A 56,319-nucleotide genomic window follows, 5' to 3' on the forward strand; every position below is an offset into this window, starting at 1 on the left:
CGACGCCGTGCTCCCGCTCGAAAACACCGACGGTGGTCGCGCTCGCGTTCGGATCTTCGAGCCGGTGCGTTCGGGCGATTACGTTCGCCGTGCAGGCGACGACGTCCAGCCGGGCGACGTGGCCGTTCGGGCAGGCACCATCATCGGAGCCGCACAGGTCGGGTTGCTCGCTGCGGTCGGCCGCGACAAAGTACTCGTCCATCCCCGTCCGCGCCTCTCCGTCATCAGCGTCGGTGGAGAACTCGTCGACGTGGATCGCACGCCGGGGCCAGGCCAGGTTTACGACGTCAATTCGTATGCCCTCGCCGCCGCAGCGCGCGATGCCGGCGCCGACGTCAACCGTGTGGGAATCGCAGGCAACGACTCTCGTCGTCTTCGCGAAGTAGTCGAGGGACAGCTGATTCGCTCGGAAATCGTTGTCATCGCCGGTGCCGTGGGCGGCGGAGCGTCCGACGAGGTTCGTGAGGCGCTTGCCGACCTGGGGACACTCGAGGTGGAGCGCGTTGCCATGCATCCGGGATCGGTGCAAGGCTTCGGAAAGCTGGGAAGGGACGAGGTTCCGACCTTTCTCCTACCGTCCAACCCGGTCAGCGCACTGGTGGTATTCGAAGTCATGGTTCGCCCGCTGATCAGAATCGCGCTCGGACGCCGCCAGCCGATGCGGCGAGTAGTGAAGGCTCGGACAGTGGGAACGATCACGTCGATTGCCGATCGCAAGGGTTTTCTGCGTGGTCAGCTGATGCGTGACGAAGCGACAGGGGAGTACCTCGTGCAGGCCCTCGGGGGCGCGCCCGGTGCGTCCTCACATCTCCTCGCGACCTTGGCGGAAGCCAATTGCTTGGTTCTGGTCGATCGAGACGTCACCGAAGTGCACATCGGTGAAGAAGTCGACGTAGCTTTTCTCGCCCAACGTGGGTAACGCCGACCCGAGTGGGGTGTGATGTCAGTCCATCCAGGATGGCCGGAAGATCTCGGCCCGCTGCGAGTGCCCGCGGGAGTGGTGACCGTCCGCCCCGTGAAGCTCCGTGACGCTGCTGTGTGGAGTCGTCTCCGCATTCGCGATCGCGAGCACCTCGAGCCGTGGGAGCCCACCGGAGAATCGCCGTGGGATGCTCGCCACCACATCACCGTCTGGCCGTCCCTGTGCGGAAACCTTCGCTCCGAAGCGCGCAAGGGCAGGATCCTTCCCCTGGTGATCGAACTCGACGGGAAGTACTGCGGGCAGGTCACCATCGGAAATGTGGTGCGCGGCGCTCTGCGGTCCGCCTGGGTGGGCTATTGGGTCGCCTCGCACGTGACCGGTGGGGGCGTAGCCACAGCTGCCGTTGCGCTCACACTCGATCACGCATTCTCGAAGGTCGGTCTGCATCGAGTGGAGGCCACTGTTCGGCCGGAGAACGCGTCGAGTCGCGCAGTCCTACGAAACGTTGGGTTCCGGGAGGAAGGTCTTCTCAAGCGCTACCTCGATGTCGACGGCCAATGGCGTGATCATCTTCTGGTCGGAATGACCATCGAGGAAGTACCCACCACCGTCGTCGACAGATTGGTGCGGTCCGGACGTGCTTCGTGGGTGTGACGAAGACGGCGCCAGAAGCGTGAGAAACGCGAGCTAAACAGCAGTTACCGCTGAGTAGTCCTACTTTCGGGCGGGAAAATGTGGTTTTTGATTCAACCAGAACTTGAGACTTTTGGGACTGAACCGGAAGTTCAGTTCGGTACGCGTGTGACACATGAGTATGGTGGGGTTCGGCGCGTCGGCAACGATGCGAGGGCGTCGGCCGTTAACCTTGACTCGTCAACGGCTGGCATAGGTGCTGGTAGGTGATCGGGAGGAGGCCGCGGCATGCCTAGCTCATTCGTGTGGATCGGGCTGGTGGCCGTGTGGCTGTTCGTCCTGGTGCCGATGCTTGTCAACAAGCGCCCCAGGATCCGGCAGACGAGTGACGCGGCACTCGCGACTCGAGTACTTCACCGCGGCGACAGCAACCCTGTTCAGCGCGGGCCGGCAGCAGGACATCGAAGCGATCCGAACTGGCAACCAGAACCAGTGCGCAGCAGCTACGACGCGGAGGACCAGATGGACACTCACGCAGAAGACGACTACGCCGGCGGTCGTGCACCGGTCGGAGAATTTGTTCCGGTTCGGCGCGGCCGAGGCGGATTCGACCCCGAAGCGGATGCCATCGCCCGGGAGGCGCGGTATGCATTCCGTCAGCGGACATTGCTGGGACTTGCGTTCGTCGCGATTCTCTCGGGCGCTCTCGCATTGATCATCTCGCCGATGGTGTGGTGGTTATTTGCGCTGACCGTGTGCGGCCTCGGCGGGTACATGGCGTACTTGCGTCGGCAGGTTCGGATCGAGCAAGAGATTCGCCGCCGTCGTACCGAACGCCTCAACCGTTCGCGACTCGGAGTCGAATCGCACACCGACGAAGAGCTTCGCCTGATTCCGGCGCGACTGCGTCGGCCAGGAGCGGTTGTCCTCGAGGTCGACGACGAAGATCCGGTGTTCGATCACCTGGATCACTACGAAGAAGAGATCAGGCACACCGAGATGCGTCGCGCGTCCGGTCAGTGATCTTCTGGGCCGATCTCGTCGGGCCGAAAGTTCGTGTCGGGTGATTCCAACGGGAGTATTCGTTCCTGTTAGAGTTGCCGAGCACCGCTGAGGCGGTGGCACGGGGCTGTGGCGCAGTTGGTAGCGCGCTTCGTTCGCATCGAAGAGGTCAGGGGTTCGATTCCCCTCAGCTCCACCAAGAAGTACCAGCGAAAAGGGTCTTTCAACGAAAGTTGAACGACCCTTTCCTGCATTTTCAGGGCCTGCCCGAATTGCGAAGATTCGATCTGAGTGTGCGCCGTTTCATACGATTGCGACCGCTGATCCGGACCGTTGAGCTTCCAAGTGAGGGATGATCCTTGGGCGGATACATGTTTGCCGGAAATGTAACGAGGGTGTGTCCGGTGCGATAGGCACGGTGAGTCTGCCGCAGTTTTCCGCAGGTCGGACGTATGTGTCGGGGAGGAATGTCGATGAGCCAGCCACGACGGCTAGCGATGATGCTTGTTGCTGTGATGTGCCTGATGGGTATCGGCGTCCTTGCCGTATCGGTCTTCCCCGCCATCGTCGCCGCCCAACCTGGCGGCAACAGCGGTGGTGGCAACAACGGCAATGGAAACGGCAATTACGGCAACAACGGCGGCAATAACAACGGCAACGGTGGCGGTCACAACGGCAACAACGGCAACGGTGGCGGCAACAACGGCAACGGCAACTATGGCTGGCATTGTCACCGTCACAACTGCGGCACGACCGTAATTCCGACACCGACACCGACCACGACTGAGCCGACGACGACTGAGCCCACGACGACTGAGCCGACGACCACGACTGAGCCGACGACCACGACTGAGCCGACGACCACGACTGAGCCGACGACCACGACTGAGCCGACGACCACGACTGAGCCGACGACGACTGAGCCGCCCACGACGACTGAGCCGACGACGACTGAGCCGACGACGACTGAGCCGACCACGACGACTGAGCCGACGACCACGACTGAGCCGACGACGACTGAGCCGACCACGACGACTGAGCCGACGACCACGACTGAGCCGACGACGACTGAGCCGACCACGACGACTGAGCCGACGACCACGACTGAGCCGACGACGACTGAGCCGACCACGACGACTGCGCTGAGCCCACGACGACTGAGCCCACGACGACTGATCCCACGACCACGACTGAGCCCACGACCAACCCTTCGGCGTCGCAACGTCCGAGCAGCAGCGCTTCCCCCGCGACCAACGCAACTTCTGCGACCAACGCAACTTCGCAGACCGAGAGTCCTTCGAGCCAAGCACCCTCCGAGACACAGTCTCCTTCCGAATCGCAGCCGAGTTCCGAGCAGTCGTCCGCGGTAGCGGCTCCGCCGGCTGGACCGTCTGATCCGCAGGGACCGTCAGCGGGCGGCGGAGCGCCTGCACCCTCTGCCGGTGGACCGCCTGCACCCTCTGCCGGTGGACCGCCTGCACCCTCTGCCGGTGGACCGGCAAACGCTGCGCCGGGCGCAGTCGCAGCCCCTTCCGCACCCGAGGTTCTGGCCGCACCCGCACCCGTAGCTCCGCAGGTACCGTCGAACGTTCCGAACGTCGCGGCTCCGACTGACAACCCGCAGGCATTTCCGACGGCGTTCACTCAAGGGCTTCCGCCGATTCTCAACGCCGCCGCCGTCGCCGGCGGTGTAGGCGGAATGGCAGTGGTAGCGGCCGGTGCGGGAGCACTGACTTTCCGCGGAGCATCGCTGCAGAAGGCGCGATTGGCTGCCGCGCGTGCCGAATTCCTGGCACCCGGATCACAGGGAGGTGCGTGAGTCGTGCCGGACAGACGTTCACATCGCCGCGTTCTGGCCGCGGTGGATGCCGTATGCGACGCAGCAGCGTCGTCGGAGGCAGTGTCACTGCTGACGGTGGTGCAGACAGTCGCCCGCGAGCGTGGGCGCCCGATCGAGATCGATCTGGAAACCCCTCTCGCCACCGGAGTGTGCGGTCAGCGCCGGGCCTACGACGACCACGACGTCATCGTTTTGGCTCCCGGACTACCCAATGTCGAGCGGACTCTGGCACATGAGTTGGGGCACATAGTGTTTCGCCACGAGGGTGCCGAGATCGCCGAGGCGACGCTCGAGGTCAGTGACGATTTGATCGCCTACATGTTGAGTCAACGTTCTCTGCGGCGCAACGAACCCGTGCCGATGGACGACATCGCGGAGTGGGAAGCCGAGACGTTCGCGTCGATGTTGATCATGCGTCTGCGAACGATGAGTGGCCGTGGGACACCGCTGTCGGTGTTGCGGTACGACGAGGCGATCGGATGATCTTTTGGGCTGTGGCCCTTCTCGTCTGGGTTGCAGCCGGCGCGAGACTGGGTCGAGTTGTCGCGCGCACCGCGACGCCGTTGCGAATGTCGATGGTCTTTGCAGGCTTCTCGGTCGCATTGTCGTCGACGGTCATGGTGCCGGCGGTATGGGACATCGTCGATCGCATTGCGCCGGAGCAGCATGCCGCCGCGATGATCGTCATCGTCTTGTGGACAGCGTTGTCTGCGGCCAGTGCAGTCGGCGCCGTGTCTGCGTGGCCGGTGATGTCACGTCCGGCTATGCGCGGCCTCGCCACCGTGCTGTACTCGGTGGGGCTCCTGGTGGCGATCGCGGTTCTCTTCGGCTACCCGGCGCCGGCTCTGATCTTTATCATCGTCGCTCTGTCCCTTGTCATTTCGACGGGGCTACGGCACGTTGCGTGGGCGCCGTTGGGGCGCGGAATCGCGTTGATCGTGACCGGTTCGTCGATCCTGCTCGTCGTGGTCGTCGTGATGCTTGTCGAATCGATCGGTGGCACCGGCGCACTCGAATCGGATATCTGGACGGGCGCAGGGGTGTGGTTCATCGCTGCCTCGAGTGTTCTGATTGCGCTGGGCATCACGTGGGTGCTTCTCGAGACCTGGTTACGTGCGCGACGAGATCTGTACCGGCTGCGGCGGATGCACGCGCTTCTCGTCAAGCGATTCCCCGAGGTAGTCGACGCGGACAGCGCCGGGAGTACGTCTGTGCTGCGGGCATCGGACATGATCGCGCAGATCATGGATGCGATGTACATCCAGTCCGGCGCCGGGATGTTCGACGTCGGTGGTCAGGAACCGCCGCGGGCCGTCACTGCACACGCGGGGATTTTGGCGGGGTGGATCGCCGATCCCTTGGCCTCGGATGTGTTGGACACCAGGTGGATTGCGCCTCCTGAGAAGATGTCGGCGCGCCGATGGGTGTTGTTGTTGGCGAAAGAACTCGATGAAACGACAAAAGTAGGTCGACGTTCGTAGTCGACCTACTCCATGTCATTGCAGTGCTCGAGATCGAGTCAGTGCTTCAGCACGGTCACATCAGCGTGACGCGTCAGGCGGAACCTCTGGCAAACCTTCACTCGCGCGGAGCTTTTCAGCCATCGTGGTGAGTAGATTCTGCGATTCTTCCGAGAGGTCGAATGCACGGCTGGAGAGGCGGCGAAGCCCGTAGCCTTGGAGCTGTGAGAGCAGTTCGAGATCGTGATCGATCTTGGCTGCGTAGATGTCGTTGAAGAAGTAGTCGGGCTTCACCTTGAAGAACCGGGCGAAGGCTGCGACTGTCTCGTCTGAGGGGTTGGTGCGCTGTCCCGAGCGGAGCTGCGAGATGTACGGCTTGGAGATCTGATGGCCGTCTTCGATGAGCGCTGCCGCAACCTCGGCGTTGGTATGGGGTTTGCGCCCCGGAGGATGAACACTGTCGAACAGTTTGTTCAATCGTTCTGCAAAGTCAGCCATTGTGAACCGCCCCGTAATCCTCTCTAGCTAGCAATTGTCCGTTCAGTGAATCCTACGGTATCACGCGGATAACCGATCGGTAGCTCACCGTAGTCTGTTTAGTGGACTAGTTGTCAAATGTGTCCGAGATTCGATTCGTCCGCCCAATGAGTGCTCAGCTATGTCTCAGCGCACATTGAGTTTCCGCCACACGGAAATGTGCAGCTACGACTGCGCTATTCGAACCTTCCAGTACTTGGCCAATCCGCCCAATATCAAACCTTTTACCCGTTTTGGCGATATTAGCTATGCGTTAGCCTGGTTTTTCACAACTATTTCGATTGAAAAACTGCAGTTCAAGCGATGTTTGAAGGTTTAGGGTCGCGATCAGGGTGGCTGGTTGCGATGTCATGCGGATCACCTCGGGGTTGAACCTTGAACGGTTTGCCGGATTGCGATCTGTGCTAGCTAAACCCTCCGAGTGGGTGCAGAATTGTGACATGAAACACACGATGAGCGATGATGAATTGCGCCGCGCAATCCGTGAAATTCAGGATCGAGCCCACGACGCACGCAAGCGTGGGGACGATGTAGCGGCGGAAGAACTCGACCGTACGGTCAAGGGCTATCAAGAGCAGATGATGCAGCGTCTCTAGTGCTCGCTGCGGTCGTCTCTGTGCGGTGTTTGCGCGGAGTACGGCCGTGCCCCGCAGGTCGTCTTGCGTGTTTCAGGGCGGCCGCACCGTGCGTGCGTAGACTTTCCCGCATGTCCACAGTACGAGTGCGGGGGAGTGTTCATCCATGTCTGTAAGGTCGCTCGACGGCAAGAAATGCCTGATCACCGGCGCCGGTAGTGGAATTGGACGTGCAACTGCGCTGCGTGCATCAGAGGTCGGCGCCGAATTGTTTCTCACCGATATCAACAGCGTCGGATTGGAAGAGACGGTCGCGATGGTCGGCGCCGGCGGCGGCACGGTCAGCATGGCGAAGGCACTCGATATCTCGGACTACGACGAGGTCGTGAAATTCGGTACCGAGATTCACACTCAATTTTCTTCGATGGATGTCGTCATGAATATCGCCGGCATTTCAGCGTGGGGAACTATCGAGAACCTCGAACATCGGCATTGGAAGTCCATGGTGGACGTCAACCTGATGGGGCCGATCCATGTCATGGAGACGTTTGTTCCACCCATGATTCGTGCCGGCAAGGGTGGACACCTGGTCAACGTGTCTTCGGCTGCCGGACTTTTGGCCCTGCCGTGGCACGCCGCCTACAGTGCGAGCAAGTTCGGCCTTCGCGGGGTGTCCGAGGTGCTGCGATTCGATCTGAAGCGGCACGGAATCGGGGTCAGTCTGGTTGTGCCGGGTGGGGTGAAGACGCCATTGGTGGGAACCGTGGAAATAGCGGGTATCGACAGGAACGACCCGCGGGTCGAAAAACTCACGCACCGGTTCGAGGCGCGTGCTGTCTCCCCGGAGAAGGTGGCGTCGTGCATTCTGCGGGGAATCGAGAAGAATACGTACCTCGTATATACGTCCATTGACATCCGATTCGGATACTGGTGGGCGCGCAAATTCGCCCTGCCTTACGAGTTCGTGATGCAAAAAGCGAACGACCAGTTCAGTAAATTGCTCAAGCGATGAGCGTTAACTCCGCCGGGACTTTTATCTAGTCGAATAGGGACCAAAGTCATGCCGAAGAGTTTTCACTTCGATATCGAATTCAAATATCCGATCGACGACGTGCATCGAACTTTGACCGACCCGAATTATTGGAAAGGCAGACTCGGAGACCTTTATGCCACCTCGGACATCGAAGTTCGAGACGGATCGATCGAAGTATCCGTGTCCGAGGAAATCGACTCCGCCTCCCTCCCGAGCCTGGTCGCCAAGGTTGCGCCGAGTCGGCTCGGTCTGAAACGGGTCGATCGGTGGGGACCTCTGTCGGACGGGCGTGCAGCAGGGTCGGTCACCGGAATCGCGCGGGGACTGCCGATCCGAATCGAGACGACGCTCGATCTCACCGCCGCCGAGTCCTGCACGCGGTTGGTCGTCGACGGAACGGCTGAGGTGAAGATGCCGATCATCGGCGGCCAGATCGAGAAGTTGCTGAAGAAGACCGTCGAGGACTTGCTGGGGCGCGATCGGGACGCCGTCGAGTCATTTCTCGCCTGAGCCTGCACCGAAATCTACTTCCAGAACGCGCGCACCCGGGCCGGCGGATGCGAGTTGATCGTGCGGGTTGGCGAGGGCGCACCCCTCCAACGAGAGGCACCCGCAACCGATGCAACCGGTGAGGTTGTCCCGTAGACGTTCCAGTTGCTCGATGCGTAGATCGAGGTGGCGCCGCCACCCGGTCGACAATCTTTCCCAATCTGCGCGGTTCGGGGTACGGCCTTCAGGAAGTGTGCCGAGGGCCTCTCTGATTTCCGACAGCGGAATGCCGACGCGTTGCGAGACTCTGATGAAGGCGACGCGTCGAAGCGTGTCTCGTTGGTATCGGCGCTGGTTTCCGCTGGTCCGGCGACTGACGATGAGGCCTTCTCGTTCGTAGAAATGCAGGGCCGAGACGGCGACACCGCTGCGCTCGGAGAGCTGGCCGGGCGTGAGTTCCTTTGCCTTCCACGACGGCATCTCCATGGCGACTACCGGTCCGTCGCGCGGTGGAGGGTGGCGTGGAGATGATGCGTCAGCGGGGTGTCGCCGTGCGCCATCCACAGGTCGTATGTCAGCGTGTCGCCCTGAACGCGCATGACTCGCCGAACGTCGTGAACCGGTTTTGCGTCGGGCGATGCTGCGAGCGTGAGACGGGTCAAGGCGAGAGTGCCTTCGGAGTCGAGGGTGCCGCGATGGATCTCGACGAATCCGGTGGGCTGGCTGACCAGCAATTCGAGCTCACCACCCGGTGTTGGGCGCAGGTATCCCGATTCCATGTGAAGCGGTCGTCCGTCGGGGAGCCCACGAGTGCGCGACGAGTAGGTGAGAAACGGTTTCGGGGTGGGCGCGAACTCGATCTCCTCGGAGTACTCGAAGTCGTCGATGGTGGGGAAATGTCCGGCTCCAGCGCCGACCCAGCGCCCGGTGAACCTCTCGATTCCGGCGCCGTTCAGCGCCGCCTGATCCGTACTACTCATTGCCTGGTCCTCTCGCCTGCGTCGGATCAGACGTTACGCGGGCCGGTACGACAGCTGCTTATCCCTGCTGGGTGGGGCCTACGGGATTAGTGTTCACTCATGAACGCTTCTGGCTCCGTCCCCCTCGGTGTCGATTCCGAGGTGGGCCGATTGCGATCGGTCATTCTTCATCGTCCTGGCGACGAGTTGAAACGATTGACTCCGCGCAACAACGACGAGCTGCTGTTCGACGCGTTGCCGTGGGTGGACCGCGCGCAGGAGGAACACGATCAGTTTGCGACCGTCCTTCGTGAGCGCGGCGTCGAGGTACTGCTTTTGTCCGATCTCCTCACCGAGGCGCTCGAGGTCAGTGGCGCAGCGAGGATCCAGGGAATCGCGGCCGCCGTGGACGCACGCAAGATCGGCCACGCGCTCGGGCAACACCTGGCCGCCTACCTGCGAAAGGTGGAGCCGAAGGAGCTTTCGTCGATCCTTACTGCAGGAATGACGTTCGACGAATTGCCGATCGATGCCGACTCGACCTCGTTGGTGCGCAGGATGCATCACGGCGGTGACTTCGTGATCGACCCGTTGCCCAACTTGCTCTTCACCCGTGATTCGTCTTTCTGGGTCGGGCCACGGGTCATCATCACGTCCTTGGCGTTGTCAGCGCGAGCTCGCGAATCCTCGATAACGGATCTCGTCTACGCGCATCACCCTCGATTCAAAGGCGTGCGCCGCGCGTACGAGTCGCACACGGCTCCTGTCGAGGGAGGTGACGTGCTGCTTCTCGCGCCGGGGGTGATCGCAATCGGTGTCGGTGAACGTACGTCACCCGCCGGAGCAGAAGCATTGGCGCGTAGCGTGTTCGACGACGGTCTCGCCCACACGGTGTTGGTTGTTCCGATCGAGCAACGCCGAGCGTCGATGCATCTCGACACGGTCTGCACCATGGTCGAGGCCGACGCGGTCGTCATGTATCCGGCCATTCAGGACACCCTGGCGGCGTTCACTCTGCGCAAGGAAGACGACGGGGTGAGTATTCGCGGTGCGACGCCGTTCCTCGAAGCGGCGGCCGACGCCATGGGAATCGGAAAACTGCGTGTGATCGACACCGGACTCGACACGGTGACTGCCGAGCGTGAGCAGTGGGACGACGGAAACAACACCCTCGCCGTCGAGCCTGGCGTCGTCGTCGCTTACGAGCGCAACGTCGAAACGAACGCCAGGCTGGAGGCCTCGGGTATCGAGGTTTTGCGAATCGCGGGTTCGGAACTGGGGTCCGGCCGAGGTGGTCCTCGGTGCATGTCCTGCCCGATCGCCCGCGATCCGCTGTAAGCCGTCGACGCTGTCAGAGAATTTCTTCCACCTTGGCTGCAGGCCGCGCGAGGACGGTGCCTTTGTCGGTGACCACGAACGGGCGTTCGATCAGAATTGGGTGCTCGATCATCGCGTCGAGGATCTCGGACTCGGATGCATCGGCGAGCCCGAGTTCCTTGAACTGCGTTTCGCGCTTGCGAACGGCTTGGCTGGGCTCGAGGCTTGCGTCGGCGAGGAGTTTTTCCAGCTCGGATCGGGTAGGCGGAGTATCGAGGTACTTCACAATGGTCGGTTCGATGCCGGCGTCGCGGATAAGTCCGAGAACAGTCCGCGACGTGTTGCACCGTTGATTGTGGAAGATGGTTGCAGATGCCATGTCCGTCATTCTGCCTCTGTGTCCGAACTCGTGGGACAAACAGGGGAACAACGGACACCTCCGGCGCGCTGCACTTGAAGTACCGACTTGTGAGGAGAAAACGATGACGGAACATCGAAGTGTGGACGAACGGCGCGTGGTCATTGCCGGTGGGCACGGCAAGATCGCGCAGCACCTGACGTACCTGCTGGCAGGACATGGTGATCGGCCGGTAGCGCTGATCCGCAACTCCGCGCACGAGGGTGCGGTCCGCACACTCGGCGCGTTCCCCGTGGTGATCGATCTGGAATCCTCCACGGTCGAGGAAGTTGCGAAAGTACTCGACGGTGCCGACGTCGCGGTCTTCGCCGCGGGCGCCGGACCTGGTAGCTCGATCGAGCGGAAGGACTCCGTAGACCGAGCTGCGGCGGTGCTGTTGGCCGATGCCGCCGAGAAAGCGGGAGTGCGTCGGTTCATACAGATCAGCGCCATGGGTGCTGGTGACGAAATACCGGAGAACACCGACGAGGTTTTTCCCGCCTACCTGCGGGCGAAGACTGCGGCAGAGGAAGACCTGAAGACAAGGACTTCGCTGGATTGGACGATTCTTCGGCCAGGCCTTCTGACAGACGACGACCCCACCGGTGAAGTCCTTCTTGCAGAGCCACCCGTCGATCGAGGCTCTGTGCCTCGTGCAGATGTCGCCGCAGTGATCGAAGCGCTCATCGACGCGCCGTCCAGTGTCGGCAAGATATTGGTTCTGACCTCCGGCCCGCATACGATCCGCGAAGCGATCGAGGGTTTGTGAGAGAGAAGATGCTGTGACCGAGAAGATACGACGAGGGTGACGATGAAGATCGCGATCGAACACGATTCCTCCACAGCTCCGTACGACCAACTGCGGCAACAGATTATCGAGCAGGTTCACGGCGGCGGATTGATTGCGGGAACCAAGATCCCGACGGTGCGTGCATTGGCTTCGGAGCTGGGATTGGCGGCCAACACCGTCGCGAAGGCTTATCGCGCGCTCAGCGATCAGGGCGTGATCGAGACGAGGGGAAAGCAAGGGACGTTCATCGCTTCGGGGACCGATCCGGTGCAGGCGCAGGCGGAGCAGGCGGCGACCGCGTTTGCGCATAAGGTCCGCTCGCTCGGGTACTCCGACACTGAGATCGTCGCCATGGTGGAGTCGGCATTGAGAGGTGCGTGACACATTGATTAAGTTGACGCTTCAACTTAAAGCTGTCAGTCTTGGCTCATGAATTCGTCGATTGCTCGTGACCTCGGACTCCTCATCGCCCGTGTCGGCCTCGGGATCATCTTCATCGCCCACGGTTGGCAGAAGTTCTTCACCTACAAGATCGCCGGAACGCAGGCCGCATTCGAAGGGATGGGCGCCCCGCTCCCCAAGATTTCTGCAGTTCTGGCAGCATCCATCGAACTCGGTGGCGGCATCCTGCTCATCGCGGGTCTGCTGACCCCGCTCGTCGGCGCACTGCTGTTCCTCGACATGGTCGGCGCGTTCTTCATCGTGCACGCCGACAAGGGCGTCTTCATAGACAACGGCGGCTATGAACTCGTCGTCGCACTCGGTGTCGGTTCGCTCTTGATCGCTGTTATCGGCGCAGGACGCATCAGCATCGACGGATTGATCGGCAAGGGCAACGGTTGGGTTAAAACCCCAGCTTGATCGGGGTGAGAAGGCGGGTTCAACGGCTGTTGAGCCCGCCTTCCAGCTTGCTTTTGGCCCACAAAGTGACGAACGTAGTCATCTATGGTGACGAAATCTGATCGATCCGAACAAGATTCCGGGGCCAACGAAGAGCGCCCGGAGACGGGCTTTACTCGGGTAGGCGTTCGGACCGACTACGTGGTGTTTTCCGTGGCGGCCGCAGCGGTGCTGGCTATTGTCGTGTGGGGTCTCGTAGCTCCCGACAACCTGAACTCGGTAACCGGAAGTGTTCTCGGCTGGTTGGTGACGAACATCGGCTGGCTCTTCGTACTCGCAGCTTCGGCTTTCGTGCTGTTTTCCATCTACCTCGCTGTCAGTCGATTCGGCGACATTCCGCTGGGCAAAGACGGTGAGAAGCCCGAGTTCCGAACCGTCAGCTGGATCGCCATGATGTTCAGCGCCGGCATGGGCATCGGCCTGATGTTCTTCGGTGTCGCGGAACCGCTTGCGCACTACGTGACTCCGCCTCCCGGTACCGACGGTGGCGTCGGAACTGCCATGGCTACCACCATGTTTCACTGGGGTCTTCATCCTTGGGCGATGTATGCCGTTGTGGGCCTTGCCATTGCGTACGGGTCATATCGCCGAGGACGCAAGCAACTGTTCAGTTCGGCCTTCATCCCGTTGCTCGGTCGCAAAGCCGAAGGGCCGATCGGCAAGGTCATCGACATCCTGGCAATCTTTGCGACACTTTTCGGCACCGCAGCATCTTTGGGGCTCGGCGCACTTCAGATCGGCTCCGGTTTCGAGGTAGTCGGCTGGATGGAAGAAGCCGGCGTATTCCTGCTCGTGGCCATCGTTGCGGTGCTGACCCTGGCGTTCGTCGCTTCGGCAGTTTCCGGTGTGGCCAAGGGAATTCAGTGGCTCTCCAACATCAACATGGTGCTAGCGCTGATCTTGGCCCTGTTCGTGTTCGTTCTCGGGCCGACCGTGCTGATTCTCAATCTGCTCCCGACGACCATTGGTGCATACGTTTCCGACCTCGCCCAGATGTCGGCCCGCACGGGTGCATCGTCGAATCCTGAAACCGGCGCGTGGCTTTCGTCGTGGACGATCTTCTACTGGGCATGGTGGGTGTCCTGGACGCCGTTCGTCGGCATGTTCCTGGCCCGCATCAGCCGCGGCCGCACGATCCGCCAGTTCATCGTCGGCGTCATCGCCGTTCCCACGACTGTCAGCTTGCTCTGGTTCGCGATCTTCGGCGGCGCAGGCATCGGTGAGGAACGCGACGGAATCGGCTTGTCCGGCCGAGGCTCGGAAGAGGCTCAACTGTTCGGCATGCTCGACAATCTGCCGTTGGCCGGAGTGACGACTGTCCTGGTCATGCTGCTCGTCGCAGTGTTCTTCGTCTCCGGCGCCGACGCTGCGTCGATGGTGATGGGGACGCTCTCGCAGCGCGGAACGCTCGAACCGAGTCGCTGGGTCGTGGTGTTCTGGGGCATGTTGACCGGTGGCGTCGCGGCGCTTCTGCTGTGGACCGGTGGTTCCGAAGCGCTCGACGGCTTGCAGACCATGACGATCATCGCTGCGGCGCCGTTCGTGCTGGTCATGATCGGACTGTGCTTCTCGCTGTACAAGGATCTTTCGCACGACCCGATCATCATTGCGGCGAAGGAGCAGAAACGTGCTCTCCTACGCCCGCGCCGAGGACGCCGTGTGGGTAAGTCAGTGGAGTAGGACTTGAGCGGAGTAGGACTTGAACCGTGAAGGGGCACCGAACTGCGGTTCGGTGCCCCTTTTGTCGTCCGGTTATTTCCAGCTGGGCAACCACAGATGGTTCTGCCACGATTCCGGCGTGATCGGCATGGCGGTGAGTATCGGCCAGAGGTAGACGAAGTTGGCCACGACCAGACCGATGTACAGACTGACTGCCAGAAGTCCGGTGGTACGACGCTCGACGGACGCGCTCGCCTTGCCCAGTACATCGCCGAGGACCAGCGCAAATCCCATGACCATGAACGGGGCGAGTGCAACTGCGTAGAAGTAGTACATCTGGCGGTCGAGCGTCGCGAACCACGGGAGGTAAGCGGCACCGTAGCCCGTCAGGACCACGGCGTATCGCCAGTCCCTGCGCACGAACGTCTGCCAGATCGCCCACGCCAACATCGGTAGGGCCAGCCACCACATCGCCGGTGTGCCGATCAGCATCACGGCCTTGACGCAGCTGGCGGCCCCGCAACCGGTGACCTGCTCGCCGTCGGCGTAGTAGTAGAGCATCGGTCGTAGCCCCATCGGCCACGTCCACGGTTTCGACTCCCACGGGTGGTGGTTTCCGGCGGAGTTGGTCAGACCGGCGTGGAACTGGAGAACGTTTCCGCTGTAGTACCAGAGTGAGCGCAGCGCGGAGGGAATGAAGCTCCATGTGCCGCCCTCACCGATCTCGTTCCCGACGGCGTGACGGTCGACGCCGGTCTCGCTGGTGAACCAGGCCCAGTAGCTCGCGAGGTACACACCGAGCGGAATGATCACCAACGCATACAGAGCAGGCCCGATGTCGCGAACTGCAGTGCCGACCCATGGGCGCTGCACGCGGTAGGCGCGGCGCGCTGACAGGTCGAAGGCAACACTGAGCAATCCGAAGAACAGAATGAAGTACATGCCGGACCACTTGGTTCCGCAGGCCAGGCCGAGCAGGATGCCGGCGCCGAACCTCCACCACCGGAAACCCAGCCGCGGACCCCAGGCAGAGTCGCCGATTCGGCCCTCTTCGTATACCTTCGCCATCCGTTCGCGGACTTGGTCGCGATCGACCACCAGGCATCCGAGGGCGGCGAGAACGAAGAAAGCCAGGAAGATGTCGAGCATCCCCAGGCGTGAGGAGACGAAGGTGACGCCGTCGACGATAAGCAGGATTCCGGCAATCGCGCCGATCAGCGTGGACCGCGTCATGCGGCGCACGATCCGGATGATCAGCAAGACCATCAGTGTCCCGACCAGGGCCGACGAGAATCGCCACCCCCAACCGTTGTAACCGAAGAGTGCTTCGCCGATCGCGATCATCTGCTTACCGATCGGCGGGTGTACCACCAATCCGTAACCGGGATTGTCCTCGATGCCGCCACCGGTCAGAACTTGCCAGCCCTGCGGAACGTAGTGCTTCTCGTCGAAGACAGGTGTGCCGGCGTCGGTCGGGTAGGCGAGCATCGTGAAGCGTGTGATCGCCGCGATAGCGGTGACGAAAGCGGTGACGATCCAGCCGCGCAATCTGTCGGTCGGGCCGAAATCAGGATCCGGTACCAGCGGGCCGGGACTACGCATTACCCGATCGCTCGTGGCGGGCGTTGGCCGCTCGTCCGTCTGCACAGTCACCTGGCAATCGTAGGCTGTCAGGTATGACTGGTCGCTTGGTACTCGCCGCAACACCCATGGGAGATGTCGGTGACGCGTCTCCGCGTCTTCGGTCTGCTCTCGCAACCGCCGACGTCGTTGCTGCGGAGGACACACGACGCACCAAGTCTCTGGCGTCCGCGCTCGAGGTAACCATCACCGGGAAGATCGTCAGTTTCTACGATCAGGTCGAGATTTCCCGGCTGCCCGCGCTGGTCGCCGACGTCGCCGAAGGCAAGACCGTCCTGCTGGTCACGGACGCGGGCATGCCGTCGGTCAGCGATCCCGGATATCGCCTTGTCGCCGCCTGCGTAGCCGAGAACCTCGCCGTCACGTGCTTGCCCGGTCCGTCGGCGGTGACGACGGCGCTGGCACTCTCCGGATTGCCCGTCGAGCGGTTCTGCTTCGACGGGTTCCCGCCGCGTAAGCAGGGGCAGCGCAAGACGTGGCTCTCTGCCTTGGCAACCGAGCAGCGAGCGTGTGTGTTCTTCGAAGCGCCTCATCGCCTTGCCGACTGCCTCGCAGATGCGGTGGAAGTGCTCGGGCCGAATCGCCGCGCGGCTGTGTGCCGGGAATTGACCAAGACCTACGAGGAAGTGAAGCGCGGCACTCTCGGGGAGTTAGCTGCTTGGGCCGCCGAGGGCGTTCGCGGTGAGATCACGGTGGTGCTCGAAGGCGCAGTGCTGGTGGCATCTGATCCTGCCGATCTGGTCGACGAGGTGGAAAGGCTGGTCGAGGGGGGAGCACGATTGAAGGACGCGTGTGCTCTGGTCGCAACGGCCGGAGTCTCCAAGCGTGAGTTGTACGAGACGGTCCTGGCTGCGCGCAAGGACTAGCGGGAGCGGTTCACGGCGGGTGTGCCGGGACGCAGGTTGGCGTCGTCGGCTGCAGCCTGGCCGGCGTGCCAGCCTTCGGCGTCCACGGACCGTCCGCGAGTCTTGCGGGTTGTCGGGAACAATCGATCGAATTCGGCGTCGACGGCCTCGGATGTGGTGGCGAGGATCGGCAGAAGATCCGCGACGTCCATCGATGCCGCGTCGGCCGCTTCGGCGGTGGCTTTGGTGCCGGCGTCACGCAGGCGGTGTCCGATGCGGCTGGCGAACCCGGCCAGGAATCCCTTGCGGAACGAGGTGGTGCGTGAGCCGCCACGATTGCTCGAGTCGGCGAATTGCATTGCACGGGTTGCCTGTACAAGTAGTGAAGTGAACAGCATGTCGACTTGCTGAAGGTCGACCGGAGTGCCGACGACGGTCGCGAGCGCGATATCGCTGAACCACACCGTCCTCACACGATTCGATTCGCCGATCTCGGTCAGGAGGTGAACTTTTTCTTTCACGTACGGGTTCTCGATGTGAATGCGTCGTGCATTCACGGACGTGTCGGTGACCCCGGCGCGACTGTGGAGCAGTGCGGAATCGATCGCGTATCGCGTCATCAACTCCTGGGCCTTCGCGGTGAAGATCTCGGCTTCTTCCGCGAAGTTGGTGGCTTCGGCTTTGGCGAGTAGCCCACGAATTCGCTTGAGTACCTTGGCGTCGACCTCGGTGTCACCGACGCCGGCATAGCTGGTGTGGGTGCGTTGCGACGGCCAGGTGGATGGTGGCGCGAGCAATACCGTCCACTGAGGTAGGCGCATCCACGATCGCGCGACGTCGACGATCTGCGAAACGAGGAAGTAGGGATCCTGGAACAGAAGGCCGGCCGCGAGGGAGCGAAAAACGTCGTCGTCCACGGTGATTCGAGAAGCGATGTGCCGAGACTTCGGATACTGCTCGCCGATCGTCTGCAACTGCCCCACCCATTCGAGCGGAGCGCGATCGGAGGCGCGCGACGCCTTCGCGTCGAACAGGATGGTGGTGGCGGCGAGATCGGCGTCGGACGCGTCTTTGCTTCGACGCGCCAGATGAATCAGATCCGCCGGCTGCCATCCGCGGTCGTACGCCGCGGACAGTTCTGAAACGAGATCTCGCACCGCGGAAACGGATTGAGGGCTGACCTCCTGAGTGGACACCCGCGCTCCGTTCCATGGCAGTGTCTGCGCCGAAGCGCTGGTTCGAATGTATGTTCTATTCGTCGTCATGGCTGGAGTGTGCACGTGGGGTCCGACACATCCGCCTGTAACCGGATATCTCGGACCCCACGTGCGGCACTCTCGCTTAGCTCATTCCTCGACGAAGCGGGGGAAAACTGGCGCCGGAGCAGGCAGTTTCCGGTTCGCGTCGATGCGAACCGCAATGTCGGCGAACTGCCGGTTCTCTTCGCTCTGGCCAAGCAGATCGAGGATGCGTGACGCCGCGTCGGGCATCACCGGCTGAACGAGAAGCCCGACGATACGGACCACTTCGAGCGTCACGTACAGAACCGTCGCCATGCGTGCCGGATCCGTCTTGCGCAGAACCCACGGTTCCTGCTTGGAGAAGTACCGGTTGGTCTCGCCGAGAACGCCCCAGATGGCTTCCAGTGCGAGATGCAGCGCCTGCACGTCGAACTCGCTGCGGCACTTGGCAAGCAGGGCATCCGCCGACGCCAGCATCGCCAGGTCGTCCTCGGTGAACTCGCCGGGGGTCGGTACCTGGGCATCGCAGTTCTTCGCGACCATCGTCAGTGAACGCTGCGCGAGGTTGCCCAGTTCATTGGACAGGTCTGCATTCATACGCGTCACGATTGCTTCGTGGCTGTAGCTGCCGTCCTGGCCGTACGAGATCTCGCGGAGCAGGAAGAAACGGACCGCGTCGAGGCCGTACTGATCGACCATCGCGATGGGGTCGACGACGTTGCCGACCGACTTCGACATCTTCTCGCCCTTGTTGTACAAGAACCCGTGGACGAAGACCCGCTCCGGCAGTTCGATGCCGGCAGACATGAGGAACGCCGGCCAGTACACGGTATGGAAACGCGTGATGTCCTTGCCGATGATGTGCAGGCTCGCGGGCCAGAACTTCTCGAACTCCGCCGAGTCGACGTTCGGGTAACCCACGCCGGTCAGGTAGTTGGTGAGGGCGTCGACCCAGACGTACATGACGTGGTCGGGGTCTCCGGGAACCTCGACGCCCCAGTCGAACGTGGTGCGCGAGATCGACAGGTCCTTGAGGCCGCCCTTGACGAAGCTGACGATCTCGTTGCGACGAGTCGCGGGGGCAATGAACTCGGGATGCTCTTCGTACAGAGCAAGCAAACGGTCCTCGTAGGCCGAGAGACGGAAGGTGTAGTTGGACTCCTCGGTCCACTCCACCGGAGTGCCGGTCTCCGTCGACTGACGGGTGCCGTCGTCCAGAAGCGTGGTCTCGGCTTCGGTGTAGAAGGCCTCGTCACGAACCGAATACCACCCCGAGTACGTGTCGAGGTAGATGTCGCCCGATGCGGCCATCTTTTCCCAGATCGCCTTGCTGGCGACCTGATGATCGGCGTCGGTGGTGCGGATGAACCGGTCGTACGAGATGTTCAGGACCTTGTCGAGGTTCTGGAACACGTCGGAGTTCCGAGCCGCGAGTTCGCGGACGTCGATGCCCTCTTTGATCGCTGTCTGCTGCATCTTCAGACCGTGCTCGTCGGTGCCGGTCATGAAGAACACTTCATGACCGTCCAACCGCTTGAAGCGGGCGAGCGCGTCCGAGGAGATGTACTCGTACGCGTGGCCGATGTGCGGAGCGCCGTTGGGATACGCGATCGCTGTCGTGATGTAGAACGGCGATCGTTCCGCGCCTTCCGGGGCAGCGGAGTCCGGGCGCGGGGTCTGGGAGGGTGAGGCAGGCACAGTCATGGTGGGCTTACTCTATCGGGCGTGAGCAAAGACCGTCCCGCCCCCGATGCCCCTGAGCCCTTGTCGCCTCTGATCGACGCACATACGCACCTCGACGCCTGTGGTGCGCACGACGCTGCGACCGTGGCCGAAATTGTCGATCGGGCCGAGGCCGTCGGCGTCGGACGGGTCGTCACGGTGGCCGACGACCTTGATGCCGCATGCTTTGCCGTCGACGCTGCGAACTGGGATTCGAGGGTTTACGCAGCCGTCGCAATCCATCCGACCAGGGCGAACGTCCTCGATGTCGACACCAGAGCCGAGATCGAGCGTTTGGCGTCCGATCCGCGGGTTGTCGCGGTGGGGGAGACCGGGCTGGATCTCTACTGGCCAGGCAAGCTCGAAGGGTGCGCCACCATCGAGGAGCAGGTCGACGGTTTCCGGTGGCACATCGACCTCGCGAAGCGTCTCGGCAAGACGCTGATGATTCACAATCGCGAAGCCGATGAGGACCTGCTGCGGGTGCTGCACGAGGAAGGCGCGCCGGAGACTGTGGTGTTCCACTGCTTCTCCTCGGATTCGGAGATGGCCCGTGCGTGCATCGACGCGGGCTACGTGTTGAGTTTCTCGGGAACCGTGAGTTTCAAGAATGCGAAGGCGCTGCGTGAGGCCGCGCTGTTGGTGCCCTCGGATCAGCTGATCGTCGAGACGGATGCGCCGTTCTTGACGCCGCACCCGTTCCGCGGTGCGCCCAACGAGTCGTACTGCCTGCCGTACACAGTGCGCGCGCTCGCAGACATCCGCGGTGAGGATCCGCAGGCGCTGGCAGCAGCGTCCACGGCGACAGCGGAGCGCGTCTACAAGCTCTGACGCTATGGTGGTCTGACAGGTAACTCCGCGCCCGGGACCGTCGTGTCCTGGTCCGTCTACTGCGCGGAGTATTCAGATGAATGACTACAACGTGGTCACAGTCCGCATCGAAACGTGGGAATTCGAGTGCTGTGCACCGTTGCCGGTGGTCGGCGAAAAATCTGCGTGGGCTTTGCACCCCATACGTGAGTCGCTGTGGTTCGACGGGACGGTTCATGGAGGAATCTATCCCGACGACGTAGAACCTACGGCCGGGATCGTTCTCTCGATCCGACTCGAGCGCGGCGAGTTTGTCGAACAAGAACCCAGGCACTGGGTATTGGTACCTGGAAGCACCGATCACGTTCGAGTCGAGAAGGCCCCACGGTCTTTTCGCGGAATGTCGTCGCTGGTTGCCGGTCGTCGTGGCTGGATGGAGACGGCCGTTGTCGTCGAGCTTGCTCTTCCCGCGAGGGGATGAGGGCGCACAGCTTCACTGAGCCGACGCCGGTCGACTCTTCGGTCCGGATCGTCAGCGTTCATGTCGACGCGGTCGAAGTCGAGTGCTGCGGGCCGTTTCCGGTGGTCGGTGAACCATGCTCGTGGACATTGACACCGCGATCGCAGGACGACGATTTCGACGGTTGGGTTCACGGCGGGATGCCGGCGTCTGGAGTCGTGACCACCGGTGTGGTGCTCGGGATTCTCGTGGTCACGACGACGTACGAGGAAGTCGGAAGTCCACGCATGTGGTTGCCCGTCGAAGGTAGCGAGACCTATCGAAGGGTCGAGGCCAGTCCTCGGTGGTTCCGAAGGTTCGGCGACTTCGACTTCGAGCCGCAGAATCGGATCGAGACCGGGCTGGTCGTCGAATTGGCCACCACCCGTGCGCCTTTCCGGTAGTCCCCACTACCAAAAAGGCGCACAGGGGGCTTGCCCCTAGAGAACCTTCGCCAGGAAGTCCTGGGTGCGCTGCTGCTGGGGGTTGCCGAACAGACTCTCCGGCTTACCTTCTTCGACGATGTATCCGTCGGCCATGAAGATGACTCGGTCGGAAACCTCACGGGCGAAGCCCATCTCGTGGGTCACGACGACCATGGTCATGCCCTGCTTGGCGAGGTCGCGCAGCACCTGCAGAACCTCACCCACCATTTCGGGGTCGAGGGCGCTGGTGGCCTCGTCGAAGAGCATGATGTCCGGACTCATCGCGAGTGCGCGGGCTATGGCAACGCGCTGCTTCTGCCCACCGGACAGGCTGGCGGGCTTGGCATCTGCCTTCTCCGCGAGGCCGACCTGGCCGAGCAGTTTGACGGCGATCTCGCGAGCCTGCTCCTTGGTCGATCGCCCGGTCTGCACCGGAGCGAGCATCACGTTTTCGACGACGCTCATGTGGGGGAACAGGTTGAAGTGCTGGAACACCATCCCGATGTGCTGGCGCACCTTGTCGATGTCGACATCCTTGTTCGTGAGGTCGAACTGGTCGACGCGCACGGATCCGGCGGTGATGTCTTCGAGGCGGTTGAGGCAACGCAGGAAGGTCGACTTGCCGGAACCTGAAGGCCCGATGACGCAGACCACTTCACCGCTCTTGATGTCGACGTCCAGGCCCTTGAGGACCTCGTTGTCGCCGAACGACTTCTTCAGTCCCTTGACCGAAATCTTGACCTCGGTGGCGGACTTGCCCATGTTGACGGCTGTTTCGGTCACTTGTTGATCCTCTTCTCGAGGCGGTTCGACAGCTTGGTGAGCGCCATGATGATGATGAAGTACATGACGCCGATGATCAGCCACATGTTGAACGACTGGAAGTTGCGCGCGATGATGATGCGCCCTGTCTGAGTGAGCTCGGCGAGTCCGATGACCGACAGGATCGACGTGTCCTTGAGGGTGATCACGAACTGGTTGATGTACGACGGGATCATCGTGCGAATTGCCTGCGGCATGATGACTTTTCGCATCGACTTCATGTAGCTGATGCCCAGGCTTCGTGACGCCTCCATCTGTCCCTTGTCGACGGACAGGATGCCGCCGCGGACGATTTCAGCCATGTACGCGCCGGCGTTGAGCGAGAGCGTGATGATGCCTGCGGTGAAGGCGGACATCTGGAAATGCAGGGCTGCCGGGATGCCGAAGTAGATGAAGAATGCCTGCACCAACAGCGGTGTGCCGCGGAAGATGTCGACGTAGGTTGTGCCTATACCTCGGACGAACATGTTGGTGGAAACGCGGCAGAGACCGAAGATCGCGCCTAGGACCAGAGCGATCGCGATCGAGACGACGGAGAGAACGATCGTCAACCACAGGCCCTTGAGAAGCTGCGGGTAGGTGCTCTTGATCAAGCCGATGATGGAGTTGTCCGACGTCGACGCGCCCTGACCGAGGTAGGTCGAGACGATTTCGTCGTACTGGCCGTCGTCGCGCAGGTTCTGCAGTCCGGCGTTGAACATCTGGAGCAGTTCGGCGTTCTGGCCCTTGTTGACTGCGAAGCCGTAGCTCGCGCCCACCTCTTTTTCGGTGACCGTCTTGAGGCCGTTGCCCTGTGTGATGCCGTAGGCGAGGACGGGGTAGTCGTCGAAGACTGCGACGGAGTTCCCGGTGCGGACCTCGTCGTACATGCTGGCGGAGTCGGCGAAATAGACTGTGGTGAAGCCGTATTGGTCCTTGATGGACTCGGCGAAGCTGGCGCCCTCGGTGCCGTTCTTGACGGCGACGCGCTTGCCCCTCAGATCCTCGTACGACTTCACGTCGTTGTCGGTCTCGAGGACCGCCATCTGCACGCCCGACTCGAAGTACGCGTCGGAGAAGTCGAACACCTGCTTGCGGGCGTCGGTGATGGACATGCCCGCGATGACGCCGTCCGCCTGCCCGGCCTGCACGGCCTGAAGGGCCGCGTCGAAGCCGAGCTGTTTGATGTCGACCTTGAAGCCTTGGTCCTCGGCGATCGCATTGAGCAGGTCGATGTCGATGCCGACGAGTTTGCCGTCTTCGTTCTCGAATTCGAACGGGGCGAATGTCAGATCGGTGGCGATCGTGTAGGTGCGGCCGGGTTGCGCGCTCGCGATTCCGGGGGCGAACAGCGCTGCGATCAGCGCCAGCAGGATGGCCAGGATCGGCCACCTGGCATTACGTGGTCTGTCGAATCTTCTTCGCACTATCGCCCAGCTTTCTTCTGTCGCGCCCGGGATCGCCGGACTGCTTTGAACCAGACGAGAACATACTGCGCCCAGAGCTGAATCGATACACGGGTATCGGAGCCGGAAAGTGCAGAACACACGACACGCCGTTGCCGTTCCGTGACAAAAGTCGCATTTCGTTGTGATTTGGTTGCCGATACAACGCTCGGTCGTTACCGTATTGTGATCGAACGTCGTCTGCCTTGGGATTTCCTGTGTCGCCTTTTGCCAAGATCAACTCCACGAAGTCACCACTTCTCTATTCAGTGGTGGGTGCGTTGCTTCTGACGCTCATCGTCGGGGGTGCGCTCGCCGTGGTTCGGCACAAGACGATCACCCTCGACGTCGACGGCGACATGATTTCGCTGTCCACGATGTCGAGCAGCGTCGGTACCGCTCTCGAGGACGCCGGATACCCGGTCGATCCCAAGGACGCGCTCGCACCCAGTGCCGATTCCTCCCTGTCCGATGGCGATACCGTCGTACTACGCCGTGCCCGTGAGTTGGCTCTGACCGTCGACGGTCAGCCGACCACCATCTGGACCACCGCATTGACGGTCGACGAGGCATTGAAGCAGGTAGATGTTTCCGACGACTTCGCAGTCTCGGCTTCGCGCTCGCATCGTCTGCCGCTCGAACGGACCGAGCTCGACGTCGTCAGCCCGAAGACCGTCAGCGTCAGCGACGGTGGTGCTCCGGCGGCGGAGGTCAAGCTCGCCGCCGTGACCGTCGGCGATCTTCTCGCGGCCAAGAATGCGCCGCTCGAGCAGGCCGACTCGGTGGTTCCCACCGCCGACACACCCGTTACCAACGGCCTGACCATCCAGGTCACTCGCGACCGCACGGACACTCGCGTCGAGACGCAGCCGATCGCGCCGCCGGAGAACAAGGTCGAGGATCCCGAGCTGGAGAAGGACAAGACCGTCGTCGAGAACCCGGGTGTTCCGGGTGAGCGCACGGCCACTGTCGAGGTCAAGACCGTCAACGGCGTCGAGGCCGGACGAACCGAACTGTCCGCGACCGTGATCAAGGAACCGGTCGCAGCAGTGGTGAAGGTCGGTACCAAGCAGGCTTCCGCTCCCGCTGTGTCCAACGCGTCGACGTGGGATGCCATTGCTCAGTGCGAGGCGACCGGAAACTGGGCCATCAACACCGGCAACGGTTTCTACGGAGGACTTCAGTTCACCCAGAGCACCTGGGAAGCATTCGGCGGCGGTCAGTACGCAGCTCGCGCCGACCTCGCATCACGTGAACAGCAGATCGCGATCGGCGAGAAGGTCCGCGCCGGTCAGGGCTGGGGTGCTTGGCCGTCCTGCACCAGCAAATTGGGCCTGCGCTGACGCGCTCACACCTCACAGAACACAGGAACCGATGTCACCGTTCGCCAAGATCAACTCGACCAGGTCGCCGTTGTTGTACTCGGCGATCGCCGCTCTTCTCCTGACGGTTCTCGTGGGTGGTGTTCTGGCCGTCGTCCGGCACAAGACCATCACTCTCGATGTCGACGGTGAGCAGATTCGCCTGAGCACCATGTCGACCAACGTCGACGGCGCTCTCGAGGACGCGGGTTACCCGATCGGTGACAAGGATGCAGTTGCTCCCGCGGCCGACGCTTCGCTGTCCGACGGCGACACCGTGGTGCTCCGTCGTGCCCGTGAGATCACGCTGACGGTCGACGGTCAGCCGCAGAAGCTCTGGACCACTGCCTTGACCGTCGACGACGCGTTGAAGCAGTTGGACGTCGCGGCGGATGTGCACGTGTCGGCTTCGCGCTCGCAGCGTCTTCCGCTGGACGGCGCCGCGCTCGACGTGCTGACACCGGTCGTCGCAAAACTGGTCGACGGCGCAAACGCGGCAGCAGACGTGCGTATCGCGGCGCCGACGGTCGGGGAGTTCCTTACCGCCAACGGCACTCCGCTCGAGCAGTCGGACACGGTGGTTCCCGCCGCCGACGCTCCACTGACCGAGGGCCTGGAGGTCACGGTGACGCGCAACCGCACCGAGAACAAGGTCGAGACCTTGCCGCTCGATCCGCCGGATCAGCGCATCGAGGATCCGACGATGAACCAGAGTCGCACGATCGTCGAGAACCCGGGCGTGCCCGGTGTGCGTGACGTGACGTTCGCCGTGAATCTCGTCAACGGTGTCGAAGCCGGACGTGCCCAGGTCGCGGAGACGATCACCACACCGGCGCAGCCGAAGGTCGTGCGTGTCGGAACGAAGCCGGGCACCGAGGTGCCGCCCGTGGAGAACGGTTCGACGTGGGATGCGCTCGCACAGTGCGAGGCCACCGGTAACTGGGCCATCAACACCGGCAACGGTTTCTACGGCGGCGTGCAGTTCGATCAGAACACCTGGGAACGACAGGGCGGGTTGAAGTATGCGCCCCGCGCCGACCTCGCCACCCGTGAAGAACAGATCGCGATTGCGACACAGACCCAGCGCACTCAGGGCTGGGGCGCATGGCCGTCGTGCTCGGGTCGCCTCGGACTGGGATAAGTTCTACTGGTGTCAGACGCCGAACAATCGAACGAACCCATCGCTACTCCGCGCGGGCAGGCAGCCCTGCTCGGTCCGGTCGAGGTGCGCGCTCTTGCCGAGGAATTCGGTGTCCGGCCCACGAAACAGTTGGGGCAGAACTTCGTTCACGACGCCAATACCGTGAGGCGCATCGTCACCACGGCAGGCGTGACACGTGACGACGTCGTTCTCGAGGTAGGGCCTGGTCTCGGTTCGCTGACGATGGCGCTGATGGACGTGGTCGATCGGGTCATCGCGGTCGAGATCGATCCCAACCTCGCGGCTCGCCTGCCGAAGACGGTGGCCGAGCGAGCGCCGGAACTGGCCGATCGCCTGACCGTCGTCGAAGCCGACGCGATGCGTGTGCTGCCTTCGCAGATTCCCGGCGAGCCGACCGCGCTTGTCGCGAACCTGCCGTACAACGTCGCGGTGCCGGTGCTGTTGCATCTGTTCGCATCGCTCCCGAGTCTGCGGACCGCGCTCGTGATGGTGCAAGCCGAGGTTGCCGATCGCCTGGCGGCTGATCCGGGAAGCAAGATCTACGGCGTTCCCAGCGTCAAGGCCAACTTCTTCGGCGAGGTTCGCCGCGCCGGTGCCGTCGGACGCAACGTGTTCTGGCCGGTGCCGAAGGTGGAATCAGGTCTGGTTCGTATCGACCGGTATGCGGAGCCGCCGTGGCCGATGGACGAGAAACACCGCAAGCAGGTTTTTGCGGCGATCGACGCCGCATTCGCGCAGCGCCGCAAGACTTTGCGTGCCGCGCTCAGCGGTTGGGCAGGTTCGCCTGCCGAGGCCGAACGACGGCTCCTCGCTGCCGGCATCGAGCCACAGACGCGTGGTGAGATGCTCGACGCAGCAGCCTTCGTTCGGCTGGCTGGAGGCGAATAGTCCCGTGCGCGGTTAAGGAGTGCAGGGACTCCCTAACCGCGCACAGGGGCTTGCCCCCTTATTTGAACCGCCGCAACCTCAGGCTGTTGCTCACCACGAACACACTGCTGAATGCCATTGCGGCACCGGCGAGCATCGGGTTGAGCAGGCCGGCCGCAGCCAGCGGGATCGCAGCCGTGTTGTAGGCGAATGCCCAGAACAGGTTGCCCTTGATGGTCTTGAGCGTCTTGCGGGACAGTCGAATTGCATCGGCTGCCGACCGCAGGTCACCTCGCACCAGAGTGATGTCGCTGGCCTCGATCGCAACGTCGGTACCCGTGCCCATCGCCAGGCCGAGATCGGCCTGAGCCAGGGCTGCCGCGTCGTTCACGCCGTCGCCGACCATGGCCACGACGCGTCCTTCCGCCTGCAGTTTCTTGACGGCGTCGACCTTGTCCGCAGGCATGACCTCGGCGAAGACGGTGCTGATCCCGACCTGATCCGCGACAGTGCGAGCAACGGTGGCGTTGTCACCGGTCAGCAGAACCGGTTCGAGGCCGAGTGCTTTCAACTGCGCGATTGCTTCGGCGCTCGTGTCCTTGACCGCGTCGGCGATCACGAGGATGCCGTGCGCCTTGCCGTCCCAGCCCACCGCGATTGCGGTGCGCCCGGCCTTCTCTGCTGCAGCCTTCGCCTCGCGGAGATTTTCCGGCAACGGCATCGACCAGTCGGCGAGCAGCGCGTCTCGGCCCGCGACGACTGCGTGACCGTCGACCATTCCCTGCACGCCGCGCCCGGCGACGTTCACGAAATCCTCGACCGTAGGCAATTCGCCCACAGCTTCGGTCGCACCCTTCGCGATCGCTGCGGCGATGGGGTGCTCGGAGCGATGTTCGAGTGCGCCCGCCAGCCGAAGGACCTCGTCGACGGTTGTTCCTTCGCCCACCACGGTGTCCAGCAATGTCATCTGACCGGTGGTGACGGTTCCCGTCTTGTCGAGCACGACGGTGTCGACTGCGCGCGTCGATTCGAGCACCTCGGGTCCCTTGATGAGGATTCCCATCTGAGCTCCGCGACCCGTGCCCACCAACAGGGCTGTGGGCGTTGCCAATCCGAGGGCACAGGGGCACGCGATGATCAGCACGGCGACCGCAGCGGTGAAGGCCATCTCGATAGGGTTACCGGTACCGAGCCAGTAGCCCAGTGTCGCAACGGCAATCGCGATGACGACCGGTACGAAGATACCGGCGATCCGATCGGCGAGGCGCTGAACTTCGGCCTTGCCGTTCTGGGCGTCTTCGACCAGTGCCGCCATCTGGGCGAGTTGGGTGTCGCTCCCGACCCGGGTTGCCTCGACGGTCAAGGTTCCACCGACGTTGACGGTGGCGCCGACGACAGTGTCCCCGACACCGACTTCCTCAGGCACGGATTCACCCGTCAACATGCTCATGTCGACGGCTGAGCGGCCCTCGGTGATGATGCCGTCGGTGGCGATCTTCTCGCCGGGCCGGACGATGAAGGAGTCGCCCGCTGCCAGTTCTTCGGCGGGGATTCGTACTTCGACGCCGTTGCGCAGTACCGCGACGTCTTTTGCACCGAGCTCCATGAGTGCGCGTAGTGCGGCGCCGGACGTGCGCTTGGACTTGTGCTCGAAGTAGCGTCCGGCCAGCACGAACGTGATGACGCCCGCGGCAACTTCGAGGTAGATGTTGGCGCTGCCGTCCATCCGGTCGACCGTCAGCCGGAAGGCGTGCTTCATACCGGCTTCGCCCGCAGTGCCGAAGAACAGTGCGTAGAGCGACCAGACGAAGGCCGAGATGGTGCCCAGCGAGATGAGCGTGTCCATCGTGGCCGCGCCGTGACGCAGGTTCACCCAGGCAGCCCGGTGGAAGGGGAGGGCCGCCCACACGATGACCGGTGCGGCCAGCGTGAGGGAGAGCCACTGCCAGTTGTCGAACTGCAGCGCAGGAATCATTGCCATAGCGATGACCGGCACGGAGAGCAGAGTCGAGATGATCAGGCGGGTACGAAGCTCGCGCAGATCACGATCCTGCGGGGTTTCCGCATCCGGGTCGACGGTGTCCGGTGCGCTGGGCGGTTTGGGGAGCGCGGCGGAATAGCCGGCATTCTCGACGGCAGTGACCAGATCTTCGACGGGCACCCCGTCCGGGAAGGTGACCTTGGCCTTTTCCGTCGCGTAGTTGACGGTGGCTGTGACGCCGTCGATCTTGTTGAGCTTCTTCTCGATTCGTGACGCGCAGGAGGCGCAGGTCATCCCGGTGATCGCGAGTTCGACGCTGCTCGAGTTGGCAGCATTGTCGACCGCAGTCGGTGACGTCATCAGTGCCCTCCCTCGTGATTGTCTGGAACTGAAGCCGTGGAAGTGCCTGCATCAACAGTGAATTCGGCGGTCCGAACCACGCCTTCGTGCTGGAAGTCGAGGAACAGCCGGTATGTGCCTTCGCTCGGTGCCTGTGCGTGGAAGGAAATGTCCGGACCAGGAGCTGTGACGCCGTCGCCTGGCTCGCCTTCGGGGTGCACGTGCAGGTAGGCGAGGTCGCCGGTGCGCAGGGCAACGAGGTGACCGAAGGCACCGAGGTACGGATCGAGATCGGTGACCGGGGCTCCGTCGCGAGCAACGCTCAGCGTGATCGGGCCGCCGGCAGTGGTCAGATCACCGTCGAGAGTCACGGTGTATCCGTCGACGGTTGCGGTCGCGCTCTTCGCAGGTAGCGGCGCAGGAGTGAATTCGCCTGCCACGTCGAAGTTTCGGCCGAGTGTCAGTTGGGTGCCGTCGGTGGGATCGAAGTCCGCGAAGACTCGGTAGGTGCCGGCGGCGGGCCAGGCCCAGTCGATCGACCAGGTGCCGTCTGCAGCGAGGGACGGATGTACGTGGCGGAATTCGCTGGTGTCGTTTCGGACGACAATGAGGTGGAGTTTCTTCTCGTGCAGGAGGTCGAAATCGACGACGGGCGTGTTGGTGTCGTCGAGAATCCGGAAGGTCAAGGTTCCCGGCTCCCCAGCTCGACCGGGTGCGGTCACATCGGTGAGTGTGTATCCGCCGGAGGAGACTTCGAGACCTGCAGGTGTTGCCGAATCCATGCCTGGCATCGATTCGGTGGTTGATTCGTGGGTGCTGTGCTGGGCGGTGGACATGTCTATCGGGCTTCCGATTGCGGCCCCCACGCCGAGGGCGGCGCCGAAGACGGCGACCAGCCCTACGGCGTAGGCGGCAAGTGTTGTCGAGGTGCGCACGGCTGACTCAGCTTGGTACGACTGCGTAGCCGGCTTCGTCGACTGCTGCGACGACGTCGGCTGCGGAGACGGGAGCATCGCTGGTGACGACGACACGTCCGCTCGCCAGTTCGACATCCACCGCGGTTACTCCCGCGATGTTGCCGATCTCTTCCTTGACGGATCCGACGCAGTGTCCGCAGGTCATTCCGGAAACGGTGTATTCGGCGGTGGTCATCGCAGGTCCCTTCGGTTGTGGAAAGCTTATTTTACGGATACCCGGTGTAGGTATCGCTCTGCAATCGAAGGTACCCCCAGGGGGTATGCCTGTCAACGGGCTGGGCAGTGATGAAGGCCTCAGGGAAGACAACACGGCGGATGTGTGGTCTACTTGTGGTGGTCGTAAGTGTTTGTGTTTGTGTTTCCACGCTCGCAAATGGTTAGGTTGCGAGCGTTTGGACATCCTCCACGGATTTGTCTCAGAACGGTCGTAGTAAGTGACCCGGGCGGTCGAAGCGACTGCCTGTTGACACTGTGTTAGAGGAGATTTACATGGCAGAGGGCATCGTGAAGTGGTTCAACTCCGAGAAGGGGTTCGGCTTCATCGCTCCCGAAGACGGCAGTGCTGACGTCTTCGTTCACTACTCCGAGATCCAGAGTGGCGGCTTCCGCACTCTCGAGGAGAACCAGCGCGTGGCGTTCGAGATCGGTCAGGGCAACAAGGGCCCGCAGGCCACCGGCGTTACCATCGTCTAAGACGTCCATGTGAGTCGGGCAACCGACGCATGACGTACTGACAAGACCCCAACTCTTCGGAGTTGGGGTCTTGTTGTATTTGGGTGAAAAACGCTGTCATGCATCCAGATACCGCTGAGTGGCGACCGCCGTCTCCGCCGCGATCGTGCGGCATTCCTCGCGGAGTTCAGGTGGATTCACAACGGTGAAATCGACGTCGAAAGCTCTGAGCCAGTGTGCGATCGATCGCAGAGAAGTGCCCGAAAGCACTATGACGCAACGCCCTTCGTCGGTGGACTCCACCGATCCCCACTGTTCGCTGACCATGGGTGCTATCTGCTCGATGGGTGCATGCAGTAGAACTGTTGCGCGCGTGGAGGAATAGGCCCGAGCGACACCGCGGGAAACGAAGTCTGCTGCACCACCGGCGGGTAGTTCCCGCGGCACGAATCGTGGGCCGGTGGGGATCTTGGGTTCCATTCTGTCTACGCGAAATGATCGCCAGTCTTCGCGAGCGAGATCCCAGGCCACCAGATACCACCGGACACCCGACCGTACGAGCCGGTACGGTTCCACCTCGCGCCGGCTCTGGGTGCCGTCGTGAGTGCTGTAGTCGAATCGCAGGCGTTCGTGGTTGTGGCACACCGACGCGATGGCGGACAAGACCGACGCATCGACTGCGCTCGCGGCGGGCTCGCGTGGCACGACATCGATCGACAGCGACTCCAGACGGTGTCGCAGCCTCGACGGCATGATCTGCCGCAGCTTCGCCAGCGCGCGCATCGAAGCCTCGCCGATGCCGACCACAGAGCCGGTCGCTCCGGACTGCAGTGAAAGTGCCACCGCGAGCACTTCTTCGTCATCGAGCTGTAGCGGGGGCATCTCCGCGCCCGCTCCCAGGCGATATCCGCCACCGACTCCGACTGTCGCGTCGACCGGATAGCCGAGATCGCGGAGGCGGTCCACGTCACGTCGAACCGTGCGCGGGGTGATCGCGAGTTTGTCCGCGAGTTCGGCACCGGACCAGTCTCGACGCGTCTGGAGCAGTGACAGCAACCGCAGTAGGCGAGCCGATGTCTCCTTCATGGCCAGAAGTCTGCCAAACATTTAGGACCCAATGCGTCCTCAATTGAATTTAGGTTGGTCCACATCCGACCAGTCGAGAAGAAATTGGGGCCACGTCATGAGTCGCATCAACGACGGCAGACCGATGATCGAGACGAAGGCGCTCACCAAGCACTTCGCCCAGGGCAAGAAACTCGTGGAAGCAGTCAAGGGAGTCACGCTCGACGTAGCGGAGGGTGAGTTGGTTGCCTTGCTGGGGCCGAACGGTGCCGGAAAATCGACGACGTTGCGCATGCTGACCACCTTGCTCGAGCCCACGTCCGGCAGCGCGCGAATCGCAGGATTTGACATCTCCGCGGCACGAAACGAGGTGCGCTCCAGCCTCGGATACGTCGGACAGGGGAACGGCGCCGGCCACAACCAGCGAGTTCGCGACGAGTTGGTGACGCAGGGGTTGTGCTACGGAATGCCCAAGGGCGACTCGCAGGTCCGGGCCGACGAATTGCTGCGTGATCTCGAACTCACCGAGTTGGGCACTCGAAAGGTCAGTACGCTGTCCGGCGGGCAGCGCCGGCGGCTCGATATCGCCCTCGGCCTGGTGCATCGCCCACCGCTCCTGTTCCTCGACGAGCCGACCACGGGCATGGACCCGCAGAGTCGGGCCAACCTCTGGGACCACATCCTCCGGCTGCGGCGCGAGATGGGCACCACGATCGTGCTGACCACGCACTACCTCGAAGAAGCGGATTCGATGGCAGAGCGGGTCATCGTCATCGACGAAGGCACTGTCATCGCGGACAACACCGCTGCCGCACTCAAAGCGGATCTCGCGGGGGATCATCTTCTGCTCACCTTCGACAGTGCCGAAGCGGCCGGCATCGCAGCGTCGGTGGCCGAGCAACTTGTCACTGTGCGTGACGTCACGGTCGAGGCAAACTCGGTGAGTATCCGTGCCGGCGAGGGTGATTCGACGCTACCGGTATTGCTGCGTGAAGCCGATACCCGCGGCGCCCTCGCACTCACTGCCGACATCACCAGGCCGACTCTCGACGACGTCTTCCTCACTCTCACCGGCCGCAGCCTGCGCGAGAGCGCCGCCGCGGTCGCTTCCTAGAACTACGACAAAGAACTACGACGAACAGGAATCCGCCATGACAATCACACTCGATACCCCACGTACCGTGCACGGCAACATCGTTCGAGACAGCGCAATCGTGATGGGCCGTGAGCTACGACCGATGTTGCGCGACCCGGTCAGCGTCATCTTCAGCCTCATCCAGCCGCTGATCCTGTTGGCGTTGTTCGGGCCTCTGCTCAAAGGGGTTCCGGGTACCGGTGACGGCGTATGGAATTGGTTCATTCCCGGTGTGTTGGTGATGATCGCGATCTTCGGAACGACGATGACCGGGTCCAACCTCCTGATGGAGATGCAGCAGGGATCGCACGAGCGAATGTTGGTGACTCCGCTCCGACGCTCGTCCTTGTTGATCGGGCGAGCGTGCAAGGAGATGGTTCCGCTTGCCGCGCAGGCGATTCTGATCATTCTGGTCGCACTTCCGCTCGGATTGGACGTCAATGCAGCGGGAGCCGCGCTCGGGATAGTCCTGCTCGGAGTGTTCGGCGTCGGACTCGGTGCGCTCTCGTACGCTCTCGCTCTGGCTGTGCGAGAGCAGGATTGGATGTTCTGGGTCGTTCAGCAGACGCTGATGTTCCCGCTCCTGATCCTGTCGGGAACCATGCTTCCACTCGAGGACGCACCAGGTTGGATGAAGGTCCTCGTGAACATCAATCCGCTCGGCTACGTCGTAGACGCCGAGCGGGCACTCTTTGCCGGAGACTTCGCGTCGAGCAGCGTTCTGGCAGGAATCGTCGCCGCCTTGGGCGTGGCGGTGGTCGGTCTGGGCGTAGGTGTGCGCGCGGTGAAATAGCGTGGGTGTGCTGGCTGTCGGACGGGCTGCTGCGGTCGCAGGTTTTCGCCCAGGTGTTCGCAGCGCCTATTGTTGTTCCTTGTGCTCTCCGTCGTTCCACGCCCCGTAGTCGTCCGGGCCCCGTCCAAGGTGAATCTCCACCTTGCCGTCGGGGACCTGCGAGACGACGGCTATCACGAGCTGACGACGGTTTTTCAGGCATTGTCGCTGGCAGACACCCTCACGGTGGCGCCTGCGGACACCTTGACCGTGCGGGTGATCGGCGACGACGCCGCGGCCGTGCCGACCGATCGCACCAACCTCGTGTGGCGTGCCGCCGAGATGCTCGCCGTCGAGGGTGGCGTGGCCCCGAACGTCGAGATAGTCATCGAGAAAGGCATCCCCGTCGCAGGCGGAATGGCCGGCGGGAGTGCCGACGCAGCCGCCGCTTTGGTTGCGCTCAACGCTTTGTGGAAGCTCGACTTCTCGCGGCCTGATCTCGACGCTTTTGCGGCACGCCTCGGGAGTGACGTTCCGTTCTCGCTGCACGGTGGCACTGCCCTCGGAACCGGCCGCGGCGAACAACTTGTCCCCGTCTTGACCCGCCACACTTTTCACTGGGTGTTGGCGCTGGCCAAGGGCGGCTTGAGCACACCAGTCGTGTTCCGCGAGCTGGACAAGCTGCGGGCAGAAGGCTCCCCGAAACGGTTGGGGAGCGCCGATGCGTTGATCCAGGCACTGACCACGGGTGACGCTCATCTGCTTGCGTCGCTGCTCGGCAACGATCTGCAGGCTGCGGCACTCTCACTCAACCCGGATCTACGACGGACGCTTCGAGCGGGCGTCGAAGCCGGAGCTTTGGCCGGCATCGTCTCCGGCTCCGGACCGACATGCGCCTTTCTCTGCGCCGACGCACAGTCCGCGGTGGAAGTGAGCGCAGAACTTGCGGGAGCGGGGGTGTGCCGCACCGTTCGCGTGGCGAGCGGACCCGTTCCCGGAGCACGAATACTCGACAATGCGGCAAAGGGACAGCACTGATGGCGAATCTGATCAATCTGGAAAACGTGTCGAAGTCTTTCGGCGTCAAGCCGTTGCTCGACGGGGTCTCCCTGGGCGTCGAGGAGGGCGAGCGCATCGGCGTCGTCGGCCTCAACGGTGGCGGTAAGACGACCATGCTCGAAGTCCTCGCGGGTGTGGAGCAGCCGGATTCGGGACGCGTCAGCCGCGTCGGCGGATTGCGTATGGCCGTCGTGACGCAGCGCGGTGTACTGCCTCCCGGCTCCACCGTCGGTGAAGTGGTCCTGGGGCCGCTCGGAGTGGCGCAACACGAATGGGCCGGCGACGCGCGCATCCGTTCGGTGCTCTCGGGTATCGGCATCGACAACCTGGGCGCCGGCGGCGAGCGGTCCGCATTGGATGCCAAGGTCGACGGCCTGTCCGGCGGTGAGCGTCGCCGCGTGGCTCTCGCTGCGGCCCTGGTTCAGGACCTCGACCTGCTGGTGCTCGACGAGCCCACCAACCACCTCGACGTCGAAGGTGTTCAGTGGTTGGCCGAGCACCTCGTCTCGCGTCGCAGCGCGCTTGTCGTCGTGACCCACGATCGCTGGTTCCTCGACACCGTCGCCACCCGCACCTGGGAGGTTGTCGGCGGCGGCGTCGAAAGCTACGAGGGTGGCTACAACGACTGGGTGTTCGCTCGCGCCGAGCGTTCGCGTCAGGCTGACGCTTCCGAAGAGCGTCGACGCAACCTTGCACGCAAGGAACTCGCATGGCTGCGCCGCGGTGCGCCGGCCCGTACGTCCAAGCCGAAGTACCGCATCGAAGCCGCAGAGGCTCTGATCGCCGACGTTCCGGCACCTCGTGACGCGGTCGCTCTTGCGTCGTTCGCGCAGCGACGGCTCGGCAAGGTTGTCATCGAACTCGAAGACGCGCGTCTGGAGACCCCGGACGGCCGTGTACTCGTCGAGGATCTGACCTGGCGTCTCGCTCCAGGTGAGCGTGTCGGCCTGGTCGGTGTCAACGGCTCGGGCAAGACGACTCTGCTGCGGACTCTGGCCGGCGAACTCGAGCCTGCCGCCGGAAAGCGCATTCAGGGGCAGACCGTCCACATCGGTTGGCTCAAGCAGGAACTCGACGATCTACCGACCGACATGCGCGTACTCGACGCGGTCAAGGATGTAGCCGAGCGAATCACGCTGGGAGACAAGGAAGTATCGGCGGGTCAGCTGGCTGAGCGGTTGGGCTTCACGCCGGCGCGTCAGCGCACCCCAGTCGGTGATCTCTCCGGTGGTGAGCGCCGACGTCTGCAGTTGACGCGTGTCCTCATGGCCGAGCCCAACGTCCTGCTTCTCGACGAGCCGACCAACGATCTCGACATCGACACGCTTCAGCAACTCGAAGATCTGCTCGACGGCTGGGCGGGCACCATGGTGGTCATCTCGCACGACCGGTACCTGATCGAGCGCATCTGTGACACCACCTGGGCGCTCTTCGGTGACCGCAAGCTCACCAACCTGCCCGGCGGTATCGAGGACTACCTGCGTCGGCGCGCAGCAATGGGGGATGGCGACAACCCGTCGGTGGCCTCGACGGCGAGTGGTGCGTCGAAGAGCAAGCAGGTCCGCGACGGTGCCGCGGATCGCGCTGCACGCAAGGAACTTTCGAAGCTCGAGCGGTCCATTGCGAAGTTCGACGACCGAGAGAAGAAGCTGCACGCTTCCCTCGCCGACGCGGCCACCGACCCGGACAAGCTGCAGAAACTCGGCGCAGAACTCAAGCAGGTCATCGCCGACAAGGAAGCCGCCGAAGAGCAGTGGATGGAGCTCTTCGCCGAGCTGGACGGCTAGGGGAACTTCGCCCCGAACCTCTTGAAGATTCGCTCGGGATCCAGGGTTTCCGGAGCATGCCTGCGCAGCAGTGCGTCCAGAACGAGCCCGTCCAGTGCTGCGACCAACTCCGTTGCATCGGACGAGGTCATGCCGCGTTCGACCAAGATGTCGACAAACCGATCCCGACCACGCACCAGTTCCACTGCGAGGTCGGGATCGTGGAATGACGCGATGATCAGTTCGTAACGCGCCCGAGTGCGGCCGGATTCAGGCCCCAGCCACCGGGCCACCTGTTGCTTCGGCGTCTCGCCCGGGCGAGGAAGATCACCGTCCAGAAGGTGTCGCACCACCTCGACTATCAGTCCACGCTGGTTTGCGAAGTAGTGCCGTGCGCTGCCGTGTGGCACGCCCGCCTCGTCTTCGACGCCTCTCATCGACCAGGCTCGAAACCCAACCCGGCCCAGCAGGTCGAGCCCGGCGTCCAGAAGTGCTTCTCGAGTCGATTTCTCCACCCAGAGAAGATACCGTGATATCCTCTTCTCCGCTTGGAGAATTTCTCCGCACGGAGAAGTCGCCGGTGGGTCGAACTGATTGGGGTGAAGCGTGGTCATCTTTTTCGACATCCTGCTTGTGCTGTGCGTTGTTGCGATTGTGTGTTTCGCGGGATACGTCCTCTATCGCGTCGTCTTTGACGGCTAGCTGAATGGTGATGTACTTCAACAGGTCTCAAGTCTTCATGTTCCCGAAGTTGTCCGGTTTGTCTCTGGTTATCGAAAGTATGTTCGATTAAACTTTGAGCATGGACAGTCGGGAAGCGTGGCAGCTGGATGGCGAGGACCTCAAGAGTGAGGTTCTGGATCTGGTGCGCGCCCGACACGAATTGCAGTCGCGGATGGTGTTGCTGATCGTGGAGATGTTTTCCCGGGAGGTTCTCGGTGGGAAGGGTTTTCGGGCGATCGCGCAGTGGTTGCATGGTTCGACGAATCTGGAGATCGGTGAGTGCAGTCTGCTGGTCGGGTTGGCGCGGTTGTTGATGCTCGAACCTGTTGTCGCGGATGCATTCCATCGCGGTGACGTGGATGCGTTGAAGGCGCGTCAGGTGGCGTCGTTCTGTCAGCATCCGCCCAAGAACATGACCCTGGCGGATGTGGACAAGGCCCGCGGGATCTTGCTTGGCCTGGCGTCGCAGAACATCGCGGATTGTGATGCGGTGCGGGCGGCGATCCGGCGGATCGAGAAGCAGTACGGAAAACGCGAGGACGGCGTTCCGGTTGGTGAGGATTCGGAGCGTAACGAGTTCTACGCCTCGAAAGGTTTGTACGGGCGGGTCACTGTGAAGGGTGACTTGGATGCGATCAACGGGGCCCGTCTGATCACGTTGCTGTCGAGCCTGTCTGCGCCGACGCCGGAGAAAGACGGCGTCAAGGACACCCGCACGCCGGCGCTGCGGCGCGCGGACGGGTTCTGCGAACTACTGCGCCGGTACGAGCGGGCGGGGCTGGGTCCGATCGAGGGCGGAGTGAAACCGCACATCACGGTGACTGCGTCGGCGAAAGACATGACCGACCTCAAGGCGTTGAAAGACCTCCTGCCGTCCACGGAGGAACTCGGGTTTGCGTGGGCGGATTGGGTGGGCCCGATCAGTATCGATACCGCGCGGATGTTGGCGTGCGACTGCACCGTGACGCGGATCTTGTTGGATGCGAATGGTGTTCCGCTCGACTGCGGTAAGGAAGCGAGAACGGCGACGGTTCCGCAGCGGCGGGCGGTGGCGGTTCGTGATGGTGGGTGTGCGTTTCCGGGGTGCGGGACTCCGTCGGGGTGGTGCGATGCCCATCATATTGTTCACTGGAACGATGGTGGCCCAACAGATCTCGACAACCTGATCTTGTTGTGCGGTCATCACCACCGGACGATGCACCACACCGAATGGCGGGTCGAGATCGGACCGGATCGGAAGACGGTGTTCTATCCGCCGATGTCTGTTGATCCGTATCAACAGCCGATCGGCGGGAACAGCCCACCCACAGCAGCCTGAACCGCGACAACTGAAGACGTGAGCACCGGGGCATCACCATGCCCCGGTGCTGACGGCTGTCTACTGTCAGAACGCTACTGTCAGAACGTGAGCGTGAGTCGCCCGTTCTCGTCGCTGATGTGAACAGTTCGCCCGATCGACGGAGGGTTGTCACCGCGAAGCTGGGTCAGTTCGGAGGCATTCTCGGGACCGGTGTGACCGGCGACGCGGCGGCCGTCCGGCGTTGCCGCGATCACGAACCCGATCTCAGGCTCCCCGGTGCGACCGTATTCGACAGAGGCAGTGACAATTTTTGCAGTGCCCTGGTAATCGGTGATCAGTTCCGGAGCCTCCGCGGTCAAAGCGCGTGCGTCGGGATCACCGACGTACCCGTCGGCATGAGCGGCAGACGACAGCAGTACGCAGTGCTGGTAGGTGAGGAATCCACCGTTGCCGTGGACGAGGGCAAGGTTCGCGCCGTCGCGAATTCGCCTGGTGACTTCAGCGACGGAATGCAGGGTGTAGCTGTTGAGCGGTCCGCCGAAGAACGAGTGTCCTCCGGTGACGCTTGGGATCGCGGTATCGGGAAGTCCGAGTTCGCGGATCAACAGCTTGGGCACGATCGGGAAGCAGCTGTAGGCATCGACGATGTCGAGTGCGTCGGCGCCGACTCCGGCACCGTCGAGTGTGCGATGTACGGCGTCATGCATCGCGGCCGAGCTGTCGAAGCTGTTGCGGCTGAGGATGTCCAACGGATCACTCGCACCAGCGCCGCCCCAGAGGTACACCAGTTTGCTTTCATCGATCCCGAACTCGCGGGCCGTCGACAACGAGCAGACGACAACGGCCGCAGCCTGATTGACGAAAGGCATGGCGTTGAGCATCAGCGGGTACGGCTCGGAGACCATCCGATTGCCGGGGCCGACGGTGCCGATCTCGTCTGCCGATCGGATCTCCGACGTCCAGGAGGCGGGATTCTTCGAACCCAGTTCCGAGAATGCGGCGTACATCCGCGCGGACCAGTCGAGCGATTCACCGGCGTCGTGGCCCTCGGCAGCGCTGAAACAGTTCTCGAAGAGCGGGTAGACGCGCGTAGGCACGATGAAACCGGCGCGCTGCATTTCAGGGCTTCCCAGGTCGGTCGGATCGAATCCGGGAGGCCCACCGGGCGCGGCTGTCCACCCGATCGAGTCGGGGGCGACTCCGGACTTTCGCAGCGCGGTGCTGCTGGCGTGCGATTCGCCGCCCACGAGCAGAGCAGCCGAGGATTCACCGCGAGCGATGGCCGCGCCGATCCGATCGAGGAGCGCCGCGGGCCAGTGGCCACCGATCGGCGAGGTAGAGGTGACCGTGGGGGTCGCGCCTAATCGTGAGGCAAGCAGCCCGGGGAGATCGTCGTACGACCAGCTGACTGTCTTGATCGCGAACACGGAATCGATCTGTGTTCCCAGTTCAGCGTGTCCACTGTCGTTCAACGCGGCGACGGTGGCGTCGTGAATCAGATCGAGGGGTTCGCGGTGCCCGTCGGCAGGATTCCAGCGCAGATCGCCGACGCCGACGATGACCGGGATTCGTGATGCGTCAACCATCATGTACCTCTCGTTGCCGACCCGTAGCCGGGAGTTGCAGTCACGATATCGGGGACCCTGGTATGTGTAACTCTGGGGTCACAGTCAACGATTTTCGGGTTCCTATTTAGGTATGCCTAACGAAAGTCCTATACTCGTCTTCATGACAGCTGTGGCAGAGAGAGTTTCGGTGCCCGTGGGGCCGCGTTCCATCGATCACCCCTACTCGATGACAACGGTGACTCTGAAGCTCTCTCATCAGCGGCAGTGGGCCCCGCATCGTCATCCTGAACATGAGCTGATCTGGGGAAACTCCGGTGGAATGCTCACGGTTGTCGCTGACGGCATCACTTGGGAGGTGCCGCCTTCGGCCGGACTGTGGCTGCCTGCCGGGGCGTTGCATGCCGTGAAGGCCGGTCCGGGTACGGAGTTCTTCTGCACCTACTTCCGGCCCGAGGCTCACGAGGCGCCGTCGGGTGTTCCGGGCTTGTTCGGTGTCAGCGCTCTCCTGCGTGAGGTACTCCTGCACATGCATCGGCGGAACATGCCCGACGAGGCGCGCAGTCGCGCCGAGCGGGTGGCCTTCGACATGTTGCAGCCGCTCGAAGTTGCTGCGGTGGAGGTTCCGATGCCGACCGATCCGCGAGCGTTGTTCGTCGCCGAAGCGTTGGTCGCCAATCCGGCAGACCAGCGGTCGCTGTCCGAATGGGCGCTGACGGCTGGCGGTAGCGTCCGTACGCTGACGCGTGTGTTCGCGCAGGGCACTGGAATGACTTTTGCGCAGTGGCGAATTCAGGTACGTGTCCGCGCAGCATTGACGTATTTAGCTGCTGGAGTGCCGGTTTCGGTTGTCAGTAGGCGGGTCGGATACGAAACTCCGAGTGCTTTTGTCGCAGTGTTCCGCCGGGTCACCGGCCGCACACCCGGCAGCATGATGAACAAGGGGAGTGTGGCGCCCGAATCGGTGCCGTACCTTCTGCACGCTTGAGTTGGGTTGCACCGGGCGGAAGTGCTCGGTGCAACCGTCGCGGTCAACTCCGCGGCGCGGACCACGCTTCCCACAGCTCCGCGTACCGACCCCCGAGGTTGACCAACTCGTCGTGAGAGCCGTGCTCGACGACGCGGCCGTCGTCCATCACCAGGATCTGATCGGCGTCGACGGCCTGTGAGAGTCGGTGTGCCACTGTGACAGCAGTGCGACCCCGGGTCAGAGCGAGAGCGGCATCGTCGAGGACCCTGGCTCCGGCGCTGCCCGCTTCGGCGGTCGCCTCGTCGAGAATCAGCAGCGGCGGATCCAGTAATTCGATTCTTGCCAACGCAAGTTGTTGTGCCTGTGTTGCGGTCAGCCGGTGTCCACCGTCTCCGACCACGGTTTCGAGTCCGTCCGGGAGAGCCCGCAGCCAATCCGACGCGCCGACGGTATCGAGCGCCGCGGTGATGTCGTTGTCGGTTGCCGACGGGTCGGCCAGCCGCAGATCCTCGGCCAACGTGCCGGCGAAGACGTGGACCTCCTGAGTCACGAGGGCCACCGCGCTCCGAGATGTCGACGGTGGCAGTTCGTTCCGGGGCACCGTCCCGATCTTCACGACGCCTTCGGTCGGTTCGTAGGTTCCCGCGATCAGCTTTGCGACTGTAGATTTTCCGGCTCCGGTAGCGCCCACCAGTGCGGTGACGGTTCCTGCCGGAATGGTGATGTCGATGTCTCGCAGAACAGGAGCGTCGCCGCTTCGGTACGAGAATGTGACGCGTTCCAAAGAAGCTGAGCTGTCGACAGGTTCCTGCGGATCGGTCGGTGCAGATGGCACGGGCGCAAGCGTGACTCCGACCAGGCGAGCCAACGCGATTGTGCCTTCCTGCAATTCGTCGAACACGCTGAGAACCGCGCCCACCGGATCGAAGAGGCGGTGGAAGAACAGGGCTGCGGCGGTGGCGGCACCGATGCTGATCTGACCGTCCTTCACCAGCCAGAAGCCGGTGATCAGCACAGCGGACAGGCCGATGAACTCCGCGATGTTGAGCCGGCCGAAGAACCTGGTGCGTAGACGCGTGGTCAACAAGCTCAGCCGGACGGCCGTCATCGATCGAGATTCGATCTGTTCGAGATGCGGCTGGGCCAGGCGAAGCGATCCGACGGTGTCGGAGTTGCTCAGCGAGTCCAGGAGCTGTTGCGCACGTGCACCTTCTGCCTCCCGCTCCTCGCGGTAGACCGGTGCCGACCTCGAGAGGTACCAGCGCAGCGCCTGGATCTGGATGGGTGCCGCGATCACCGCGGCGACGGCGAATCTCCAATCGAGGCTACCCAATCCGATCAGGGTCAACACGATGGTCAGTGCCGCGGTGGCAAAAACCGGAAGTGCTTCGGATACGGCCCGGGTCACCAACCGCACGTCGCCGGTGATGCGGGAGACGAGATCTCCGCGCCCGGCCCGTTCGACGTCGCTCTGCGGAAGGTCGAGAACCCGGACGACGACTTCTTCGCGAAGGTCGGCGACAACGCGCTCGCCGACGCCGGCGAGCAGGTAGTTGCTCACTCCGACGAGAAGGGATGAGGCAACCGCGATACCGACCAACGCGAGAGTCAGTGTGCCGATGCGAGAGACAGCGTCGCCGTCTGCGTCGGTCACGGCGTCGACCATGGCGCCGAGGACCAGCGGTGTGAGCAGACCGATCGCGGTCGCGGCGGTCAGGGTGACGACTGCTGCGATCGCGGAAATTCGGTGGGGTCCCATCAACCGAAGTGCCGCGCGCCGCGCCTGTTTCGGTGTTGCGGTGGGGAGTAGTTCGTTCACAGCTCGATCACCCGATCGCAGATATCGAGCAGCACGGGGCTGCTGGTCAGAAGTATTGTGGCGTGTGCCCCGCGTACCTCGGCGATCCCGCGAGCAATGCGCGCTTCGGTGACGGAGTCGACGGCAGTGGTGGGATCGTGCAGCACCAGGACGGGAGCTTCGCTCGCCAGTGCCCTCGCCAACGCGATGCGCTGACGCTGACCGCCGGACAAAGAATTCCCTTGCTCGGTGACTCGGGTTGCGAGGCCGAGCGGCAGTGCCGAGATCACTTGATCTGCCGCAGCAGCGGCGATGGCCTCGTCGTTGCGGCTGCCGATCGGTGCGAGGGCGTCGATGTTGTCGCCGACTGTGCCGATGAACAGTGCCGCGTCGTGCGGTGCTGCCAGAACGTGAGTGCGAAGTTCGTCGATGTGCAGCTCGTGAATGGCGTTGTCGCCGAGATGAATTGTTCCGCTCGAAGGCTCGATTCGACGCGCCAGTGCGTCGACCAACGCATCCGCCCAGGCGGCATTCTCGGTGACGATGCCGATGATCTCGCCGCGTTTGACGTCGAGATCGACTGGTGACGCTCCGGCCAACACGACGTCGCGCAGCGTCAGGAACTCGGAGTGATTCAGGGACACAGGTTCACCCGCGGGAGTCACAGCCTCGGTGGTCCCGAGAAGTGCTGCGACGCGGTTGGCGGAAGCACGCGCCCGTGCCAGACCGGCGCCGAAGTAGATGATGTCGATCAACGGACCCCGAAGGAACTGTGCCAGACCAACCACGGCAACGAATTCACCGACCGAGATGCTCCCGGACGCTGCCATCCGTCCGCCCACGTACGCGATGACGGCGAGGAAAGCGCCGGCGATCGCAACGTTGGCGGCGGAGTACATCGCTTGGTATCTCTGTGCGCGAAGGGTTGCTCCCAACGAAGTCCGGCTGGCTCCCCGATACCGCTGCGCTGCAGCATCTCCGGCGCCGATTCCGGAGAGGATTCGGAGTCCGGAGAGTAGATCCGCGGCTAGCGCGCCGGCCTTGGCGCCCTGCCACTGATCGGTTTCGGCTCGGCGTTCGAGCGGCCGACTGACCACCTGCATGAGAGCCAGCACCGGGGGAGTGCCGAGGATGACGAGCAGGCCGAGTGGCACCGAGATCACCAGTAGCGAAATCGCGGCGGTCAGCACTCCGCAGGCGGCCGCAAGTTTGGTGCTCAGCGTGTGCGTGAATCCGGCCACCGAACCCGCGTCGGATGTTGCAATCGAGTAGACCTCGCCCGGCATACGCCGCGGCGACATGCCGTGCGGATCGAGGCCTCGGCGCGCGATGTCCATCCGCAAGCGATGTGCTCCGTGCTCGGTGACGGAATCGGAGATGCGCGCCGCGAAGCGCCAACTGAGCAACAAGCCGGTGAAGAGAATTCCGAGAACGAGGATCCACTTTCCGAGTGCGGCGGCATCGCTGGTCGCCACAGCACGGTCGATGACCGCACCGATCACCACCGGCACCAACGCTTCCGCGACCTGGTGGCCGGTGAAGCCGACGGACGCGGCCGCCAGCTTGGCTCCGCGACCTTCGGAAGCGATCGCGCGTGTGATTACCTGACGCGGCGTGATCGCCGGGCTGGTTGGGGGACCGTTTGTCTCGGCCGAAAGAAGTGGTGTCGAAGGCACTGGGTCCACGCTAGGGATCGTGGGCGGTAGTCAGAAGTCACACCGGTGCCAATACTTGTCGTGAACAGGCCATACGTATTGCGTTGGCCGAATTGCGATAGTAGTTGGCCCCGTTGCAGCGGAGAAGGCATCGACTCATCGACGACACTGCAATAAATTAAGGTCTACCTTACTTAGCGCGGGTTAACTATGTCCGGAAGTCGGATAGATCCTCGTGTTCGGGTCCGGTTCATGTTCCATCGATGTTGGAGATTGTTGTGAGTCTTGTGTTCGGCGAGGTACTTCACAAGGAGTACGTGACCCCGGGAATGGTTCGTATCGTGTTCGGTGGGGAGGAGCTGACCGCCTTCGAAACCACCGGTACCGGTGACGAATACCTGCGCCTCCACTTCCCGGTCCCGGCTACAGGCAAGTTCGTTCTACCGGCGGAAGATCCGGATGCACCGCGCGGTTGGCGATACCCGGAGGGAGAGGAACCGTCCCCGTGCCAGCCGTACACCGTGCGACGGTTCGATTCCGAAACCAGCTGCATGACGATCGACTTCGTCGTTCACGAGGGTGGTATCGCCAGCGACTGGGCACAGAAGGCCGAGATCGGTGACAAGTTGGCGATCGGCGAGTCTCGTGGCCTCTACGAGCCCCCGGCCGACGCACGCTGGCAGGTGTTCGTCGCCGACGCGACTGGACTCCCCGCACTCGGGCGCTTGATCGAACAGTTGCCCGCCGGGATGTCGGCCAAGGCGATCGTCGAGGTGGTGGACGAGTCTCACAAGCAGCAGATCACCTCGGACGCCGACGTCGAGTTCATCTGGCTGGTCGGCAGTGGCAACGGTGTTGCACCGTCGAAGTTGCCGGACGCGGTTCGCGCGATGAACCTGCCCACCGAACTCGGATACGTGTGGGTTGCAGGCGAGAGCACGATGCTCCGTGACATCCGCAAGTACCTTCGCCACGAACTGAAGTTGCCGGGTGAGCAGTACAAGGTCATCGGCTACTGGACGTACAAAGCCGAGGTGTGGAACGCGAAGTACGAGGCCCTCGACGAAAGTGTCCGCGCGGCACTCGATGCGGCCTGGGAATCGGACCGCGACGAGGAAGAGATCCGCGACGAGGTCGAGAAGACTCTAGAGAGCGCCGGCTTGTGACCGTTGGATTCGACAAGAGTGCTGTCGACAGCGGTGCGGCGGACAAGAGCGCAGTCGACAAACACACCGAAGAACTGATCGACGAGTCGCTGCACGAGAAGCAGAAGCAACCGGACGGGCTGGTATCGACCAACTCTCGTCGTATGGCGGGTCTTCTGGTGTGCCTGGTGGTGCTCGCCGCCGTGCTCCTTCTGAGTATCGCGGTGGGATCGAAGACCATTCCGTTCGGCACCGTGATCGACGCGCTGGTGAACTACGACGATTCCAATGATCACGTGATCATCCGTGACCTGCGACTACCGCGTACTCTGCTCGGTCTGATAGTCGGTATGGCACTGGGTGTGGCCGGTGGCCTCATCCAGGCGATGACACGAAATCCCTTGGCTGATCCCGGAATTCTCGGTGTCAATGCCGGAGCAGGCTTCGCGATGGTCGTTGCCGTCGCGGTCTTCGGCCTGACCAGCATCTGGTCGTACATCTGGTTCGCGTTCCTCGGAGCGGTGATAGCCACGGCGATCGTCTACACGCTGGGCTCGATCGGTCGAGGTGGTGCGACGCCCATTCGGCTGACGCTTGCCGGTGTTGCCATCGGCTCCGTGCTCGGCGGCATCTCGTCCGGGATCACCTTGCTCAACCCGACCGCCTTCGACCAGATGCGCCAGTGGAATGCCGGCTCACTCAGCGGGCGTTCGTTGGAAATCGTTCTGGCCGTTGCCCCATTCATTCTCATCGGGCTCTTCCTGGCGCTCGCGTTGGCGCGCCAACTCAACGCGGTGGCCCTGGGTGACGATCTGGCACGTTCGCTCGGTGCCAACATCACTCGTACTCGCATCCTCGGTGTCATCGCGGTGACATTGCTGTGCGGCGCGGCGACAGCTGCGGCCGGGCCGATCGGATTCGTCGGTTTGATGGTTCCGCACGTCGCGAGATGGTTCGTCGGACCGGATCAGCGATGGATTCTCCCGTACACGTTGGTGTGCTCGCCGATTCTTCTTCTCTTCTCCGACGTCGTCGGCCGAATCGTGCTGCGCCCGGGTGAACTTCAGGTCGGTATCGTCACGGCCTTCATCGGCGCTCCGGTGCTGATCATGCTGGTGCGTCGAAGCAAGGTGAGCGGTCTGTGAGCATCGATTTCGGGCGCGCCACCACGGTGGTGCGCTCACCCAAAGAAGGCTGGTCCGCGCGGATCGACGTCCGCACGGTCACAGTCTGCCTCGTCCTCGTTGCGCTTGCATTGGCCATCGGTGTCATCGCGCTCGGTAGTGGTGACTACCAAGTGCCGATCGGGGACGTCCTCGGTGCACTGTTCGGCGAAGCCCCCGCGCGTATCCACATGGTCGTCGTGGAATGGCGTCTGCCCCGAGTTCTGTTGGCGCTGATGCTCGGTGCGGCGCTCGGTATGAGCGGTGCGATCTTCCAATCGCTGACCAGGAACCCGTTGGGTAGCCCGGACATCATCGGCTTCAACTCCGGTGCGTACACGGGCGCTCTGGTGGTCATCCTCCTCATCGGTGGTACTTACTACGAGATCGCAGTCGGTGCTCTGGTGGGCGGAATCGCCACCGCAGCAGTTGTTTATCTCCTTGCGTACAAGCGAGGTGTGCAGGGATTCCGGTTGATCATCGTCGGTATCGCCATCAGCGCGATGTTGGGCTCGGTCAACACCTGGATGATCCTCAAGGCGAAACTTGACGACGCCATGGCTGCCGCAGTGTGGGGTGCCGGTTCGTTGAACGGCCTCGGCTGGACTCAGGTGTGGCCGGTGGTCGTCGTGCTGGCCATCCTCGTTCCGCTGATCCTGGTGTTGGGCAGGCGGATGCAGATGCTCGAGATGGGCGACGACGCCGCCAAGGCGCTCGGCGTCCGGGCCGAACCCACGCGGCTATCCCTGGTTGTTCTCGGCGTCGCCCTGACGGCCATGGTGACAGCAGCGGCCGGTCCCATCGGGTTCGTCTCGCTGGCGGCTCCGCAGTTGGTGAGGCGATTGACCGGTAGTGCCGGAGTGACCCTGCTGCCGTCGGCAGCAATGGGTGGCGCGTTGCTGATGGTCAGCGACTGGGTGGCGCAGCGAGCTTTCGCGCCGACACAGTTGCCGGTCGGCGTCGTCACCGTCTCCATCGGTGGCATCTATTTCGTATGGCTTCTCGCGCGAGAGGCACGTAAGCAGTGATCGGTGAAGGAACGAGGAACAGCGTGAACGAGACAAGTACGGCCGCCGTCGTGGTCGAAAGGACGAATCGGCTTCGCGCCGAGGACGTCACGATCGGTTACGACAAGCGCGTCATCTCGGAACACCTCGACGTCGAAATCCCCGACGGTGGCTTCACCGTCATCGTCGGTCCCAATGCCTGCGGCAAGTCGACGCTTCTGCGTGCGCTGTCCCGGTTGCTCAAGCCGACCACCGGCAAGGTCCTTCTCGACGGTAAGGCGATCACGTCGTACCCGGCAAAGGAAGTTGCGAGGCGACTCGGGCTTCTGCCGCAGACGTCGATCGCGCCGGACGGAATCAAAGTCGCCGATCTGGTTGCGCGAGGGCGTTATCCGCACCAGAAGCTGATCCGCCAGTGGTCCCGAGAGGACGAGGCCGCCGTCATCAAGGCGATGGAGGCAACCAAGGTCACGGATCTGTCGGCCAGGCCGGTCGACGAACTGTCCGGTGGTCAGCGCCAACGTGTCTGGGTAGCTATGGTTCTCGCGCAGCAGACTCCGTTGGTGCTACTGGACGAGCCGACGACGTTCCTCGACATCGCGCACCAGATCGAGCTGCTGGAACTCTGCCGCGATCTGAACGAGAACGACGGACACACGCTGGTGGCGGTGCTTCACGATCTCAATCACGCGTGCCGCTACGGAACTCACATCATCGCGATGAAGGACGGCGCGGTGGTCGCCGAGGGCCCGCCCGCGGAGATCATCACCGAAGAACTGGTGCAGGAGGTGTTCGGCATGGCGTGCCGCATCATCGACGATCCGGTTTCCCACACACCGCTGGTCATTCCGCTGGGACGCGAGCGTCAGCGAAACATCGAAGGAGCAAAGGTATGACACTCGTCCTGGATGCGCAGGTTACCGACACGGAGTGGGCTCAGATCGTCGACCGCATTTCGCGACGCCGATTCTTCGGTGGCGCAGCTGGTGTGGCTGCAGCATTGGCGCTGAGCGCCTGCGGAAGCTCCGATGGCGAATCCGACTCTGCCAGTGACACTCTCCCGTACACGTGGGCCGAGTTCAGCGGCGACGTTCCGCGCGACCCGAAGCGTGTGGTGGTGCTCGACGGCCGCGTCGACCTCGAATTCGCGATGATGATGGACTACCCGATCGTCGGATCGGGCAACTTCTGGTTCCCCGACGCCAAGGCAGGATTCCAGTTTCCCGGCCGCACCATCGAGGACGCGAGCTTCGTCAACGTCGCCGGCGACTTCTCCACCAACTTCGAGGCTCTGCTCGCTCTCGAGCCCGATCTGATCGTCATCACTGCGATCGGATACACCAGTGACTGGTACGGCACCGAGCGATTGTCTTCCATCGCGCCGCTGTTGGTCGTCGGCGACGACGTCGAACCGATTGCCGGGCACCCGGTCGACTGGCGAGGTGCTCTGATGGCGCAGGCGAGCCAGCTCGACCGGGTGACGATCGCCGAGGCTTCCATTGCGGAGTACGACGACAAGCTCGCGAGACTGCGACCGATGTTGCAGGAGAAGCTGGGCGGAAAGAAGATCGTGTTCGGCGTTCAGACGCCGACGGGCTTCCTTGTGCATCAGCGGAATCTGCGAATCAGTGTTGCACTCGATGCCGGCCTGGACGTGCTTTTCCGTGACGACGACAATGCAGAGAACTCGTTCGAGTTGTCGTTCGAGCAACTCGACACCTTGGCTCCGGCGGATGTGATCATCGCTCAAGCACGCGATCAGGAAGCGCTCGACGCGATCAAGACGCAGCCGACGTGGCAGCGGTTGCCTGCAGTTCAAGCGGGCAACGTGTTGACCAGCGACGCGCGATACAACCAAGGATTTGCGCTCACCGCGGCCATCTTCCTCGACGTTCTCGAGGAAGCGGCCGGGCGAATCACTGCTGGGCAGTAATTCAGGCGACGTTGCGGGCCTGGTCGAGTAGTTGTGCAACCTGCTCGAACCAGGCGCCGTAATTGGCGTAGGTGTTGGGACGCTTGTCGTCGAAGTCGATCACCTGGTTCGCGGTCACCGCGGGCAGCTTGACGAACACAGGTGATGCCGCGAATGCCTCTGCCGACTTCGCGAACTGGAACACGATGTCCGCCGGATAGTCCGGTACCTGTTCCCAGCTGAGATCGGCCCAGCCCTTGTCGCCTCCCGGACCGGTGAACTTCACGCCCAGTTCCTTCAGGTAACCGAACTGAGCGAGCGCAGTTGTGCCTGCGTACAACTCGGAGCTGTCACCGTTCAGGGCGAGGACTTCGATGTCGTCGACCTTGGCCGCAGCAGTTCGGATGCGCTCTGCACCGGATTCGAATGCTTCCTTGCCCTCGCGTGCTGCGGCTGTGTCGGTGTTCCCGCCGAGTGCTTCGGCGAGTGAGGCGTACTCGTTCAACACGTCCGGTGTCGAGGCTCCGGAGAACTTGACGCCGACAAACGGTGCAACATTGTTGACGGTCTTGCCCATCGGCTCGTCCCACCAAGTCCATCGTGTCGGGTCGTCGCTGTTGCCGTACCCGATGACCAGGTCTGGGTCCAGCGCCGCAAGAGCTTCCGCGCTGAGTTCACCTTCACGGCCGACGACGGTCATCGTCGACTCGTCAGCGCGATCGGTGACGTCTGGATTGCCGACGCCGTAACCGAAGATGCCGACCGGCCGAATGCCGTAGTCCCACAGAGCCGCAGCGGAGTACGCGTCGACGACGATCCGCTCCGGGGCGTGGTCGAGGGTGATCGTGTTTCCGTATCCCGTTGTGTAACTCCAGGACTGGTCGGCAGACCTGGTCTCGGTAGAGGGCGCTGCGTCGCTACTTCCGCAACCGGCGAGTAGGAGCGTGGCGACGGCGGGTAGTGTGGCGAAGCCGGCGAGCCGGCGATTGATTTTCATGAGAACCTTCCGAACATGGCGAAATAAGCTAGGTAAGCCTAACCTGACATGTCATTCGGGTGTTCTCGGGGTCAGTTGCCCTGCCACATCTGAAGCCATTCGCTCCAGGACGGGGGAGTGATCGTTGGTCGAGGTGTTCCGCCACGAAGTCCGTCGAGCATGAAGTCGAGATAGCGCGTGTGTATTTCGGTGGCTCGATCACCCTCGATCGGCAGAGTCGGCCGCAGATGCACTGTCATGAGCATGACGTCAGCAGCAGTGAAGTCGGGCGGGACTTCGCGAGCGTCGATGCAGACGTCGACCATCGATTGCAGTGCGGCCTCCAATTCTTCGGCGGCACGAGTGACTTCGGCGTGTTCAGGTAACTTGCCGCCGAGGACCGGAATGAGCGGTCCCACTGATTCGGTGAGATATCGCGAGAAGAACGTCTTCAATACGGCTTCATCGGTTTTCGCGGTGCTCATGCACTCTCGGGCGAGGGTGGCGAGGTGGTCGATCGCCCAGACGCGCAGGGATTGCGCCAGTTCCTCCTTGCCTCGGTATCGGCGATAGATGCTGCCTACTCCCACTCCGGCCCGGGTGGCAATTGCCGATACCGGTGCATTCCAACCCTGTTCGGCAAAAATCTCGCGCGCTGCTCGCAGTACGGTGACGTCGTTGTCTGCGGCTTCTCGGGCGCGTCCGGGGAGGCTCGCATTCTCTTTCGCCATTCCCACAGGCTAGCAATGCATGGTTTACTCAATCGGAACGGAGTGTTCCGTTCCGATTCGATTCATGATTGGAGGAAGGTGTCGATGACAACCTTGGCGGAGGCGCCCACGCGATCCGGGAGCCGGGTGATCGCCGCGCTTGCGGGGGCGGTACTCGTCTACTCGCTCATGCAGACCATGCTGGTACCGGCGTTGCCGGTGTTGGGTGAGCATTTCGACACGTCCGTGGCGGTGACCGGCTGGATCCTGACGGCGTACCTGTTGGCGGCCGCGGTGATGGCTCCGATAGTCGGCGCGATGGGTGACCGATTCGGCGACAAGCGAGTCCTGGTGATCGTCCTGATCATCTTCGCTCTCGCGACATTTGCCGCGGCAGCCGCCCCGAATATCGGGGTGCTGCTTGTCGTTCGAGCTGTCCAGGGAGTGAGCATGGCGAGCTTCCCGCTTGCGATGGCAGTACTGCGGAGAACGGTAGTAGGTCCCGAGTTGTCTTCAGGGATAGGTTGGCTCGCTGGGACTTTGGGAATCGGTGCCGGAAGTGCACTGGTGATCGGCGGTGTCATCCTCGAGTATCTCAGTTGGCAGTGGTTGTTCGTGATCACCGGGATCTTGATCGTGCTCGCATTGGTCGCAGTGGTGGCCGTGGTTCCGGGCTCGCATCGCCGCCCGGGTATGCCGACGGACTGGGCCGGTGCCGGCGCTCTGGCGTTCGGATTGGTGAGCCTGCTATTGGCGATCACGAAAGCCTCCGACTGGGGAGTTTTGTCGCTCGGATTCTGGGGTCTGGTGGTAGTCGCGTTCGTTTCGTTCGCGACACTGATTGCCGTCGATTCCCGCCACGACGCGCCGATCGTCGACATGCGAGTTTTTCGGGACAAGCCGATGATGATCACCAGCGCACTCACCCTGGTGTTCGGGTTCGTGCCGTACATTTTCTATCTCTGTCTGCCGCGGATCCTCCAGGCGCCGGAAACGTCCACGTATGGAAGCGGATTCACCGTTGTGCAGACCGGCTTGGCGCTCTTGCCCGCCGCTGTCCTCGTCTTTCTCGGTGGCCGCTTGACGCCGGCTCTCGCGCGGCGATTCGGGCCGCGGGTGCCCGCTGTCATAGCGCTGGCCCTCATGGCGGCGGGCGCAGTCGGACTCGCGATCTGGCCGAGTTCGGTGGTTGCGATCGTGGCGTTCTTTTCCCTCGTCGGATCGGGGAACGGCGTGGGGTTCGCGGTCTGTGCTCTGTTGGTTGCCTCGATCGTCCCGCCATCGGAAATGGCAGCAGCCAGTGGAGTCAACAGTGTGATCAGAACCGTCGGTTCGGCGGTGGGCGCCCCGGTGACCACAGCGGTCCTGGCGATCGGCATTTCCGGCGACTCGTTCGCGCTGGCGTTCGTGATGGGTGCCGTCATCAGTGTTGTCGCCTGTCTGCCGGCGATTGCACTTCCAGCGACGAGGACTGCACAAAAGGCGTGACTTATTGTAGGCTCCCCTAATCGAGACAGCGTGTAACTAAAGCGGGGAGAGAAGGATGCGGCAGCAGTGGGGCCTGCGAGCAACGGCACTCGCAGCGACAGCAACGGCGCTTGTCGGTTGCTCCGTGGGCGGCGATGACGCAGACGCATCGGAAACAGGCGAGTCGTCGGCCGTACCTGCACCTCAGAAACTGCTCGCACTGGACGAGTTCGCAGCGCTCAACGCACTCACGCTCGGGGTCAAGCCCGATACGGTCTTCGCCACGCTGCAGTCGCAGGCGGCGAAGGAGATATTGCAGAGTGAGGGGATCGAGGTCGTCGACAAACCGACGTTCTTCCAATCACCAGATGTGGAGCAGATCGCGGCCGTTCATCCTGACCGAATCCTGCTCAGTGATGTCGGCTCGTTGACGTCGATCACCGTGCAGGCCAACGAGATTGCCCCGACGACGGTGCTCGCCTATGCGGCGCCGTGGCGCGAAGTTCTGAATACCGCGGCGACTGCACTGGGTCGAGAGTCCGAAGCTCGCGAAATCGTGTCGAGGCTCGAGGCCAAATTTGCCGAAGTATCCGGAACGGTCGAGGCGCAACCGCAGACACTGTCAGTGCTGGTGGGATTCTCCGGCGGCATCTACACCGTCATCCCACAGTCGCCGATGTCCTCGATCATCGAGGAAGCCGGTTTCGGGCGCCCGCAAGCCGAACTCGACGCGAAGATCGGCCCCAACACAGGTGTTGCCACGTCTTCGGTGTCCGGCGAGGAGGTCGGACAGCATGCGGCGGACGCGATGGTCGTGACCTCGGGCAACATCTACGACGGCGCTCTAGTTCACGCAAATCCACTGTTCAACGAGATCTCCGCAGTAAAGGCCGGACGCACGGCAGACGTGAGCGGTGAACTTTGGTTCGGCAGTTATCCTTTCGCGGTCTACTGGATCCTCGAAGACCTCGAGGCTCTTGCCGATCGCACTCTCACCGGCGCGGAACTCCAAGGCCGCATCGCATCCGACGCCGACGCAGTTACCCGATGGAAGGCGTTCTCGAAATGACGACGACACAGGCCACGAAAGCAGACATTTCATCTGAAGAGGCCGACGCATCACAAGGAGCGACGGCCGAAGCCTCGCAAGCCAAAGCTGAAGCGGCGGCGCACAAGAGCGCGCTTCGCGAACTCCTTGCGCCAGTTCGTACACGGACCACCATCGCGATGGTGATGCAGGTGATCGCCGCGGTCGCGGCCATCGTGCCGTACGTGGCCATCGCCGAGTTGGGTAAGACGCTGATCGTGGGCGGCGACATCGACTCGTCTCGCGTCTGGACGATCGTGTGGGTGGTCGTCTTGGGTCTGGGTATGCGTGCGTTCTTCGGAGGCGGTGCATTGATCGTGACGCACTTCGCCGATGTCAATCTTCAAGCTGTGCTTCGGCGTCGAATCGCAGCGACACTGGGTCGACTTCCACTGGGCTGGTTCACCTCCCACTCGTCCGGAACCGTGCGAAAAGCCGCGCAGAACGACATCTCCGATCTCCACTACCTGGTTGCGCACAGCGCCGTCGAGACCACCGGCGCCATCGCGGTGCCGCTCGTCGGGCTCGGCTACGTGATCTCGATCGACTGGCGTCTGGGACTGGTCGCGATTGCCACCCTCCCGATCTACATGATCGCCTACGCGATGATGACCAAGGACATGGCCGTCAAGATGAGCCGGATGAATGAGGGCATCGCGGCCATCAGCAACACCATCGTCGAGTTCGTCACCGGCATCGCAGTGGTCAAGACCTTCGGTCAGGACAAGCAGTCACATTCTCGATACCGCGACGCTGCCAAGGCGTTTGCCGTCTCGTACGAGGGCTGGGTTCGCCCGATGCTCCGGACCGAGGCGCTGGCCTCGATTGCGTTGAGCGCACCGGTTGTGCTGGTGGTCAACCTTGGCCTCGGCTCGTGGTTCGTTCACTCCGGATGGGTGTCACCCATCGATGTGCTGACCAGTTCTCTTGTCGCGATGGTGATTCCGGTGTCGGTGACGACCATCGGTTTCGGTATGCAGGCTCGCCGTGAGGCAGCCGCCGCTGCGGCGCGACTGATCGCGCTGTTCGCAACCGACGCTCTGCCGGAAACCGATCATCCGAAAAAGCCTGTGGGGAACGAAGTTCGATTCTCCGGAGTTTCCTTTGCATACGACGACGGCGCCGACGTTCTGACCGACATTGATCTGACGCTGCCGGAGGGTACGGTGACGGCGCTGGTCGGACCTTCGGGTTCGGGTAAGTCGACGCTGGCAACGCTGGTTCCGAGGTTCCACGACGTGCGTGCCGGATCCGTGGCCATCGGTGGTGTCGACGTCAGGGAAGTCGCTACCGACGAGCTGTACCGCCACGTCGGATTCGTTCTGCAGGACGTGCAGCTGGTCGAAGCGACCGTGCTCGACAACATTCGGCTTGCCCAACCGCAGGCGACTTCGGCCGAGGTGAAGGCCGCTGCCGCAGCCGCGCAGATCGACACCCGAATCGAAGCGCTCCCGAGGGGGTACGACTCGGTGGTCGGGGTCGACGCCAGATTCTCGGGTGGTGAAGCCCAAAGAGTCTCCATCGCGCGTGCGATTCTCGCGGACACTCCTGTTCTCGTGCTCGACGAGGCAACCGCGTTCGCCGACCCGGAGTCCGAAGCCGATATCCAAGAAGCGCTGTCGCGTTTGACGGTGGGGCGCACCGTGCTGGTGATCGCGCACCGGTTGGCTTCGATCGTGAGTGCCGATCAGATCGTGGTCCTCGACGCCGGACGGATCGTGGAGAAGGGCACGCACGATCAGC

General features: G+C 62.8%; 56 protein-coding genes and 1 tRNA gene (1 of these 57 cut by a window edge). 36 read left to right on the forward strand and 21 right to left on the reverse strand.

Annotated features, from left to right (window positions below):
* The 4 genes from glp to YH3_RS19855 all read left to right on the forward strand — a co-directional run.
* On the forward strand, nt 1-919 hold a 919-nt coding region (glp, locus tag YH3_RS19840), incomplete at its 5' end, for a gephyrin-like molybdotransferase Glp (RefSeq protein WP_238592659.1).
* Nucleotides 920-940: 21 nt separating this feature from the next.
* Nucleotides 941-1,576 (forward strand): GNAT family N-acetyltransferase, encoded by a 636-nt coding sequence (locus YH3_RS19845; RefSeq protein WP_007727523.1) that lies wholly within the window; start codon nt 941-943, stop codon nt 1,574-1,576.
* 267 nt (nt 1,577-1,843) lie between these two features.
* Nucleotides 1,844-2,578 carry a gephyrin-like molybdotransferase receptor GlpR gene (glpR, locus tag YH3_RS19850; protein WP_007727521.1) on the forward strand — a complete coding sequence of 245 codons (735 nt, stop codon included), beginning with the start codon at nt 1,844-1,846 and terminating at the stop codon, nt 2,576-2,578.
* A gap of 102 nt (nt 2,579-2,680) precedes the next feature.
* Nucleotides 2,681-2,756, forward strand: a tRNA-Ala gene (locus YH3_RS19855).
* 292 nt (nt 2,757-3,048) lie between these two features.
* Here the strand turns inward: YH3_RS19855 and YH3_RS36100 are convergent.
* Together YH3_RS36100 and YH3_RS36105 are read right to left on the reverse strand one after the other, a co-directional pair.
* Nucleotides 3,049-3,285, reverse strand: a complete 237-nt coding sequence (locus tag YH3_RS36100; RefSeq protein WP_238592660.1) for a hypothetical protein — start codon at nt 3,283-3,285, stop codon at nt 3,049-3,051.
* Between the two features lie 8 nt (nt 3,286-3,293).
* Nucleotides 3,294-3,689, reverse strand: coding sequence for a hypothetical protein (locus YH3_RS36105; RefSeq protein WP_064443906.1), 396 nt, complete (start codon nt 3,687-3,689; stop codon nt 3,294-3,296).
* Nucleotides 3,690-4,379: 690 nt separating this feature from the next.
* Between YH3_RS36105 and YH3_RS19870 the strand changes: the two genes are divergently transcribed.
* Both YH3_RS19870 and YH3_RS19875 read left to right on the forward strand, forming a co-directional pair.
* Nucleotides 4,380-4,880 carry an ImmA/IrrE family metallo-endopeptidase gene (locus YH3_RS19870; RefSeq protein WP_003946241.1) on the forward strand — a complete coding sequence of 167 codons (501 nt, stop codon included), beginning with the start codon at nt 4,380-4,382 and terminating at the stop codon, nt 4,878-4,880.
* Nucleotides 4,877-5,878: a hypothetical protein gene (locus YH3_RS19875; RefSeq protein WP_003946245.1), complete on the forward strand. Its 1,002-nt coding sequence runs from the start codon at nt 4,877-4,879 to the stop codon at nt 5,876-5,878. Before YH3_RS19870 ends, YH3_RS19875 begins: the two co-directional genes overlap by 4 nt.
* A gap of 60 nt (nt 5,879-5,938) precedes the next feature.
* Here YH3_RS19875 and YH3_RS19880 read toward each other — a convergent pair whose 3' ends face one another.
* Nucleotides 5,939-6,355 carry a helix-turn-helix domain-containing protein gene (locus YH3_RS19880; RefSeq protein ID WP_003946231.1) on the reverse strand — a complete coding sequence of 139 codons (417 nt, stop codon included), beginning with the start codon at nt 6,353-6,355 and terminating at the stop codon, nt 5,939-5,941.
* Between the two features lie 479 nt (nt 6,356-6,834).
* Here YH3_RS19880 and YH3_RS36110 point away from each other — a divergent pair, with 479 nt between their 5' ends.
* The 3 genes from YH3_RS36110 (at nt 6,835) to YH3_RS19900 (ending at nt 8,512) form a co-directional block, all read left to right on the forward strand.
* Entirely contained in the window at nt 6,835-6,990 is a 156-nt protein-coding gene (locus tag YH3_RS36110) for a hypothetical protein (protein WP_003946253.1), read from the forward strand.
* Nucleotides 6,991-7,135: 145 nt separating this feature from the next.
* Entirely contained in the window at nt 7,136-7,981 is an 846-nt protein-coding gene (locus tag YH3_RS19895; protein ID WP_064443907.1) for an SDR family oxidoreductase, read from the forward strand.
* Nucleotides 7,982-8,029: 48 nt separating this feature from the next.
* On the forward strand, nt 8,030-8,512 hold the full coding sequence (locus YH3_RS19900; RefSeq protein ID WP_030536322.1) for a DUF2505 domain-containing protein: 483 nt from the start codon (nt 8,030-8,032) through the stop codon (nt 8,510-8,512).
* Here the strand turns inward: YH3_RS19900 and soxR are convergent.
* On the reverse strand, nt 8,498-8,977 hold the full coding sequence (soxR, locus tag YH3_RS19905) for a redox-sensitive transcriptional activator SoxR (protein WP_064443908.1): 480 nt from the start codon (nt 8,975-8,977) through the stop codon (nt 8,498-8,500). The genes YH3_RS19900 and soxR overlap by 15 nt on opposite strands.
* A gap of 5 nt (nt 8,978-8,982) precedes the next feature.
* Entirely contained in the window at nt 8,983-9,471 is a 489-nt protein-coding gene (locus YH3_RS19910; RefSeq protein ID WP_003946270.1) for an FABP family protein, read from the reverse strand.
* A gap of 99 nt (nt 9,472-9,570) precedes the next feature.
* Between YH3_RS19910 and arcA the strand changes: the two genes are divergently transcribed.
* Nucleotides 9,571-10,788 (forward strand): arginine deiminase, encoded by a 1,218-nt coding sequence (gene arcA / locus YH3_RS19915; protein WP_003946210.1) that lies wholly within the window; start codon nt 9,571-9,573, stop codon nt 10,786-10,788.
* 13 nt (nt 10,789-10,801) lie between these two features.
* Here the strand turns inward: arcA and arsC are convergent, their stop codons facing one another.
* Nucleotides 10,802-11,155 (reverse strand): arsenate reductase (glutaredoxin), encoded by a 354-nt coding sequence (gene arsC / locus YH3_RS19920; protein WP_064443909.1) that lies wholly within the window; start codon nt 11,153-11,155, stop codon nt 10,802-10,804.
* 94 nt (nt 11,156-11,249) lie between these two features.
* Between arsC and YH3_RS19925 the strand changes: the two genes are divergently transcribed.
* From YH3_RS19925 to YH3_RS19940, 4 genes are all read left to right on the forward strand, one after another.
* Nucleotides 11,250-11,933, forward strand: coding sequence for an SDR family oxidoreductase (locus tag YH3_RS19925; RefSeq protein ID WP_064443910.1), 684 nt, complete (start codon nt 11,250-11,252; stop codon nt 11,931-11,933).
* A 42-nt stretch (nt 11,934-11,975) separates the two neighbouring features.
* Entirely contained in the window at nt 11,976-12,335 is a 360-nt protein-coding gene (locus tag YH3_RS19930; protein WP_003946225.1) for a GntR family transcriptional regulator, read from the forward strand.
* A 48-nt stretch (nt 12,336-12,383) separates the two neighbouring features.
* Nucleotides 12,384-12,815 carry a DoxX family protein gene (locus tag YH3_RS19935; protein ID WP_003946228.1) on the forward strand — a complete coding sequence of 144 codons (432 nt, stop codon included), beginning with the start codon at nt 12,384-12,386 and terminating at the stop codon, nt 12,813-12,815.
* A gap of 84 nt (nt 12,816-12,899) precedes the next feature.
* On the forward strand, nt 12,900-14,534 hold the full coding sequence (locus tag YH3_RS19940) for a BCCT family transporter (protein WP_003946258.1): 1,635 nt from the start codon (nt 12,900-12,902) through the stop codon (nt 14,532-14,534).
* A 72-nt stretch (nt 14,535-14,606) separates the two neighbouring features.
* Here YH3_RS19940 and YH3_RS19945 read toward each other — a convergent pair whose 3' ends face one another.
* Complete coding sequence (locus tag YH3_RS19945; protein ID WP_003946230.1) at nt 14,607-16,115, reverse strand: dolichyl-phosphate-mannose--protein mannosyltransferase; 1,509 nt, start codon at nt 16,113-16,115, stop codon at nt 14,607-14,609.
* Nucleotides 16,116-16,189: 74 nt separating this feature from the next.
* Between YH3_RS19945 and rsmI the strand changes: the two genes are divergently transcribed.
* Nucleotides 16,190-17,020, forward strand: coding sequence for a 16S rRNA (cytidine(1402)-2'-O)-methyltransferase (gene rsmI / locus YH3_RS19950; protein WP_003946264.1), 831 nt, complete (start codon nt 16,190-16,192; stop codon nt 17,018-17,020).
* Here the strand turns inward: rsmI and YH3_RS19955 are convergent.
* Both YH3_RS19955 and metG read right to left on the reverse strand, forming a co-directional pair.
* Nucleotides 17,017-18,264: a DUF2786 domain-containing protein gene (locus YH3_RS19955; RefSeq protein WP_231917384.1), complete on the reverse strand. Its 1,248-nt coding sequence runs from the start codon at nt 18,262-18,264 to the stop codon at nt 17,017-17,019. The two genes, rsmI and YH3_RS19955, sit on opposite strands and share 4 nt — an antisense overlap.
* An 81-nt stretch (nt 18,265-18,345) precedes the next feature.
* Nucleotides 18,346-19,944 (reverse strand): methionine--tRNA ligase, encoded by a 1,599-nt coding sequence (metG, locus tag YH3_RS19960; RefSeq protein WP_003946248.1) that lies wholly within the window; start codon nt 19,942-19,944, stop codon nt 18,346-18,348.
* 21 nt (nt 19,945-19,965) lie between these two features.
* Here metG and YH3_RS19965 point away from each other — a divergent pair, with 21 nt between their 5' ends.
* From YH3_RS19965 to YH3_RS19975, 3 genes are all read left to right on the forward strand, one after another.
* Nucleotides 19,966-20,793 carry a TatD family hydrolase gene (locus YH3_RS19965; protein WP_064443911.1) on the forward strand — a complete coding sequence of 276 codons (828 nt, stop codon included), beginning with the start codon at nt 19,966-19,968 and terminating at the stop codon, nt 20,791-20,793.
* A 76-nt stretch (nt 20,794-20,869) separates the two neighbouring features.
* Nucleotides 20,870-21,253 carry a DUF6578 domain-containing protein gene (locus YH3_RS19970; RefSeq protein ID WP_064443912.1) on the forward strand — a complete coding sequence of 128 codons (384 nt, stop codon included), beginning with the start codon at nt 20,870-20,872 and terminating at the stop codon, nt 21,251-21,253.
* Nucleotides 21,250-21,675 carry a DUF6578 domain-containing protein gene (locus YH3_RS19975; RefSeq protein WP_042448984.1) on the forward strand — a complete coding sequence of 142 codons (426 nt, stop codon included), beginning with the start codon at nt 21,250-21,252 and terminating at the stop codon, nt 21,673-21,675. The genes YH3_RS19970 and YH3_RS19975 overlap by 4 nt, the downstream gene beginning before the upstream one ends.
* A 36-nt stretch (nt 21,676-21,711) precedes the next feature.
* Here YH3_RS19975 and YH3_RS19980 read toward each other — a convergent pair whose 3' ends face one another.
* Together YH3_RS19980 and YH3_RS19985 are read right to left on the reverse strand one after the other, a co-directional pair.
* Entirely contained in the window at nt 21,712-22,479 is a 768-nt protein-coding gene (locus YH3_RS19980) for an amino acid ABC transporter ATP-binding protein (protein ID WP_003946239.1), read from the reverse strand.
* Nucleotides 22,476-23,924 carry an amino acid ABC transporter substrate-binding protein/permease gene (locus YH3_RS19985; protein ID WP_051649535.1) on the reverse strand — a complete coding sequence of 483 codons (1,449 nt, stop codon included), beginning with the start codon at nt 23,922-23,924 and terminating at the stop codon, nt 22,476-22,478. The genes YH3_RS19980 and YH3_RS19985 overlap by 4 nt, the downstream gene beginning before the upstream one ends.
* A gap of 236 nt (nt 23,925-24,160) precedes the next feature.
* Between YH3_RS19985 and YH3_RS19990 the strand changes: the two genes are divergently transcribed.
* From YH3_RS19990 to rsmA, 3 genes are read left to right on the forward strand one after another with little or no spacing between them, the layout of a single operon-like run.
* Nucleotides 24,161-25,285, forward strand: coding sequence for a resuscitation-promoting factor (locus YH3_RS19990; protein ID WP_042921286.1), 1,125 nt, complete (start codon nt 24,161-24,163; stop codon nt 25,283-25,285).
* Between the two features lie 31 nt (nt 25,286-25,316).
* Nucleotides 25,317-26,444 carry a resuscitation-promoting factor gene (locus tag YH3_RS19995; protein WP_030536312.1) on the forward strand — a complete coding sequence of 376 codons (1,128 nt, stop codon included), beginning with the start codon at nt 25,317-25,319 and terminating at the stop codon, nt 26,442-26,444.
* 9 nt (nt 26,445-26,453) lie between these two features.
* Nucleotides 26,454-27,353: a 16S rRNA (adenine(1518)-N(6)/adenine(1519)-N(6))-dimethyltransferase RsmA gene (gene rsmA, locus YH3_RS20000; protein ID WP_003946263.1), complete on the forward strand. Its 900-nt coding sequence runs from the start codon at nt 26,454-26,456 to the stop codon at nt 27,351-27,353.
* Between the two features lie 58 nt (nt 27,354-27,411).
* Here the strand turns inward: rsmA and YH3_RS20005 are convergent, their stop codons facing one another.
* Genes YH3_RS20005 through YH3_RS20015 form a run of 3 tightly spaced genes read right to left on the reverse strand, consistent with a single transcriptional unit; the run spans nt 27,412 to nt 30,804 of the window.
* Complete coding sequence (locus YH3_RS20005; protein ID WP_003946240.1) at nt 27,412-29,673, reverse strand: cation-translocating P-type ATPase; 2,262 nt, start codon at nt 29,671-29,673, stop codon at nt 27,412-27,414.
* Nucleotides 29,673-30,587, reverse strand: a complete 915-nt coding sequence (locus YH3_RS20010; RefSeq protein WP_064443913.1) for a hypothetical protein — start codon at nt 30,585-30,587, stop codon at nt 29,673-29,675. The genes YH3_RS20005 and YH3_RS20010 overlap by 1 nt, the downstream gene beginning before the upstream one ends.
* 7 nt (nt 30,588-30,594) lie before the next feature.
* The gene (locus tag YH3_RS20015) at nt 30,595-30,804 is read right to left on the reverse strand and encodes a heavy-metal-associated domain-containing protein (RefSeq protein ID WP_003946267.1); all 210 of its coding nucleotides are present in this window, start codon (nt 30,802-30,804) and stop codon (nt 30,595-30,597) included.
* Between the two features lie 314 nt (nt 30,805-31,118).
* Between YH3_RS20015 and YH3_RS20020 the strand changes: the two genes are divergently transcribed.
* Complete coding sequence (locus YH3_RS20020; RefSeq protein ID WP_003946232.1) at nt 31,119-31,322, forward strand: cold-shock protein; 204 nt, start codon at nt 31,119-31,121, stop codon at nt 31,320-31,322.
* Between the two features lie 96 nt (nt 31,323-31,418).
* Here YH3_RS20020 and YH3_RS20025 read toward each other — a convergent pair whose 3' ends face one another.
* Nucleotides 31,419-32,387 (reverse strand): YafY family protein, encoded by a 969-nt coding sequence (locus YH3_RS20025; protein ID WP_030536310.1) that lies wholly within the window; start codon nt 32,385-32,387, stop codon nt 31,419-31,421.
* 97 nt (nt 32,388-32,484) lie between these two features.
* Here YH3_RS20025 and YH3_RS20030 point away from each other — a divergent pair, with 97 nt between their 5' ends.
* The 4 genes from YH3_RS20030 (at nt 32,485) to YH3_RS20045 (ending at nt 37,119) form a co-directional block, all read left to right on the forward strand.
* On the forward strand, nt 32,485-33,480 hold the full coding sequence (locus YH3_RS20030; protein WP_082920613.1) for an ATP-binding cassette domain-containing protein: 996 nt from the start codon (nt 32,485-32,487) through the stop codon (nt 33,478-33,480).
* Nucleotides 33,481-33,517: 37 nt separating this feature from the next.
* Nucleotides 33,518-34,294, forward strand: coding sequence for an ABC transporter permease (locus tag YH3_RS20035; RefSeq protein WP_042448972.1), 777 nt, complete (start codon nt 33,518-33,520; stop codon nt 34,292-34,294).
* Between the two features lie 81 nt (nt 34,295-34,375).
* A complete protein-coding gene (locus YH3_RS20040; RefSeq protein ID WP_030536307.1) occupies nt 34,376-35,311 on the forward strand; it encodes a 4-(cytidine 5'-diphospho)-2-C-methyl-D-erythritol kinase in 936 nt (311 codons plus the stop codon).
* Nucleotides 35,311-37,119: an ABC-F family ATP-binding cassette domain-containing protein gene (locus YH3_RS20045; protein WP_003946255.1), complete on the forward strand. Its 1,809-nt coding sequence runs from the start codon at nt 35,311-35,313 to the stop codon at nt 37,117-37,119. Before YH3_RS20040 ends, YH3_RS20045 begins: the two co-directional genes overlap by 1 nt.
* Here YH3_RS20045 and YH3_RS20050 read toward each other — a convergent pair.
* Entirely contained in the window at nt 37,116-37,613 is a 498-nt protein-coding gene (locus YH3_RS20050) for a TetR/AcrR family transcriptional regulator (RefSeq protein ID WP_064444236.1), read from the reverse strand. The genes YH3_RS20045 and YH3_RS20050 overlap by 4 nt on opposite strands.
* 287 nt (nt 37,614-37,900) lie before the next feature.
* Between YH3_RS20050 and YH3_RS20055 the strand changes: the two genes are divergently transcribed.
* On the forward strand, nt 37,901-39,139 hold the full coding sequence (locus YH3_RS20055) for an HNH endonuclease signature motif containing protein (protein ID WP_064443914.1): 1,239 nt from the start codon (nt 37,901-37,903) through the stop codon (nt 39,137-39,139).
* 80 nt (nt 39,140-39,219) lie between these two features.
* Here the strand turns inward: YH3_RS20055 and YH3_RS20060 are convergent, their stop codons facing one another.
* Nucleotides 39,220-40,710: an acetyl-CoA acetyltransferase gene (locus tag YH3_RS20060; RefSeq protein WP_007729005.1), complete on the reverse strand. Its 1,491-nt coding sequence runs from the start codon at nt 40,708-40,710 to the stop codon at nt 39,220-39,222.
* A gap of 139 nt (nt 40,711-40,849) precedes the next feature.
* Between YH3_RS20060 and YH3_RS20065 the strand changes: the two genes are divergently transcribed.
* Complete coding sequence (locus tag YH3_RS20065) at nt 40,850-41,674, forward strand: AraC family transcriptional regulator (RefSeq protein WP_007729004.1); 825 nt, start codon at nt 40,850-40,852, stop codon at nt 41,672-41,674.
* Nucleotides 41,675-41,717: 43 nt separating this feature from the next.
* On the opposite strand, the gene YH3_RS20070 is transcribed toward YH3_RS20065, so the two are convergent.
* Together YH3_RS20070 and YH3_RS20075 are read right to left on the reverse strand one after the other, a co-directional pair.
* The gene (locus YH3_RS20070) at nt 41,718-43,475 is read right to left on the reverse strand and encodes an ABC transporter ATP-binding protein (protein WP_007729003.1); all 1,758 of its coding nucleotides are present in this window, start codon (nt 43,473-43,475) and stop codon (nt 41,718-41,720) included.
* On the reverse strand, nt 43,472-45,130 hold the full coding sequence (locus YH3_RS20075; protein ID WP_228232783.1) for an ABC transporter ATP-binding protein: 1,659 nt from the start codon (nt 45,128-45,130) through the stop codon (nt 43,472-43,474). Before YH3_RS20075 ends, YH3_RS20070 begins: the two co-directional genes overlap by 4 nt.
* 257 nt (nt 45,131-45,387) lie before the next feature.
* On the opposite strand from YH3_RS20075, the gene YH3_RS20080 reads away from it, so the two are divergent.
* Genes YH3_RS20080 through YH3_RS20100 form a run of 5 tightly spaced genes read left to right on the forward strand, consistent with a single transcriptional unit; the run spans nt 45,388 to nt 50,357 of the window.
* Nucleotides 45,388-46,275, forward strand: a complete 888-nt coding sequence (locus YH3_RS20080; protein WP_228232781.1) for a siderophore-interacting protein — start codon at nt 45,388-45,390, stop codon at nt 46,273-46,275.
* Nucleotides 46,272-47,399 (forward strand): Fe(3+)-siderophore ABC transporter permease, encoded by a 1,128-nt coding sequence (locus YH3_RS20085; RefSeq protein ID WP_003946222.1) that lies wholly within the window; start codon nt 46,272-46,274, stop codon nt 47,397-47,399. Before YH3_RS20080 ends, YH3_RS20085 begins: the two co-directional genes overlap by 4 nt.
* Nucleotides 47,396-48,445, forward strand: a complete 1,050-nt coding sequence (gene fepG, locus YH3_RS20090) for an iron-enterobactin ABC transporter permease (protein WP_003946259.1) — start codon at nt 47,396-47,398, stop codon at nt 48,443-48,445. Before YH3_RS20085 ends, fepG begins: the two co-directional genes overlap by 4 nt.
* 23 nt (nt 48,446-48,468) lie before the next feature.
* The gene (locus tag YH3_RS20095; RefSeq protein ID WP_050794099.1) at nt 48,469-49,320 is read left to right on the forward strand and encodes an ABC transporter ATP-binding protein; all 852 of its coding nucleotides are present in this window, start codon (nt 48,469-48,471) and stop codon (nt 49,318-49,320) included.
* A complete protein-coding gene (locus YH3_RS20100) occupies nt 49,317-50,357 on the forward strand; it encodes an ABC transporter substrate-binding protein (protein WP_007728999.1) in 1,041 nt (346 codons plus the stop codon). Before YH3_RS20095 ends, YH3_RS20100 begins: the two co-directional genes overlap by 4 nt.
* Nucleotide 50,358: 1 nt before the next feature.
* Here the strand turns inward: YH3_RS20100 and YH3_RS20105 are convergent, their stop codons facing one another.
* A complete protein-coding gene (locus tag YH3_RS20105) occupies nt 50,359-51,333 on the reverse strand; it encodes an ABC transporter substrate-binding protein (RefSeq protein WP_030536302.1) in 975 nt (324 codons plus the stop codon).
* Between the two features lie 71 nt (nt 51,334-51,404).
* Nucleotides 51,405-52,043 (reverse strand): TetR/AcrR family transcriptional regulator, encoded by a 639-nt coding sequence (locus YH3_RS20110; RefSeq protein ID WP_030536301.1) that lies wholly within the window; start codon nt 52,041-52,043, stop codon nt 51,405-51,407.
* An 84-nt stretch (nt 52,044-52,127) separates the two neighbouring features.
* On the opposite strand from YH3_RS20110, the gene YH3_RS20115 reads away from it, so the two are divergent.
* The 3 genes in view from YH3_RS20115 to YH3_RS20125 are tightly spaced (at most 55 nt apart) and all read left to right on the forward strand, a layout consistent with a single transcriptional unit that may run on beyond the window.
* Nucleotides 52,128-53,510: an MFS transporter gene (locus YH3_RS20115; RefSeq protein ID WP_030536300.1), complete on the forward strand. Its 1,383-nt coding sequence runs from the start codon at nt 52,128-52,130 to the stop codon at nt 53,508-53,510.
* A 55-nt stretch (nt 53,511-53,565) separates the two neighbouring features.
* Nucleotides 53,566-54,558 carry an ABC transporter substrate-binding protein gene (locus tag YH3_RS20120; RefSeq protein ID WP_058037023.1) on the forward strand — a complete coding sequence of 331 codons (993 nt, stop codon included), beginning with the start codon at nt 53,566-53,568 and terminating at the stop codon, nt 54,556-54,558.
* Nucleotides 54,555-56,319, forward strand: the 5' portion of a protein-coding gene (locus tag YH3_RS20125) for an ABC transporter ATP-binding protein (RefSeq protein ID WP_238592662.1). The gene runs 161 nt beyond the window's last position; the window shows 1,765 of its 1,926 coding nt (coding positions 1-1,765); it begins with the start codon at nt 54,555-54,557; its stop codon lies off the right edge, out of view. The genes YH3_RS20120 and YH3_RS20125 overlap by 4 nt, the downstream gene beginning before the upstream one ends.

It is taken from the genome of Rhodococcus sp. YH3-3, assembly GCF_001653035.1.
GTDB lineage: Bacteria > Actinomycetota > Actinomycetes > Mycobacteriales > Mycobacteriaceae > Rhodococcus_F > Rhodococcus_F qingshengii.

Excerpts from the sequence above, each read along its gene's own strand:
- YH3_RS20115 (WP_030536300.1), top strand. The coding sequence starts at position 52,128 with ATGACAACCTTGGCGGAGGCGCCCACGCGATCCGGGAGCCGGGTGATC.
- YH3_RS19945 (WP_003946230.1), bottom strand. The coding sequence starts at position 16,115 with ATGCGTAGTCCCGGCCCGCTGGTACCGGATCCTGATTTCGGCCCGACC.
- YH3_RS19900 (WP_030536322.1), top strand. The coding sequence starts at position 8,030 with ATGCCGAAGAGTTTTCACTTCGATATCGAATTCAAATATCCGATCGAC.
- YH3_RS19970 (WP_064443912.1), top strand. The coding sequence starts at position 20,870 with ATGAATGACTACAACGTGGTCACAGTCCGCATCGAAACGTGGGAATTC.
- YH3_RS20110 (WP_030536301.1), bottom strand. The coding sequence starts at position 52,043 with ATGGCGAAAGAGAATGCGAGCCTCCCCGGACGCGCCCGAGAAGCCGCA.
- YH3_RS20055 (WP_064443914.1), top strand. The coding sequence starts at position 37,901 with ATGGACAGTCGGGAAGCGTGGCAGCTGGATGGCGAGGACCTCAAGAGT.
- YH3_RS20065 (WP_007729004.1), top strand. The coding sequence starts at position 40,850 with ATGACAGCTGTGGCAGAGAGAGTTTCGGTGCCCGTGGGGCCGCGTTCC.
- YH3_RS19895 (WP_064443907.1), top strand. The coding sequence starts at position 7,136 with ATGTCTGTAAGGTCGCTCGACGGCAAGAAATGCCTGATCACCGGCGCC.
- YH3_RS19925 (WP_064443910.1), top strand. The coding sequence starts at position 11,250 with ATGACGGAACATCGAAGTGTGGACGAACGGCGCGTGGTCATTGCCGGT.
- YH3_RS20025 (WP_030536310.1), bottom strand. The coding sequence starts at position 32,387 with ATGAAGGAGACATCGGCTCGCCTACTGCGGTTGCTGTCACTGCTCCAG.
- YH3_RS20120 (WP_058037023.1), top strand. The coding sequence starts at position 53,566 with ATGCGGCAGCAGTGGGGCCTGCGAGCAACGGCACTCGCAGCGACAGCA.
- YH3_RS19935 (WP_003946228.1), top strand. The coding sequence starts at position 12,384 with ATGAATTCGTCGATTGCTCGTGACCTCGGACTCCTCATCGCCCGTGTC.
- YH3_RS20105 (WP_030536302.1), bottom strand. The coding sequence starts at position 51,333 with ATGAAAATCAATCGCCGGCTCGCCGGCTTCGCCACACTACCCGCCGTC.
- metG (WP_003946248.1), bottom strand. The coding sequence starts at position 19,944 with ATGACTGTGCCTGCCTCACCCTCCCAGACCCCGCGCCCGGACTCCGCT.
- YH3_RS20060 (WP_007729005.1), bottom strand. The coding sequence starts at position 40,710 with ATGATGGTTGACGCATCACGAATCCCGGTCATCGTCGGCGTCGGCGAT.
- YH3_RS19930 (WP_003946225.1), top strand. The coding sequence starts at position 11,976 with ATGAAGATCGCGATCGAACACGATTCCTCCACAGCTCCGTACGACCAA.
- YH3_RS19995 (WP_030536312.1), top strand. The coding sequence starts at position 25,317 with ATGTCACCGTTCGCCAAGATCAACTCGACCAGGTCGCCGTTGTTGTAC.
- YH3_RS19975 (WP_042448984.1), top strand. The coding sequence starts at position 21,250 with ATGAGGGCGCACAGCTTCACTGAGCCGACGCCGGTCGACTCTTCGGTC.
- rsmI (WP_003946264.1), top strand. The coding sequence starts at position 16,190 with ATGACTGGTCGCTTGGTACTCGCCGCAACACCCATGGGAGATGTCGGT.
- YH3_RS19880 (WP_003946231.1), bottom strand. The coding sequence starts at position 6,355 with ATGGCTGACTTTGCAGAACGATTGAACAAACTGTTCGACAGTGTTCAT.
- YH3_RS20015 (WP_003946267.1), bottom strand. The coding sequence starts at position 30,804 with ATGACCACCGCCGAATACACCGTTTCCGGAATGACCTGCGGACACTGC.
- YH3_RS19940 (WP_003946258.1), top strand. The coding sequence starts at position 12,900 with ATGGTGACGAAATCTGATCGATCCGAACAAGATTCCGGGGCCAACGAA.
- YH3_RS19910 (WP_003946270.1), bottom strand. The coding sequence starts at position 9,471 with ATGAGTAGTACGGATCAGGCGGCGCTGAACGGCGCCGGAATCGAGAGG.
- arsC (WP_064443909.1), bottom strand. The coding sequence starts at position 11,155 with ATGACGGACATGGCATCTGCAACCATCTTCCACAATCAACGGTGCAAC.
- YH3_RS19955 (WP_231917384.1), bottom strand. The coding sequence starts at position 18,264 with ATGACGACGAATAGAACATACATTCGAACCAGCGCTTCGGCGCAGACA.
- YH3_RS20030 (WP_082920613.1), top strand. The coding sequence starts at position 32,485 with ATGAGTCGCATCAACGACGGCAGACCGATGATCGAGACGAAGGCGCTC.
- soxR (WP_064443908.1), bottom strand. The coding sequence starts at position 8,977 with ATGGAGATGCCGTCGTGGAAGGCAAAGGAACTCACGCCCGGCCAGCTC.
- YH3_RS20045 (WP_003946255.1), top strand. The coding sequence starts at position 35,311 with ATGGCGAATCTGATCAATCTGGAAAACGTGTCGAAGTCTTTCGGCGTC.
- YH3_RS19845 (WP_007727523.1), top strand. The coding sequence starts at position 941 with ATGTCAGTCCATCCAGGATGGCCGGAAGATCTCGGCCCGCTGCGAGTG.
- arcA (WP_003946210.1), top strand. The coding sequence starts at position 9,571 with ATGAACGCTTCTGGCTCCGTCCCCCTCGGTGTCGATTCCGAGGTGGGC.
- YH3_RS36100 (WP_238592660.1), bottom strand. The coding sequence starts at position 3,285 with ATGCCAGCCATAGTTGCCGTTGCCGTTGTTGCCGCCACCGTTGCCGTT.
- YH3_RS20005 (WP_003946240.1), bottom strand. The coding sequence starts at position 29,673 with ATGACGTCACCGACTGCGGTCGACAATGCTGCCAACTCGAGCAGCGTC.
- YH3_RS36110 (WP_003946253.1), top strand. The coding sequence starts at position 6,835 with ATGAAACACACGATGAGCGATGATGAATTGCGCCGCGCAATCCGTGAA.
- YH3_RS20035 (WP_042448972.1), top strand. The coding sequence starts at position 33,518 with ATGACAATCACACTCGATACCCCACGTACCGTGCACGGCAACATCGTT.
- glpR (WP_007727521.1), top strand. The coding sequence starts at position 1,844 with ATGCCTAGCTCATTCGTGTGGATCGGGCTGGTGGCCGTGTGGCTGTTC.
- YH3_RS19875 (WP_003946245.1), top strand. The coding sequence starts at position 4,877 with ATGATCTTTTGGGCTGTGGCCCTTCTCGTCTGGGTTGCAGCCGGCGCG.
- YH3_RS20020 (WP_003946232.1), top strand. The coding sequence starts at position 31,119 with ATGGCAGAGGGCATCGTGAAGTGGTTCAACTCCGAGAAGGGGTTCGGC.
- YH3_RS20100 (WP_007728999.1), top strand. The coding sequence starts at position 49,317 with ATGACACTCGTCCTGGATGCGCAGGTTACCGACACGGAGTGGGCTCAG.